At 68.4% G+C, this 55,530-nt stretch carries 56 protein-coding genes, 1 other RNA gene and 2 pseudogenes (2 of these 59 cut by a window edge); 28 read left to right on the top strand and 31 right to left on the bottom strand.

The window, feature by feature from the left end; translation table 11 throughout:
- From NDR87_RS08540 to NDR87_RS08510, 7 genes are all read right to left on the bottom strand, one after another.
- Positions 1-107, bottom strand: partial view of a MerR family transcriptional regulator gene (locus NDR87_RS08540; RefSeq protein ID WP_251910583.1) — the 5' portion only. 286 nt of this gene lie to the left of the window's left edge; the window shows 107 of its 393 coding nt (coding positions 1-107); it begins with the start codon at positions 105-107; its stop codon lies off the left edge, out of view.
- 1 nt (position 108) lies between these two features.
- Positions 109-1,623, bottom strand: coding sequence for a SulP family inorganic anion transporter (locus NDR87_RS08535; protein WP_251910582.1), 1,515 nt, complete (start codon positions 1,621-1,623; stop codon positions 109-111).
- Between the two features lie 181 nt (positions 1,624-1,804).
- Positions 1,805-2,038, bottom strand: a complete 234-nt coding sequence (locus NDR87_RS08530; protein WP_372494115.1) for a hypothetical protein — start codon at positions 2,036-2,038, stop codon at positions 1,805-1,807.
- Between the two features lie 325 nt (positions 2,039-2,363).
- Positions 2,364-3,176, bottom strand: a complete 813-nt coding sequence (locus NDR87_RS08525; protein WP_286013236.1) for an NRDE family protein — start codon at positions 3,174-3,176, stop codon at positions 2,364-2,366.
- A gap of 51 nt (positions 3,177-3,227) precedes the next feature.
- Positions 3,228-3,539 (bottom strand): EthD family reductase, encoded by a 312-nt coding sequence (locus tag NDR87_RS08520; RefSeq protein ID WP_251910580.1) that lies wholly within the window; start codon positions 3,537-3,539, stop codon positions 3,228-3,230.
- Positions 3,540-3,753: 214 nt separating this feature from the next.
- Positions 3,754-4,146 (bottom strand): hypothetical protein, encoded by a 393-nt coding sequence (locus tag NDR87_RS08515; protein ID WP_251910579.1) that lies wholly within the window; start codon positions 4,144-4,146, stop codon positions 3,754-3,756.
- Between the two features lie 247 nt (positions 4,147-4,393).
- Entirely contained in the window at positions 4,394-5,080 is a 687-nt protein-coding gene (locus NDR87_RS08510; RefSeq protein WP_251910578.1) for an HNH endonuclease family protein, read from the bottom strand.
- A gap of 290 nt (positions 5,081-5,370) precedes the next feature.
- On the opposite strand from NDR87_RS08510, the gene NDR87_RS08505 reads away from it, so the two are divergent.
- Complete coding sequence (locus tag NDR87_RS08505; protein ID WP_251910577.1) at positions 5,371-5,889, top strand: AAA family ATPase; 519 nt, start codon at positions 5,371-5,373, stop codon at positions 5,887-5,889.
- A 264-nt stretch (positions 5,890-6,153) separates the two neighbouring features.
- On the opposite strand, the gene NDR87_RS37850 is transcribed toward NDR87_RS08505, so the two are convergent.
- A complete protein-coding gene (locus NDR87_RS37850) occupies positions 6,154-6,453 on the bottom strand; it encodes a M1 family aminopeptidase (RefSeq protein ID WP_372494114.1) in 300 nt (99 codons plus the stop codon).
- On the opposite strand from NDR87_RS37850, the gene NDR87_RS08500 reads away from it, so the two are divergent.
- Positions 6,440-6,814 carry a hypothetical protein gene (locus NDR87_RS08500; RefSeq protein WP_251910576.1) on the top strand — a complete coding sequence of 125 codons (375 nt, stop codon included), beginning with the start codon at positions 6,440-6,442 and terminating at the stop codon, positions 6,812-6,814. The two genes, NDR87_RS37850 and NDR87_RS08500, sit on opposite strands and share 14 nt — an antisense overlap.
- 527 nt (positions 6,815-7,341) lie before the next feature.
- Here the strand turns inward: NDR87_RS08500 and NDR87_RS08495 are convergent.
- Positions 7,342-7,863: a nitroreductase/quinone reductase family protein gene (locus NDR87_RS08495; protein ID WP_251910575.1), complete on the bottom strand. Its 522-nt coding sequence runs from the start codon at positions 7,861-7,863 to the stop codon at positions 7,342-7,344.
- Positions 7,864-7,962: 99 nt separating this feature from the next.
- Here NDR87_RS08495 and NDR87_RS37215 point away from each other — a divergent pair.
- Positions 7,963-8,091: pseudogene (locus NDR87_RS37215) on the top strand (SDR family NAD(P)-dependent oxidoreductase); the annotation flags it as partial.
- A 34-nt stretch (positions 8,092-8,125) separates the two neighbouring features.
- Here NDR87_RS37215 and NDR87_RS08485 read toward each other — a convergent pair.
- Both NDR87_RS08485 and NDR87_RS08480 read right to left on the bottom strand, forming a co-directional pair.
- A complete protein-coding gene (locus NDR87_RS08485; RefSeq protein WP_251910574.1) occupies positions 8,126-9,157 on the bottom strand; it encodes a DNRLRE domain-containing protein in 1,032 nt (343 codons plus the stop codon).
- A gap of 538 nt (positions 9,158-9,695) precedes the next feature.
- Positions 9,696-10,091, bottom strand: coding sequence for a hypothetical protein (locus NDR87_RS08480; RefSeq protein WP_251910573.1), 396 nt, complete (start codon positions 10,089-10,091; stop codon positions 9,696-9,698).
- Between the two features lie 375 nt (positions 10,092-10,466).
- Here NDR87_RS08480 and NDR87_RS08475 point away from each other — a divergent pair, with 375 nt between their 5' ends.
- A complete protein-coding gene (locus NDR87_RS08475; RefSeq protein ID WP_251910572.1) occupies positions 10,467-12,227 on the top strand; it encodes an SMI1/KNR4 family protein in 1,761 nt (586 codons plus the stop codon).
- Positions 12,228-12,634: 407 nt separating this feature from the next.
- On the opposite strand, the gene NDR87_RS08470 is transcribed toward NDR87_RS08475, so the two are convergent.
- The 5 genes from NDR87_RS08470 to NDR87_RS08450 all read right to left on the bottom strand — a co-directional run bounded on the left by NDR87_RS08470 (position 12,635) and on the right by NDR87_RS08450 (position 17,357).
- Entirely contained in the window at positions 12,635-13,330 is a 696-nt protein-coding gene (locus NDR87_RS08470; protein ID WP_251910571.1) for a 2OG-Fe dioxygenase family protein, read from the bottom strand.
- Positions 13,331-13,772: 442 nt separating this feature from the next.
- A complete protein-coding gene (locus NDR87_RS08465; protein ID WP_251910570.1) occupies positions 13,773-14,393 on the bottom strand; it encodes a DNA-binding response regulator in 621 nt (206 codons plus the stop codon).
- Complete coding sequence (locus NDR87_RS08460; RefSeq protein ID WP_251910569.1) at positions 14,390-15,532, bottom strand: sensor histidine kinase; 1,143 nt, start codon at positions 15,530-15,532, stop codon at positions 14,390-14,392. The genes NDR87_RS08465 and NDR87_RS08460 overlap by 4 nt, the downstream gene beginning before the upstream one ends.
- Positions 15,529-16,344: an ABC transporter permease gene (locus NDR87_RS08455; RefSeq protein ID WP_251910568.1), complete on the bottom strand. Its 816-nt coding sequence runs from the start codon at positions 16,342-16,344 to the stop codon at positions 15,529-15,531. The genes NDR87_RS08460 and NDR87_RS08455 overlap by 4 nt, the downstream gene beginning before the upstream one ends.
- Positions 16,341-17,357, bottom strand: a complete 1,017-nt coding sequence (locus tag NDR87_RS08450) for an ABC transporter ATP-binding protein (protein WP_251910567.1) — start codon at positions 17,355-17,357, stop codon at positions 16,341-16,343. Before NDR87_RS08450 ends, NDR87_RS08455 begins: the two co-directional genes overlap by 4 nt.
- Positions 17,358-17,671: 314 nt before the next feature.
- On the opposite strand from NDR87_RS08450, the gene rox reads away from it, so the two are divergent.
- The 3 genes from rox (at position 17,672) to NDR87_RS08435 (ending at position 22,295) form a co-directional block, all read left to right on the top strand.
- On the top strand, positions 17,672-19,090 hold the full coding sequence (gene rox / locus NDR87_RS08445; protein ID WP_251910566.1) for a rifampin monooxygenase: 1,419 nt from the start codon (positions 17,672-17,674) through the stop codon (positions 19,088-19,090).
- 461 nt (positions 19,091-19,551) lie between these two features.
- Positions 19,552-20,433, top strand: a complete 882-nt coding sequence (locus tag NDR87_RS08440) for a triacylglycerol lipase (protein ID WP_251910565.1) — start codon at positions 19,552-19,554, stop codon at positions 20,431-20,433.
- Between the two features lie 353 nt (positions 20,434-20,786).
- On the top strand, positions 20,787-22,295 hold the full coding sequence (locus tag NDR87_RS08435) for a M28 family metallopeptidase (RefSeq protein ID WP_251910564.1): 1,509 nt from the start codon (positions 20,787-20,789) through the stop codon (positions 22,293-22,295).
- 63 nt (positions 22,296-22,358) lie between these two features.
- Here the strand turns inward: NDR87_RS08435 and aztA are convergent, their stop codons facing one another.
- The gene (gene aztA / locus NDR87_RS08430) at positions 22,359-23,054 is read right to left on the bottom strand and encodes a zinc ABC transporter ATP-binding protein AztA (RefSeq protein WP_251910563.1); all 696 of its coding nucleotides are present in this window, start codon (positions 23,052-23,054) and stop codon (positions 22,359-22,361) included.
- Positions 23,055-23,104: 50 nt separating this feature from the next.
- On the opposite strand from aztA, the gene aztB reads away from it, so the two are divergent.
- From aztB to aztD, 4 genes and pseudogenes are all read left to right on the top strand, one after another.
- Positions 23,105-25,096 carry a zinc ABC transporter permease AztB gene (gene aztB, locus NDR87_RS08425; RefSeq protein WP_251910562.1) on the top strand — a complete coding sequence of 664 codons (1,992 nt, stop codon included), beginning with the start codon at positions 23,105-23,107 and terminating at the stop codon, positions 25,094-25,096.
- Positions 25,093-25,458: pseudogene (locus NDR87_RS08420) on the top strand (metal ABC transporter solute-binding protein, Zn/Mn family); the annotation flags it as partial. The gene aztB and the pseudogene NDR87_RS08420, both read left to right, overlap by 4 nt.
- Before the next feature lie 103 nt (positions 25,459-25,561).
- The gene (locus tag NDR87_RS08415; RefSeq protein WP_251910856.1) at positions 25,562-25,999 is read left to right on the top strand and encodes a metal ABC transporter substrate-binding protein; all 438 of its coding nucleotides are present in this window, start codon (positions 25,562-25,564) and stop codon (positions 25,997-25,999) included.
- A 32-nt stretch (positions 26,000-26,031) separates the two neighbouring features.
- The gene (gene aztD, locus NDR87_RS08410) at positions 26,032-27,180 is read left to right on the top strand and encodes a zinc metallochaperone AztD (protein ID WP_251910855.1); all 1,149 of its coding nucleotides are present in this window, start codon (positions 26,032-26,034) and stop codon (positions 27,178-27,180) included.
- Here aztD and NDR87_RS08405 read toward each other — a convergent pair.
- Positions 27,128-27,775: a TetR/AcrR family transcriptional regulator gene (locus NDR87_RS08405; RefSeq protein ID WP_251910561.1), complete on the bottom strand. Its 648-nt coding sequence runs from the start codon at positions 27,773-27,775 to the stop codon at positions 27,128-27,130. The genes aztD and NDR87_RS08405 overlap by 53 nt on opposite strands.
- Before the next feature lie 64 nt (positions 27,776-27,839).
- On the opposite strand from NDR87_RS08405, the gene NDR87_RS08400 reads away from it, so the two are divergent.
- Complete coding sequence (locus NDR87_RS08400; RefSeq protein ID WP_251910560.1) at positions 27,840-29,132, top strand: FAD-dependent oxidoreductase; 1,293 nt, start codon at positions 27,840-27,842, stop codon at positions 29,130-29,132.
- A 3-nt stretch (positions 29,133-29,135) separates the two neighbouring features.
- Here the strand turns inward: NDR87_RS08400 and NDR87_RS08395 are convergent, their stop codons facing one another.
- Positions 29,136-30,506 carry an FAD-dependent oxidoreductase gene (locus NDR87_RS08395; protein WP_251910559.1) on the bottom strand — a complete coding sequence of 457 codons (1,371 nt, stop codon included), beginning with the start codon at positions 30,504-30,506 and terminating at the stop codon, positions 29,136-29,138.
- 140 nt (positions 30,507-30,646) lie between these two features.
- Here NDR87_RS08395 and NDR87_RS08390 point away from each other — a divergent pair, with 140 nt between their 5' ends.
- The 3 genes from NDR87_RS08390 to NDR87_RS08380 all read left to right on the top strand — a co-directional run bounded on the left by NDR87_RS08390 (position 30,647) and on the right by NDR87_RS08380 (position 34,064).
- On the top strand, positions 30,647-31,402 hold the full coding sequence (locus tag NDR87_RS08390) for a 3-hydroxyacyl-CoA dehydrogenase (RefSeq protein ID WP_251910558.1): 756 nt from the start codon (positions 30,647-30,649) through the stop codon (positions 31,400-31,402).
- A gap of 75 nt (positions 31,403-31,477) precedes the next feature.
- Complete coding sequence (locus tag NDR87_RS08385; RefSeq protein ID WP_251910557.1) at positions 31,478-32,278, top strand: nuclear transport factor 2 family protein; 801 nt, start codon at positions 31,478-31,480, stop codon at positions 32,276-32,278.
- An 82-nt stretch (positions 32,279-32,360) separates the two neighbouring features.
- Positions 32,361-34,064 carry an Eco57I restriction-modification methylase domain-containing protein gene (locus tag NDR87_RS08380; RefSeq protein WP_251910556.1) on the top strand — a complete coding sequence of 568 codons (1,704 nt, stop codon included), beginning with the start codon at positions 32,361-32,363 and terminating at the stop codon, positions 34,062-34,064.
- 3 nt (positions 34,065-34,067) lie between these two features.
- Here the strand turns inward: NDR87_RS08380 and NDR87_RS08375 are convergent, their stop codons facing one another.
- From NDR87_RS08375 to NDR87_RS08365, 3 genes are all read right to left on the bottom strand, one after another.
- Positions 34,068-34,688: a TetR/AcrR family transcriptional regulator gene (locus NDR87_RS08375; protein WP_251910555.1), complete on the bottom strand. Its 621-nt coding sequence runs from the start codon at positions 34,686-34,688 to the stop codon at positions 34,068-34,070.
- Between the two features lie 108 nt (positions 34,689-34,796).
- Positions 34,797-34,976 (bottom strand): hypothetical protein, encoded by a 180-nt coding sequence (locus tag NDR87_RS08370; protein WP_251910554.1) that lies wholly within the window; start codon positions 34,974-34,976, stop codon positions 34,797-34,799.
- 151 nt (positions 34,977-35,127) lie between these two features.
- Positions 35,128-35,646 (bottom strand): gamma carbonic anhydrase family protein, encoded by a 519-nt coding sequence (locus NDR87_RS08365; RefSeq protein ID WP_251910553.1) that lies wholly within the window; start codon positions 35,644-35,646, stop codon positions 35,128-35,130.
- A 290-nt stretch (positions 35,647-35,936) separates the two neighbouring features.
- Between NDR87_RS08365 and ald the strand changes: the two genes are divergently transcribed.
- Positions 35,937-37,049 carry an alanine dehydrogenase gene (gene ald / locus NDR87_RS08360; protein WP_251910552.1) on the top strand — a complete coding sequence of 371 codons (1,113 nt, stop codon included), beginning with the start codon at positions 35,937-35,939 and terminating at the stop codon, positions 37,047-37,049.
- A gap of 4 nt (positions 37,050-37,053) precedes the next feature.
- Here ald and sigJ read toward each other — a convergent pair whose 3' ends face one another.
- The gene (sigJ, locus tag NDR87_RS08355) at positions 37,054-37,980 is read right to left on the bottom strand and encodes an RNA polymerase sigma factor SigJ (protein WP_251910551.1); all 927 of its coding nucleotides are present in this window, start codon (positions 37,978-37,980) and stop codon (positions 37,054-37,056) included.
- Between the two features lie 215 nt (positions 37,981-38,195).
- Between sigJ and NDR87_RS08350 the strand changes: the two genes are divergently transcribed.
- On the top strand, positions 38,196-39,119 hold the full coding sequence (locus tag NDR87_RS08350; RefSeq protein WP_251910854.1) for a cobalamin biosynthesis protein: 924 nt from the start codon (positions 38,196-38,198) through the stop codon (positions 39,117-39,119).
- Positions 39,120-39,186: 67 nt separating this feature from the next.
- Here NDR87_RS08350 and NDR87_RS08345 read toward each other — a convergent pair whose 3' ends face one another.
- Together NDR87_RS08345 and NDR87_RS08340 are read right to left on the bottom strand one after the other, a co-directional pair.
- Positions 39,187-40,101 carry an SURF1 family protein gene (locus tag NDR87_RS08345; protein WP_251910853.1) on the bottom strand — a complete coding sequence of 305 codons (915 nt, stop codon included), beginning with the start codon at positions 40,099-40,101 and terminating at the stop codon, positions 39,187-39,189.
- A 5-nt stretch (positions 40,102-40,106) separates the two neighbouring features.
- The gene (locus tag NDR87_RS08340; protein WP_251910550.1) at positions 40,107-40,586 is read right to left on the bottom strand and encodes a low molecular weight protein-tyrosine-phosphatase; all 480 of its coding nucleotides are present in this window, start codon (positions 40,584-40,586) and stop codon (positions 40,107-40,109) included.
- A 103-nt stretch (positions 40,587-40,689) separates the two neighbouring features.
- Here NDR87_RS08340 and cobC point away from each other — a divergent pair, with 103 nt between their 5' ends.
- On the top strand, positions 40,690-41,721 hold the full coding sequence (gene cobC / locus NDR87_RS08335) for an Rv2231c family pyridoxal phosphate-dependent protein CobC (protein ID WP_251910549.1): 1,032 nt from the start codon (positions 40,690-40,692) through the stop codon (positions 41,719-41,721).
- A 157-nt stretch (positions 41,722-41,878) separates the two neighbouring features.
- Positions 41,879-43,009: a Nif3-like dinuclear metal center hexameric protein gene (locus tag NDR87_RS08330; protein WP_251910548.1), complete on the top strand. Its 1,131-nt coding sequence runs from the start codon at positions 41,879-41,881 to the stop codon at positions 43,007-43,009.
- A gap of 4 nt (positions 43,010-43,013) precedes the next feature.
- Here NDR87_RS08330 and NDR87_RS08325 read toward each other — a convergent pair whose 3' ends face one another.
- Positions 43,014-43,451, bottom strand: a complete 438-nt coding sequence (locus NDR87_RS08325; RefSeq protein ID WP_251910547.1) for an OsmC family protein — start codon at positions 43,449-43,451, stop codon at positions 43,014-43,016.
- 178 nt (positions 43,452-43,629) lie between these two features.
- Here NDR87_RS08325 and NDR87_RS08320 point away from each other — a divergent pair, with 178 nt between their 5' ends.
- On the top strand, positions 43,630-44,367 hold the full coding sequence (locus tag NDR87_RS08320) for a zinc ribbon domain-containing protein (RefSeq protein WP_251910546.1): 738 nt from the start codon (positions 43,630-43,632) through the stop codon (positions 44,365-44,367).
- Positions 44,364-45,644 (top strand): bifunctional RNase H/acid phosphatase, encoded by a 1,281-nt coding sequence (locus tag NDR87_RS08315; protein WP_372494112.1) that lies wholly within the window; start codon positions 44,364-44,366, stop codon positions 45,642-45,644. The genes NDR87_RS08320 and NDR87_RS08315 overlap by 4 nt, the downstream gene beginning before the upstream one ends.
- Positions 45,645-45,890: 246 nt before the next feature.
- On the opposite strand, the gene NDR87_RS08310 is transcribed toward NDR87_RS08315, so the two are convergent.
- The 3 genes from NDR87_RS08310 to NDR87_RS08300 form a co-directional block, all read right to left on the bottom strand.
- Positions 45,891-46,541, bottom strand: coding sequence for a hypothetical protein (locus NDR87_RS08310; RefSeq protein WP_251910544.1), 651 nt, complete (start codon positions 46,539-46,541; stop codon positions 45,891-45,893).
- 239 nt (positions 46,542-46,780) lie between these two features.
- Positions 46,781-47,290, bottom strand: a complete 510-nt coding sequence (locus NDR87_RS08305) for a GNAT family N-acetyltransferase (RefSeq protein ID WP_251910543.1) — start codon at positions 47,288-47,290, stop codon at positions 46,781-46,783.
- A 156-nt stretch (positions 47,291-47,446) separates the two neighbouring features.
- A complete protein-coding gene (locus NDR87_RS08300) occupies positions 47,447-48,334 on the bottom strand; it encodes an alpha/beta hydrolase (protein WP_251910542.1) in 888 nt (295 codons plus the stop codon).
- A gap of 133 nt (positions 48,335-48,467) precedes the next feature.
- Between NDR87_RS08300 and rnpB the strand changes: the two genes are divergently transcribed.
- The 3 genes from rnpB (at position 48,468) to NDR87_RS08285 (ending at position 50,442) form a co-directional block, all read left to right on the top strand.
- Positions 48,468-48,874, top strand: an RNA gene (gene rnpB / locus NDR87_RS08295) — RNase P RNA component class A.
- 234 nt (positions 48,875-49,108) lie between these two features.
- Positions 49,109-49,603 (top strand): hypothetical protein, encoded by a 495-nt coding sequence (locus tag NDR87_RS08290; RefSeq protein ID WP_251910541.1) that lies wholly within the window; start codon positions 49,109-49,111, stop codon positions 49,601-49,603.
- Positions 49,604-49,818: 215 nt separating this feature from the next.
- Complete coding sequence (locus tag NDR87_RS08285; protein ID WP_251910540.1) at positions 49,819-50,442, top strand: hypothetical protein; 624 nt, start codon at positions 49,819-49,821, stop codon at positions 50,440-50,442.
- A gap of 6 nt (positions 50,443-50,448) precedes the next feature.
- On the opposite strand, the gene NDR87_RS08280 is transcribed toward NDR87_RS08285, so the two are convergent.
- Positions 50,449-51,474: a hypothetical protein gene (locus NDR87_RS08280; RefSeq protein WP_251910539.1), complete on the bottom strand. Its 1,026-nt coding sequence runs from the start codon at positions 51,472-51,474 to the stop codon at positions 50,449-50,451.
- A 5-nt stretch (positions 51,475-51,479) separates the two neighbouring features.
- Positions 51,480-52,244: a DUF4239 domain-containing protein gene (locus NDR87_RS08275; protein WP_251910538.1), complete on the bottom strand. Its 765-nt coding sequence runs from the start codon at positions 52,242-52,244 to the stop codon at positions 51,480-51,482.
- A 155-nt stretch (positions 52,245-52,399) separates the two neighbouring features.
- Between NDR87_RS08275 and NDR87_RS08270 the strand changes: the two genes are divergently transcribed.
- The 4 genes from NDR87_RS08270 to NDR87_RS08255 all read left to right on the top strand — a co-directional run.
- On the top strand, positions 52,400-53,200 hold the full coding sequence (locus tag NDR87_RS08270) for an APH(3'') family aminoglycoside O-phosphotransferase (protein ID WP_251910537.1): 801 nt from the start codon (positions 52,400-52,402) through the stop codon (positions 53,198-53,200).
- Positions 53,201-53,294: 94 nt separating this feature from the next.
- Complete coding sequence (locus NDR87_RS08265; protein ID WP_251910536.1) at positions 53,295-54,158, top strand: slipin family protein; 864 nt, start codon at positions 53,295-53,297, stop codon at positions 54,156-54,158.
- Positions 54,159-55,037: 879 nt separating this feature from the next.
- Positions 55,038-55,274 (top strand): hypothetical protein, encoded by a 237-nt coding sequence (locus NDR87_RS08260; RefSeq protein WP_251910535.1) that lies wholly within the window; start codon positions 55,038-55,040, stop codon positions 55,272-55,274.
- Between the two features lie 11 nt (positions 55,275-55,285).
- Positions 55,286-55,530: the 5' end (the start) of an RNB domain-containing ribonuclease gene (locus NDR87_RS08255; RefSeq protein ID WP_251910534.1), read on the top strand. 1,207 nt of this gene lie beyond the right edge of the window; 245 of the gene's 1,452 nt are visible here — the first part of the coding sequence; its start codon is at positions 55,286-55,288; its stop codon lies off the right edge, out of view.

The following is a 55,530-nucleotide window of genomic DNA, read 5'->3' as shown; positions in this document are numbered from 1 at the left end:
GGGGTGACCAGGCCGACCTCGTCGTAGTGGCGAATGGTCTTGATGGACAGCTCGGTTCGCTCGGCGACCGCACCGATCCGCAGGTACCGCTGCTCGGTCGTACCCATGTCAGGGGGCGCCGGTGAGGTGGCCGGAGAGGCGGTCGTGGCGTTGTTGGGAGGCAGGATCGAGTCCGACGATCTCGACGTGTTTGCCCTTGGTGCGGTACTTGTGGGTGATGGCGTCGAGCGCGGCGACGGTGGAGGCGTCCCAGATGTGGGTGTCGCTCATATCGATGACGACACGGTCCGGATCTCCGGCGTAGTCGAATTGCGTGACCAGGTCGTTGCTGGAGGCGAAGAACAGTTCACCGCGGACCTTGTAGACCCGGGTGCCGCGCTCGTCACCGATCGGGGTGACCTCGGTGAAGTGGGCGACACGGTGGGCGAAGGCGACCATGGCGGTCAGGACGCCGACGATGACGCCGATCGCGAGATCGGAGGTCGCGACGGTGACCACGACGGTGACGACCATCACGGTGGTTTCGGCGATCGGCATGCGCCGCAATGTTTTCGGGGCGATCGAATGCCAGTCGAAGGTGGTCACCGACACCATGATCATGACCGCGGCCAAGGCGGCCATCGGGATGCGCGCGACGAGATCGCTGAGCGCGACGACGAGGACGAGCAGGAACACACCGGTGAGGAAGGTGGAGATGCGGGTGCGCGCCCCGGCGATCTTCACATTGACCATGGTCTGGCCGATCATGGCGCAGCCGCCGATCCCGCCGAACAAGCCGGTCACGATATTGGCCACGCCCTGGCCCCACGCTTCGCGGGACTTGTTGGAGGGGGTGTCGGTGATGTCGTCGACCAGGTTCGCGGTCATCAGCGATTCCAGCAATCCCACCAGGGCCATCGCCAGCGCGTAGGGCGCGATGATCGCGAGGGTGTCGAGGGTGAACGGGACGTGCGGGAAGAACAGCGACGGCAGGCTCGCCGGCAGCGCGCCCTCGTCGCCGACCGTGGGCAGGCGCAGCCCGAATCCCACCGCGACCGCGGTGAGCACGATGATGGCCACCAGTGGCGACGGGACCACGGTGGTGAGTTTCGGCAGGAATACGATGATCAGCAGTCCCACCGCGACCATCGGATACACCAGCCACGGCACCCCGATCAGATGCGGCAGCTGCGCGCTGAAGATGAGAATCGCCAGCGCGTTGACGAATCCGACCATGACACTGCGCGGGATGAAGCGCATCAGCTTGGTGACCCCGGCCGCGCTCAATACGATCTGGAACACCCCGGCCAGCAGCACGGTCGCGATCAGGTAGTTCATCCCGTGGTCGCGGACCACCGGCGCGACGACCAGCGCCGTGGAGCCCGCCGCTCCGGAGATCATGGCCCGCCGCCCGCCGGTGATCGCGATGGTGACCGCCATGGTGAATGCCGCGAACAACCCCACCTGCGGGTCCACGCCCGCGAGGATGGAGAACGACAGCGCCTCGGGGATCAGCGCCAGCGCGGTCACGAGCCCGGCCAACACCTCGATACGCAGGCGTTTCGGATTACGCAGCGCGGATAAAACAGACCAGTCGGCACTGTGAGATCGATGCTCGGGGGTCACGAGCGAGGCTCCGTTCATGGATCGTGCCACGATGGCGAACCCGGACGATTCCGAATCGACGGGGGTTGGGGCAGCTATTGGTCAGCGCAAATCACCGTACTCTCCAGTCGGGGAAGAGTCGCAAGCCGAATCGGCCGGAACGTGGCCCACATCTCAATGCGCCGTCGCGCCGCCGCAATTCGTTACGACCAGGGGATGGCTATGAAACCGGTTGCCGCGCTCGGGTGAGCCGCGGCCGTATCTCGGTGTCGAAGTACCGGCGTTCGGCCGGTTCGTTCCCCTTGGCGGCCAACACCAGCCGGATACCCGCGGCATGCGCGGCATCCAGCGCCCGGTGCCCGCCCTTGCAGGCCGCCCACCGCCCCAGGAACAACGCCCACTCCTGCTTTCGGCTCTCGAACGGCCACTCGCTGGGTTCGATCGCGTTGTGCACTGTGGCGGCCCAACATATTTCACATCATCTTGAATGCGTCGCCGTCATCCCGCGCGACCGATTCGCTTTCGCGGTATCGATACTCACAGCGGCCCAACGAGTGCGTACCGAACCTCGGGCACGCGACAAATCAACGCACCCACCCGGACGCCACGATCTCCGCCGATTCATCGCGCCTCGAAATGCGCCGCGTCCCGCGCTGCGCCTCGCCGTCGACGAGCACGAGATTCCCTGGGAAGACGACCTCCCGAGCAGTCACCGATCTCGCTGCGGGTCACCTGGGTCACGAGGCGGGACGCCCGCGCCGGCACGTGGGGCTGCGGCATCAGCCGGCGTCGACACGGGTCCGGATGGTAGTTTCGCCCGTCACGCGGAGGCGGCCGAATCGGCGTTCGGTCATGTCGGTTTGCCCGGAGTGGCGGATTCGGAGCACGGTGCTCGCTCGAGTGCCGTAGAACCCCGCGCGGATCATGCGTGGCGAGGACAGCTTCCGTAGCGGGAACACGACGTCGATGTCGGGCAGGGGCGGCGACGGAGCCAGGCGTCGGGCGGCCCGTCCAGACATCACCTCCAGATAGTCCTCGATCCAGCGGTCGGCCCCATCGTCGGCGCGAAAGACACGTTCGAAATCGGCTGCTCCGCCAACCACTTTCGGCCATGATGGATCGATTCCGGGAAGGATGCCGAGCCCGTGCACACCTTCGGTCAGTGCTTCCGCACGGCCAGTGCACCGGTTGGATGTCCACCACAGCTCGCCCGTGCCCAGGTCCCCGATCAGTAGATTGAACCCGTCGTACCTGGCGCCGTCCGCAGCCAGTCGTCGTGCGTACTGCGCCGGTGAGACGCTCGAAGCGAGGAAATCGGGAATCAGCCGCCCGCGCGAACGGGCGCCGGACTGGGCCGTGGGCCACCCCTTGCGAGTGGCGACGACGTCGGTGATCACGCCGAGCCGGCCGGTGCCGGTGACGCCCATCCAGGTGCCGCCGCTGCTCACGTCGAGCCCGCACAACATTCGGACCCCCGCGATCTCACGCCAGGCCAGCGGTTCCGTGGGCCTGGCATATAACTCGTCCCGGTTCGCCGCGATGACCACGGCACAGACCGGATGCGTCTGCCACCCCACGAAGACCAAACACATCGCAACCCCCTTGCCCCGTACTTCGCAGACACAGCAAGCGTAAAGGCATGCTCAGCAGGTGCCGTTCTGCACCGGATAGTGGATGACGACCGCACCACCGGTGGCGTAGTTGGCGACATCGGCAGCCACCTGCTGGCCCTGCGGAGACTCCCTCGCCGCGGTCATTGCCGCAGCGTCAGCGAACTCGGCCTCGAACACCGCGAAGTACGGCGTCTGTCCCTGCGTCGCTGCCACATCGAAACTGTAGCGCCACGCGAGCAGGCCGGGCATGCGCGTGACCAGCGGGAGGTGGTTGCTCACGTAGTAGTCGCGGAAGTGGTCGGGATCGGCGGGCTCGGGATACAGGACCACCAGCTTGTGCATGACAACCTCCGTTCAGCGGCGAGCGACCACGACACCCCGGAAGATCAACGCGCAGAGGTCATCTCGGCCTCTGCGATGCACGGAAAGGCCGATATCCACGTCACCCGACAGCTGGATTGGCCGGTTGTCGGCGTCCGTGGTTCCACGCTGCCACATGGTCAGTTCGAAGAACAAGGGCACGAGGGCATCTCGGACCACGCCGAAGCGCGATGCGTCATCGCCGCTGAAGGATGATCGGGTTCCATCCGACGATGAGCAAGGCGGCGATGAAGGTCGTTTGTCCCGCCAGCTGACCCATGAGCGTGCCCGAACTGATAATCGACCAGATAGAGCCGGTCAGGAGCGGGCAGCCTATGGCAAGGAGGACAACCACGCGGCGCTTTGTCCAACGCTTCCGCAGGCCATGTGCCGCAGCCGATTCCCGCCCGAGGGCCGAGAGGAGGATCACCAGGGTAGCGCCGAATATCGCGAGGGCGAACAGGCGAGTCGCCAACTGGTCGTTCAGGTCTCTGCTGACAACCAATTCAGTAGACGCCGCCAGGTACAGGCCGATGACGACCAGCGTCGCAACCCACCTGATCTGTGAATTCTTGCGTCCTTCTGCCACAACCGATCTCACCCCTCCGCGCTCTCGGTAGGAGCCTACTGGTCCGATGGTTGCGCTGTACCCGGCAACGCCCGCTCATGCGCATATCCAGCGGTCCAATTGTTCCTGGGGGCTGACCGAAGCTCGACACACGGAGATGCCGCTCGCCGCGCGGCCGATAAGGCGGGATGCATACGGTCGCCAAGGACCGCTGGAGGTCGAGCCGTACTGTCGAATGAATCGTGTTGCGGCATAAACTCACTTGGGGTCAGCAGCTCTGGAGCGCCTTCCCGAGAGCGGTCTTCTCGGTGTGCTGGAGGGTCAGACGCCAAGTCGACTTCACCGCGACCCACATCCGCGTATAGGTGCAGCGGTAGGACGCGTTCGGCGGAAGCCAGGAGGCGGGGTCCTGGTCGCCTTTCGAGCGATTGGAGGATGCGGTGACCGCGATCAGCTGAGGGTTGTCGAGGTCGTTGGCGAACTTCTCGCGCTGAGCGGTGCTCCATTCGCGGGCGCCCGACCGCCACGCCTCGGCGAGCGGCACCACGTGATCGATGTCGACGCCGGAGACATCGCGCACCGTCTTGCCGTCGTAGGGGGAGTACCAACTTCCGGCGGTGGGATGGCATTTCGCGTCGACTCGCACGCCGGTGCCGTCGCGTTGCAGCACTCTTTCCCGGGTGTCGCAGTCGCCGGAGACGATGATCCAGTGCGGGAATTTGTTTCTCGAATAGCCGCTCATCGTGGTTTCGTCGGCAACCGTGAGAGCGGCGAGCAGGGCACGCGCCGCCGCGGCCGACGGAATTCCGGGTGGCTCGGCCGGGGCGACGCCCGGTGTCATCAGGACGGCGACGACGGTGGCGAATGCCACCGCGCAGACACCGGTGGAAAACCTTCGCATGGGCGCGCTCCAGCGGCTCAATCCGGCCATCAGCTCGATCGGTTCGACTGCCAAAGCTGAACGGCGACAGCAAAAATCAGATACCCGCACGGTAAGGACGCGTCAGCTCGGAGGTAAACCCCTACAGCTCTGTGTGATCCGACTGGTTGACGCTGGGCCCAGCTGCCAGCTCTCGGGCACCTCGGCGCAGCCGTGCGGAACGCCGGAAGGTCAACGCGCAGAGATCAACTCGACCTCAGCAGCGCACCATAATGCCGACTTCAGCGCAATCGGACGGGCTTCCGTCCGGGCCGTGCCCGGCGCTGCGATGTTCCCTGGCCCGTACATCGCTAGGGTTGAATCCCGTGATCATATGGCTGAACGGCACCCACGGCGTAGGTAAGACCACGACGAGCGTGCTTGTGCAGCAACTTATTCCGGATTCGAGAGTTTTCGATGCCGAGAAGGTCGGCGAGACGCTCATGGACATCGCGCCGGGGTTGCCGGGGACGGACAACTTTCAACATTGGCCGCCGTGGCGGCATCTCGTCGTCGAGACCGCTCACCACGTGCTCGATTACACCGGAGGTACTTTGGTTATGCCCATGACCGTCCTGGTCGAGCAGTACTGGCGCGAAATCAGCACGGGCCTTGCCCACCATGCAATCCCGGTAAGGCATTTCGTCCTCCACGCTGACCAGGAGACTTTGCGCAGGCGCATCGAGGGTGCGACCCCAGTCCCTTCATGGTTCCGCCTCAAATACCTCGAGCCCTATGCCGAGGCAGCCCAGTCGTGGTTACACGCGGAGGCTGAGGTCGTCGACACCACGGACCTCACGCCCGGTCAGGCCGCCCTTCGGATTGCTGAGGCCGTCACGAGCTGAAGCTCGCATGCCGCGGTAGCACACCCTCACAACGTTCGTCGTCGGACCGAAACGGCTCCCTGAAAACGGATGTGCGGTATCCGCACACCCGGACTTGGACTGCAGCGCAGGAGCCGTAACTGAGCGTCGTGGAGGAGTTGCCCGTGGGCAGTCCCCAGCAGAAACCAGCCGTCCCTCGTGGTTGCCTTGATCTGTCTTGGTGTAGACGGAGCTGACACCGTGCCCGCGAACTGGAACTCGATTTCCTTGCTTTCCATGTCCCTACTATGGCCGCGCGGTTCTTACTCGTCGGTGATGGATGCTGGCGGCCAGTTCTCCAAGGATTCCACTTCGGTGCGTTGAACCAGGTCCGCGTAACTCGGTCAAATCGTCGGTGACGGTCTTCCAAAGCAGTTCGAGCGCAACCCGTATCGGATCATCACCCCGTGACCCGCGGACGAGAGTGTGCTCCCGGAAGGTGGTCAATCCCCAGTTCTCCCTGCCCCCGGAGCTGTAGTCGGGGATGCCCACCTGGTCGACCTTCGGATACTCGAAGCCATCCAGTCGCCTGGTGAGCAGGCCCACGGCCGCCCGGGTGGCGACGTGCTTCGGTCCGCGCCAGCGCGGCCTCGTTGCGGTCGAGGCGAGTGGCGCTCAATACCAGCAGTTCTCGCGCCCGCTCGATCGCTTCCCGGGCTCGCTGCTGCACGGTCGCGACATTCAGCCGTTCCGTGCGGGCTCGCCGATCCCGGCGCTGTTCCCACATGACCAGCCTCTCCTGACGATCATCGGCGGCTGTCTCGGTCGAATGGCACGGTCTGATCGCGCCGGTGCCGTAGAGTCGGTCACAGCGCGTATCGACAGGCCGGGCATTCGACAGCTCGCCGACTGCGTGTCACAACCTGTGGGTTCTTTCGACTTGCAGCATGCTTCCCTAAACAGATGAGGAAGCGATCGTCAGCCCGGTGGTTGCCGAGGGTCGCCGCCCACGCAGCCGCCCCACCGGCCCACCGGGCCCCGAAAACCAGCCCCGCACAGCGCTCCGAACGTGCGCGGTTCGGCCGGCAAGTATGTTCCCCTCGCCTCGTCGGCTAAAACTCCGACGGCGGCAGTCGAATGAGCACGAACATCCGCACATGGCCGCCGGTCGCGAGTCGGTCTGTTTCCCAGAACGTCGAGTGTCGGTCGCGGGTGGGCACCCGTGTCGTCCGGGTGTCGTTGCCGGGTGACGGTGCGTGGGGCGTATGCCTTCCGTAATGGATGTTGGTTCCGCATCTGATCAGCTGTCCGACGGTGCAACTCGGTCTGCGGCCGAACGCACGGCACATGCCGCGTGGCGCGCGATTCGGAACGGTCACGCGGCATCCGTAAAGGTCGACGGGCAGAGATCATTTCAGGCTTCCGAACGTCCCCTCATGCCGAATGTCGGGTGTTTCAGCTGGGCCTGCGCGCCTCGTAAGGGTCCAGGAGCGCTCAGCTTTCGCCGTCGAGGGTCAGCACGACCAGTGGAATGGGCCGGTCGACCTTGGACTGGAAATCCGCCAGCAGCGGGTTGTTGGCCAGCACCCAAGCCGCGAACTCGTCGTAGTCCGCGCCTTCGAGCGCCTTGCCGGTCGCCTGGTAAGTCTTGTCCCGGAGTTCGATGGTGACCTGCGGATTCGCCTTGATGTTGTACCACCAGGCCGGGTACTTGTCCTCGATGAACGAGCTCACGTACATGGTCTCGTCCCGGTACAGAGGTCCCAGCGGAGTCGTGTGCCGCTTGCCGCTCTTGGCTCCGGTGGTGGTGAGCAGGATGAGGTCACCACCCGCGTAAGCGCCACCCACCTTGCCCGAATTCTCCCGGAACTCCTTGATCACGTCATCGTTCCAATTGGCAATGCCGCCCTCCTCGTCCCACGCCTGGTTCCACGGCGCGTTCGGATCGTCGTAATCGGTGACGCCGGTGAGGTCGGTCTGTTCCGGCTGTCCCGCGGTCGATTCGATTTCGCTCATGGTTCGAGTATGTAGGGGAGTTAGGACAGTTTCGGTCCTAAATCAACCAGAAATCTCGACGCACTTCCCAAGCAGAGGCCCTGTCATGCCGCGGGTCGGGTGGGGCGAGATCCGTTGCTACTCGCGCGTGGCGGAGGCTCTATCGTCAACATCACCTCGACCCATGCCCTCGCGCCCAGCGCTGTCAACGTCGACTACGGGGCGGCGAAAGCAGCGGTCGCCAACCTGATCCAAGCATTGCCAGACTTACGGCATGCACCGACTAGGCGCTGGCGCGTGGGCAGTTGTCTGATCCGGGTTGGGTGTATTGGACGACTATTTCGGCTGGACGGTTGGCGACCGGATCTTCGTGAGTGGAGAATCGACCGAACTCGTTGCCGCCCTGACGTAGTTGGAACGAGTAGATCCCGTTACCGGTCACCACGGAGGTGATGTCGAAGGTGAGCCAGTTCGCGGCCGGTGAGCCGGGACGCGAAGCAACCAGAGGTCCCAGCGTGGGCTGGTTGTTCCAGGTGGCGGTGGCCTCACTCCAGGAGTTGGGGTCGGTGCGGTGCAGGGTGTAGATGTTGCTCTCCGGTGTGGTGGTCCTGGACCACAGTTGAAGCGTGGCCGACGATACGCAACTGGAGTCGGGTAGCTCGGTGATGGAAAATTTCAGCAGGACTCGCCGTTCCGCGTCGGACTCGGTCGCGCAGATCGAACCGCAGACGAGTAACTCTTTGAGTGCCCCTTTGGCTACATCCCGATCAAGCTGGGAGACGTAGGTATCTTCGCTGACTGGCGAGATCAAGGGCGGGTTACCGGGAACGGGCGCCGCTGTGGTGACATGTGGAATCACGGGCGAGGTCCCATCGCTGCCGACGGACTCCACCAGCCAGAGGACGGCGAACAGTGCGAGCGCGAGCGCACCTGCCGCTACGACCGCACCGGGCCAACGCGTGCGGCGGGGTGCCGCATCCGCTGCCGCGCTGTTTGCCTTCGGCGGGTGGTTGCCGTTCGCGTCGACGCCGTCCGAAGTCGGTTCACAGTAGGCGGTTTCGGCGGCCAGTGCGTGCCAGCGTGCTTCCCACTCGACGACGTCGCCGCCGCACGCTCGAACGTAGGCCAGGGTGACGGCCAGGCTCGGTAGTCTTCGCCCGCTGGCAGCATCGGCTAATGCCGAGGGCGAAAACAGCGCACGACGGGCCAGCTGCCGGTATGGCGGGCTGCCGACCTTCTGCCGCAGCCGTCGCAGGTCGATCGCGAACTGTGCGATCGCGTCGTCACCGCCGACCGGCTGCTCGTGCCTCGGCATCACAACCCCTCAAACGACCACAACCATTGTCCCGACCTTCGCCCCGCCCGTCGAGCCCCTAGAAGGGCGACGGAGGGTCTCCGCACGGGAAGACCGCTTCCCTTCAGGACAGGGAATCTTTGATCGCGATCGGGGTGTCCGCGGCTTTCAGCAGGGTGGGTTGTAGGGGAGCTCGGGATGTAGCGCTGCCACAGTTCGGGGGTGAGGGTGCCGTGGGTGGTAGCGCAGATCCGTTGGGCGGCGAATTCTGTGCTGTTGATGGTGAGTTGGATGCCCGGCGGTGTCGCGGATCAGGTGGCTGCCAGCCTGGGATCAGACGCTGCGGACCGGCCGTGGTCGGCCAGTCGGCCGCACCCGGGACTGTCCCGCCATCCCCTCCTTAGCGGGACTGTCACCGGGTCGGGCGGCCGCCGGCGACGATCCGGGACCAGCCGGTCAGCTTCCGGCGTCGCGCCGCGTCGCTGTAGTGCCGATACATCGCGTCGAGAACCGGTGTGTTCTCCTTTGTGGCTCGGGACAGCTGCGGATTCCGGGGCTGTCAGGCCAGGAAAAGACCAAACTTGGCGTCGGACCCGTCGTGCCAGCCGCTGATGTACTTCGGGCTGTGGTGGGACTCGTTGCCCCAGCACCAGTCGCGCCACCAGTTACCGATCGTGATCTTGCCGCACGCCTCTTTGCCGTCGCTCTTGTTGTCCCATAGGTAGATCGCGCCGCTGGCCTGTTTCTTGCCGTTGTATGTGCGCCAGCACTCCTGGTACTTCATACCGGCCACGTTCCCCGCCAGCTGCACGCTCTTCCAGTCCGCGCACTTCGTGGCGGACGCGCTGTCGGCGGGTGACGAATAGGCCGGCATGGCGGTCGCCGGGATCGCCGCCAGGCCGAAGGTGAGCGCGACCGTGGCGGTCCCGACTGCGAGGCGATTGCGAATGTTCATGGATCGACTCCTTGCGTTCTCTGGACTCGCCGCTGCGTCCGCCGCTTCTGTCTGCGACGAGCCGCATCGGCAGGTCCATTGCAGCCCGAATTCGTTGTCCACGGTCGGTGACTCGCGTGGTGGACAACAAACCTCGGACAACGAAATGCCGTGAGGCAAGGAGAGAAGGAGTGCCCAACAAGCGGGCGCTGGCCGTCCCGAACAGAAGTGGATGTTCGCCAGCACCTGCAATGTCAGCGAAAAAATGATCGACGACTTCGAAGCTGCTGATTGGTGCCGCGCTCGGTCTCGGCCACCACCCTCCAACGTCCACAAAGGCCGCTTACGGTTCGATCAGCAGGCGTAGGTGTCACAGGGGGATGTGATGATCGGACGATGCACGTTCACCTCCTGGGAGAGTCCTGGCGACGGATCGACTCCTGGCTCGCCGCCCACGCGCCGCGCACCTTCGCCTCCCTGCGCCCACCCGCCTCGCAGGAGGCCATCAGCGCCGCAGCTGCTGAGCTGGGGGTGGAGTTTCCCGTGGATCTGGTCGCGTATCTGCGGCACCACGACGGGGTCTCCCCCGGGAAGCGGGGTTACGTCACCCCTGAGGAGGGCGGTTTCACCTTCCCCGGCTTCCAGCCCTACACCCTCGCCCAGATCCTCTCCTCGGCCCGGAGCCGCCAGGAGTCGTGGGCCAGGTATGAAGGGGACCCGCTGCTCGAGCACTTCTGGCACCACGATTTCGTACCCTTCGCCCGCAATATCAGTGCGGACGGGCTGGTCGTGGACTGCCGTCGAGGCGAGTCGTTCGGTGCGGTGGGCTTGCAGGCGGAGTCCGAGGGCGTGAGCTTCGGGGAATGGGAAAGCCTTGCGGCCTTCCTGGAACAGGTCGCCGACTCCCTGGAGGGCGGAACCGTCATGACGGTGGGACTGTCATATGTGCCTGTCGTCGATGACGGGATGCTGCTGTGGGAGCTCGCTCCCGAACGGCGACACGAGCCGCGGTCTCTGTTCGACCTGGCGCTCGCCGACCCGGTCATCGCCACCCCCCGCCGGCCGACTTCCCAAGCCACGCTGAACAAGACCTGGCCCAGCGGCTACGACAATTTCTGCCTGACCTTCGCGCAGGCCTTGGACGAGACCGAACTCCTGCGCCGGTTCGGTGCGTTGCCCGAGACCCGGCGCCCACGAGGTAGGGAGGAGGCGGAAAGTCCAGACCAGTGGCAGAACCCCAGGGTGCTGCTGCCGGTGGTCCGCGTGGGAACCCACGGCGGTTGGGCATTCGGCCTCGAGGAAGGTCGCCATATTTTCGAGGGCACACGCGATGAGGTGCTGCGCCGTGTGTCCCGTGGCACCCGTGCGGTGTCGGTCAGCTTTCGGGGTGAAAGCGGCCCTATCTCGGTGTCTCTCTTCGACAACGGCGAACTGGTGACGAAGTACCACACCGGATCGGCCGTCCTGCCTGATGGCGCGCGCGACCCGTTCGAAGTCTTCCCCGGTCTGCCGCCGCACGACGAGTGGGCGGCGCGTTGGGATTCGGACCGACAGGCCGTGGTCGGCGGTCTGCCGACGCCGGGTCAGGAACCTACACCCCAGCAGTGGCAGGAACGGCTGCTGGCGGTGTGCGACACGGTCGTTCGCAGCTGCGGCACCCCACTGCCGCCGCCCGGCCTGGACGGGGAACTCGACAGCGCGCGGATCCTTCCCCTGCTCCCGGACAACAACTTCGGGCTCCGGGAGCACAATTTCAGGATACCCGTGCCCGACCGGTTCACCTCGCTCGTCGACGCCGCGACGCCCGAGCGCCTGCGCCGCGCACTCGCCTCGCAGATGTCGTCACTGGCCACCGAGACCGGACTCGACACCTATGACGAGGTCACTGCCGCACTGTCGCTGCTGAGCGGGGAGGACCGCCCCGGCATCACCGACGATTCCGCCCTTGACCTGCGGCTGCGCCGCGTGTACGCCGAGGCGCAGGTGACATACGCCGACTGGAACGACCGGTCTGTCTGGCAGGACCGCGCCATGGCCGCCCGCGCCCTGGCCGACGCGCTCAACCTGCCGGCCCGAGAAGCCCTGGGCCTGGTCGTGAGCTGTCGTCAGAACCCCCAGTGGCGGCGGGAGTTTCGCAAGCAGCTGACCGACGACTGACTCCTGCCCGATCCCTGGTCCAGTCCCGCAGGGACTGCGATGATCTTTCGTCGGAGGATACCGCGCTGCGGGCTTTGCCCAGGCCGGGTGACGCGGCCTTCCGGTCCGCCAAAATGCCTATGCACGTTACGCCGGTGACGCGATCAGCGAACTCGTGCTTCCTCACGGCACGCGCCCGAGGCCGCGCCGAACGAACGCACTCTATTGCCGCGGGGTGCGCGTTGGCCGCACTTTCGGATTGGTTGCCCGGCAAAGCTGTCCACGGTACTCACCATGCTGATCGGGTTGTGTGCGCAACCGCCGCAGTTGTGGGCTGCCGGTATGAAGTGCGGGAAGGTGAGTTGCCTACTCGACGGATGATGAGCCGGGGCACGGTGGCACTGCGCGGCTTGGCGGACCAATCAGATCTACGCGAAGGTGGTTACCAGGACATCGCGGTATGCCGCACTACTGCTGTCTGCCGGGCGTACCGGGGACACGTCGTGCAGTGTGCGGCGGTCGTCGGCGAGCAGTAGTGTGCCTGGCTCGTCCAATGTCACGGTCAGCAGGGGTCGTCCGGCGAGATCGAGGACCATGCTTTCGCCTCCGGTCGCGTTGTGGCGAGCGATCAGCAGCGTCGACACCAGGGTGACGCCGTCGCGGTGGCGGCCCTCCGGGGCGGCGAGCCCGTCCGCGTCGGCCGCGCCGATTACGCGGAACGGATGCACGCTGACGATCCACTCGGGTGGATCATTCAGTGCCGCCGCGCATTCGGCGAGCAGGCGCAGTACTGCGGCGAATACGGGATCGGCCACGAAGGTGTCGGTCAGTGGCTCGAATATGCGGTTCACGCCGATATAGAGGGGATTACTGTTCTGAGGCTGCGCAAAAGGCCGCGGTTGCAGCAACTGGAACCGGCCCGTCGCGGTGGTCAGGCGGAAGCAGCCATATCGCCGCAGCCTGCGCGTGCCGCGATCACGCGCATAGTGGTCGACCGCCAGGTTGCTCCAGTGCGCACCGAACCGCTCCCACACCTTCTCACCCACACGCAGAAGCGATCCGGTCTCGGCGGCAGACATGAGGTAGATCCCGTTGTCGGCCAATGCCTCGCGGGCCGCCGACATCCTCGTCGTCACGCTCTGACGTCTACCCGGCTACTTCCACGCGAAACGCCCTGCTCCCGGCTTGGGCTCCGGCGGCCAGGGGCGGGCCTGTGTTTGCCGGGCGGGGAGTCGTGATCCCTGTCGAACTCCGGTGGCGGGGGTCCCCAGCGGCGGGATCGCGCAGAAGTGACCGTGCCGGAGCCGAAGTCGGCATGGCCGAAGGAGACCGGGGCTGTGCCGTTCGGTGACCTGAACCTCGCCCCAGCGAAACCGACGTTGCCGCGGAAGGTGGCGCTGTAGAAGGCGGTGACGCCTGAAAGGTGGTGTCCTCGAACGAGGCGTCGCCCGTGAAAGTTGCCGAGCAGAAGTCGGTTTCGCCGGCGGTGCCGGAGAATACGGTCTCGCCGAACCATACGGAACCGGAGAATCTGCACGCGAGGTTGGAGAACGTGGATTGAAGGGGTTAGATCCAGCCCTTCTCGCGGGCCTTGAGGGCGGCCTCGTAGCGGTTGGAGACGCCGAGTTTGGCCATGGCCGAGGACAGGTAGTTGCGGGTGGTGCCGGGGGAGAGGCGGGCGCGCCGGGCGATGTCTTCGATGGGGGCGCCGTCGATGGCATATTCGAGGACGTCGGCCTCGCGGGCAGTGAGGACGGTGTCGCCGGCGCTGATGGCTTCGGCGGCCAGTTCGGGATCGACGTATCGGCCGCCGTTGTGGACGGTGCGAATCACTTCTGCCAGCGTCGCTGCCGACGTCGTCTTGGGCAGGAAGCCACGGACGCCCGCGGCAAGGGCTCGCTTGAGGTAGCCGGGTCGGCCGTGACTGGTGACGATCAAGGTGCCTGCCCCGGGGGTGAGCCGCTGCAGTTCGACGGCGGTCGCGATACCGTCGATGCCGGGCATCTGGAGATCGATGACGGCCACCGCGACGGGTTCGCCGTCCTCGCTGTGGCGGCGCCACGCGGCTACGAGTTCCTCGCCGGAGCCCACGTGGCCGACCACCTCGATGTCGGCCTCGAGATCGAGCATGGTGGCCAGCGCGGCCCGGATGAGTGTTTCATCGTCGGCCAGGAACACAGGAATCATTCATTCTCCCAACGGATTTCGAGCATGAACTCGTCGTGTGACGCGCTGACTTCGAGAGTCGCGCCGACGGCCTCGAGTCGCTCAGCAACGCCGCGTAGCCCCGAATGCTCACCCGGTGTGCCGTGCGGGCGGTCGTTGCGCAGCGATATTCCCGCGTCCCCGAGTGCGAGAACCGCCGAGGTCGCCGACGAGTGTTCCACGATATTCGTCGTCCCCTCCCGCACCACCCAGGCGGCGACCTCGTGAAACCGCGCTGGAACTCTGGCCACATCTCCTTCGACGGCGAGTCGGCAGTCCACCGCCGACAGCAACGATCGTGCGCCGGCCACCTCCCTCGTCAGATCGATGCCGCGGTAGCCGCGCACCAGCTTGCGCATCTGTCCCATGGAATCGACGGCGAGTGCCTTCACCTCATCCATTTCCTTGGCAGCGCGGTCGGCGTCCCCGGATCGCGACAACACCGCCGCGAGTTCGCTTTTCACCGCGATCGCCGAGAAGCCACGGCCGACGACGTCGTGCAGGTCCCGTGCGAAGCGGAGCCGTTCCTCGGCCACCAGCAATTCGGCCTCGACCACCTTCGCGCGTTCCAACTCGTCGACCACCCGCAACCCCCACATCGTGAGCAGCGTCGTCCCGACGAAGAAGACGCCGACAAGGAAGGCCAATACCGCCGTGACCAATCCCGTCATCGGCGACTTGCCGAGGATCAGTCCGGTGGCGACGCTGACTCCCAGGACCAGCCACCACTTGTGCCGCACGAACGAAACGACGGCGAACAGTGCCAGCACCGCCGCGTAGAAGCTGGTCAGATGCGCTGGTGCCGCGGTCCTCTCGTCGGTGGACACCCAGGCGACCGCGGCGTAGACGAGCCAGACCCCCGCAAGCATTGCGATGGCGACAGGTAGTACCCAGCGCCGCCCCACCACCCGGGAGGAAAGTGCGAAGTCGGGTTGTGCCTCCACGGCGAGGACCGCCCCAATCCCGGCGATCACGATTCCGGGCGCCGACCACAGCGAGTGGGTGACGATCGCTATTGCGACGATCAGCGCGGCGAGGGCGCTCTGGAAGGAGGCGCGCGTGTAGAACCGAAACTTGGCCGGTGCCGACGATCGATTCCACCAGGATGTCCAGCGGGTCAACTGCGATCGTCCCAGCGGAAGCTCTTGCGGGTCAGCACGAGTGCCAGGACGGTCCATAGCGCCAGTGTGGCAAATGGACCGCCGAGTTCGGCGAAGCTGCCAGCGAAGTCGAGGGCTGCGTCGGAGGCGCTACCGGTGGCCGGTTTACCGGACGTCCCGAGGGAGACGAGGTCGGAGACGGCCGCGAAGGGCGTCCAATCGGCCAGATCCGCGAACCGATCCGGCAGGACTTTTCGGATGGATCCGAGACCCAGAAACGCGATCGTCATCACCGGAAGCGAGGTGATCTGCGCGGCTTCGGCGTTCTTCGTCACTGCGCTGGTCGCCAGGGCGAGCAACGAGAACAGGACGATCCCACCGATGAGACCGAGCGCAATCGCCGGCGCATTGATCGGGGCGGGTGCGCCCGCGCCGTACACCCCCGCGGCGACGACGAGAGTGCACGAAAGCGTCACCAGCACACCGGGAATGGCTGGCGCGGTCAGGATCTGCCAGTCGGCCGCCTCCCCGGTGCGCAGCCGTTTCAACACGCCCTCGCTGCGGCGGGTCGTGACCATCGACAGCACCGAGTAGTACTGCACGAACAGCAAGGCCGACAAGGCGAGCAACTCGAATGCCATCGCCGCCGAACCCGGCGTGGGCGCCTTGTCTTTGATCGCCAGGAAATACATGGCCAGCGGGACTCCGACCGGAAATGCGGTCGCCATCCAGACCAGCGTCTTGTTCCGCCGGAACTGCAGATACTCCGCCTTCGAGAGCGCGATCAGCGGGCGGCGGCGGAATCGTGTGGCAGGGGTTGCGAGGGTGGTCATCGAAATGCTCCGATCGGTTCGGGAGTGGCGGCCGTCGTCGCATCGACCGGCTCGCCTGCGATGTTCAGGAAGACCGACTCCAGGGAGGCCGTGCGGGCCTCGAATCCGCCCAGCCGCAGATCGTGCTCGCGGGCCCAGTCGAGCAGTTCGAACAGATGTCCCTGTAGGTCGTATGTGCTGACAGTGACGCGCGATTGCGCGTCGATCCGCGCGTCCTGCAGCGGCGGCAATGGAAAGCCGGGATGGTCGAAGACGATTCGTGACGGGTGGCCGTCGACGATCTCGCGCAGCGTGCCGGCGCGCGCGATCTCCCCCTGGTGCATGATCGCGATGCGGTCGGCCAGCGCCTCTGCCTCGTCCAGGTAGTGCGTCGTGAGCACGATGGTCACCCCGGAGGATTTGAGGTCGGCGAGCAGCCGCCACGTCGCACGGCGGCTTTCTGGATCGAGTCCGGTGGTCGGCTCGTCGAGAAACAGCAATCGAGGTTGCCCCAGCAGCGCACACGCCAGATCGACGCGTCGCTGTTCACCGCCCGACAGCGCACCGACTCGAACATGGGCACGATCGATCAGATCGACCTGCGCGAGGACGGTCTCCGCAGTAATCGGGCTGGTGCACGTGCCGCGCCACATTTCGAGCGTTTCGCGGACTGTCAACTCGGCCGGTAGGCCGCCGGACTGCAGCATGATGCCGACCTGTGGGCGGACCTGCTCGCGGTCGGTGTGCGGGTCGAGGCCGAAAACCTCGACGACGCCCGCCGAAGGAGTGGCGAGCCCCTCCAGCATGTCGAGCGTCGAGGTCTTACCGGCACCGTTGGTACCCAGCAGTGCGAAGACTTCCCCCGCGGCGACGCGGAGGTCGACACCTTTGACCGCTTCGAAGGCATTCTTGCCGTGCCCATAGGTTCGGCGCAGTCCGCGCGCCGAAATGACATCGGCGTTGCCGCGGCCTGCGGTGTGCACCCGATACCGAGGGAAGGCGCGGTCTTGTCGAGGGCGACTAATGCTGTTCATGGGTTCAACGATCACGGACACGACGTGATGCCGGTAGTAAGCGCAGTCACCGAATCCCGATGAGTGTCAACATGATCCGGCGATGACAAAAGTCATCATCTAAACCGCATCCGCCCGGGCGACTACCGGCACATTCGCGACGCCGCACGGTAGCCAGATATGGCGAGGGGTGAGGCGAAATCCCTCCCACTTCAACATATATCGCACCCCGGGGCTTGCGGCAAGGCCCGGGGTGTGGCGCAGAATGGCCCGGCCGACGCTGGGACCTGCGCAGATCGGGGTCGTGGCATGCGACTTCTACGGATGGGTGGTTCATGTTCGATGTGATCGTCGTCGGGGGCGGGCCGACGGGTTTGATGCTGGCCGGGGAGTTGCGGTTGCACGGGGTGCGGGTGGTCGTGGTGGAGCGGCAGGCGGAGCCGACGCCGCATGTGCGTGCGCTCGGGCTGCATGTTCGCAGTATCGAGGTGATGGCCATGCGGGGGCTGCTGGATCGGTTTCTCGCGAACGGCAAGCAGTATCCGCTCGGGGGATTCTTTGCCGCGATCACCAAACCCGCACCCGCTCTGGATTCCGCGCATGCGTATGTCCTGGGCATTCCGCAGCCCGTCACCGAACGCCTGCTCACCGAGCGCGCCCTGGAACTCGGCGCCGAGATTCGGCGCGGATGCGAGGTGGTCGGGGTTGGTCAGGACGAGGCGGGGGTCACCGCCGAGTTGGCCGACGGAACGCGACTGCGCGCCCGTTACCTGGTCGGGTGTGACGGTGGCCGGAGCTCGGTGCGCAAGCTGGCCGGCGTCGGGTTCCCGGGGGAGCCCGCGCGGTCGGAGACGCTGCTCGGCGAGATGGAGGTGAGCGTGCCGCCGGAGGAGGTCGCGGCCGTGGTCGCGCAGGTGCGGGAGACCGAGAAGCGTTTCGGGCTGGGGCCTTTCGGGACGGGTGTGTATCGCGTCGTGGTACCGGCCGCGGGGCTGGCCGAAGACCGCACCCCGCCCACCCTCGACGAATTCAAGCGACAGCTGAAGGCCTACGCCGGCACCGACTTCGGCGTGCACTCCCCGCGCTGGCTGTCCCGATTCGGCGACGCCACCCGGCTCGCCGACCGCTACCGAACCGGCCGCGTCCTGCTCGCGGGCGACGCCGCCCACATCCACCCGCCCACCGGCGGCCAGGGTCTCAATCTCGGCATTCAGGATGCGGTCAACCTCGGCTGGAAGCTCGCCGCCGCCGTCGGCGGCTGGGCGCCGGACGATCTGCTGGACACCTATCACAGCGAACGTCACCCGGTCGCCGCCGCGGTGCTCGACAACACCCGTGCCCAAATGGAATTGCTGTCCACCGAACCGGGGGTTCGGGCGGTTCGCCGCCTCCTCGCCGAACTCATGGACTTCGACAACGTCAACCGCTACCTGATCGAGAAGATCACCGCCCTCGACGTCCGCTACGACCTCGGCGCCGGCCACCCCCTCATGGGTGACCGCCAGCGAGACCTCCCCCTCGACGACGGCAATCTCTACGACCTCATGCACGCCGGTCGCCCCCTCCTGCTCGACCGAACCGGCCGGCTGTCCATCGAGCGCTGGAAAGACCGAATCGACCATCACTTCGTCACCGACCCGCTCCCCGCCCCCGCCCTGCTCCTTCGCCCCGACGGTCATATCGCCTGGGCGGGCGAGGCGCAGTCCGACCTCGACTCGCACCTGCCCCGCTGGTTCGGCACCCCCACCGGCTGACCGATCCCGTCCGGCCGTACCAATTCCGCTGTCGCGCAGAAGGTATGGGTGTTCGATGCCTGTCGACGCCCGCTGGTGGACGGTTCGATCGCTGTGGCAAGCGGGGTTTCGGTGTCGTGCATAGGGTGCGGCTGCCGCCGATCCCGGCCTTCCTGTGGGATCGGTTGGGCCGGAGAGGTTCTCGCGCGCGGCGCTGGTTCGGCGGTAGGGGAGTGTGGGCCGTTCGGATACGCATTGCGCGAACATCCTTTTCGCATTCGCGGCGCATTGCCGCCATCGCGGTGGCTGCTGCCGAGAATGAGTGTTCCAGGTGCGCCGGAGAACTTCGAGTTGGATATCGAGCCATCGGCGGGCAAATGAGAATTCGGCCCGTCCTGACCTTGTCGCCGTGGTTTTTAGCCCTGGCTTACATTGTGAGCTGGATCATAGGCATTCCGGTCGGTCCGTGTGCATAGTGCGGCATGCGCCAGATCCTGTTCCGGACGTGTCTGACCATCGCGCTCGCGCTCGCATTCGGGGCGGGTATCGCGGGGCGTGCCGTGGCCGATACCGGGTCGGCCGAGGTCGATCTCGTGCCGTCGCCGCCGGGGGCGAACGACTGGGCGTGCCGCCCGAGCGCCGCGCATCCGCGGCCGGTGGTGCTATTGCACGGGACGTTCGAGAACCGGCTGGACAATTGGGCCGCGATGGCGCCCGCGCTCGCGGGGGCGGGGTATTGCGTATTCGCCCTCGACTACGGCAAGAGTGCGGGCGGGTGGATTTCCGGGGTGGGGCCGATGGCCGACTCGGCTCGGGAGATCGCCGAATTCGTCGATCGAGTGCTGGCGGCGACCGGGGCGCGGCAGGTCGATATCGTCGGGCATTCGCAGGGCGGCATGCTGCCGCGGTACTACCTGAGGGCATTGGGTGGCGCTTCGAAGGTGCGCGCACTCATCGGGCTGGCCCCCAACAATCGGGGCACAACGTGGGGTGTGATCGGGCTGCCGGTGACCGCGATTCCGGCGGCGACGGGGGTGCTGTGCCCGGCGTGTCTCGAGGAGCTGCCCACCTCGGATTTCATGCGCAGGCTCAACAGCGGTGACATGGTGCTGCCCGAGGTGCAGTACACCGTGATTCGTTCCGATTACGACGAATTCGCCACCCCGCACACCACCTCGTTCCTGCCGCCGGGGCCCAATGTCACCAATATCCTGCTGCAGGAGGTCTGCCCGCGCGATCTCAGCGAGCACATGCTGATATCCGCCGATCCCATCGCGATCCGGCTGACGCTCAACGCCCTCGATCCCGAGCACGCGGTCGCCCCCGCCTGCCCGTCTCTGCAGGTCGGTTCGGCCGGGGGATAGCTGCAGCAGTTGCTGGCAGCCGGGTTGATATTCGAATCCCTCGATAGGGTTGGTTGGTCGGCCGGATTATTCGGATGACCAGGCGCAACCGGCGAGCAATCGGGTTGGCAACGTATCCGTCGGAATCGCGACCGGACGATGGCCCGGCTGCGCGGCAGCAGTGTACGGTTTCGATTCCGAAAAGCGGCGCAGGTGAATCCGCCCGACCGGCAGATGTCACCACCATGATCGAAGTAGTCGAAACCCGTTGGGGCAACCCCTATCCCATTATTCCAGTCGAGGTTTCACCGAACCGACACGAAGGCTCAAACTTCCGGCCATCGGGATCCACCCGTCCCTTTGGAGGAGCCGACATGCCCCGCATCTTCCGTCGCGCCAGGGCCGGTCACGTCATCGTCGCGGCCGCCGCTCTGCCTCTCGTCTTCTCGGTCGCGTCGACCGGGCCCGCGTATGCCGAACCCGGTGCGCCACCCGAGCGACAAATCGCCGATTCGATCAAGGCACCCGACGTCAAACAGCATCTGGAGAGATTCCAGGCCATTGCCAACGCCAACGGCCGCACCCGCGCGGCGGGCACGCCCGGTTACGACGCCTCGCGTGACTATGTGGCCGGAGAACTGCGCCGCGCGGGTTATCAGGTAACCCTGCAGGCGTTCGAATTCCAGACCTTCCGGGAACGGACGACGGCGGTCATGGAACAGGTCTCCAACGGCCGCACGTCCTACAAACCGACCGCGCCGGGGGGCAGCGAATTCGGTGACTTCGCCACCCTGACCTATTCGGGCTCGGGCGAGGCGAAGGCGAAGGTACAGGGCGTCGATCTCGTCCTGCCGCCGGGTTCGCAGCCGAATTCCTCCACCTCCGGATGCGAAGCGGCGGATTTCGCGGGCTTCACCCGCGGCAATATCGCCCTGCTGCAGCGGGGTAGCTGCACCTTCGCCGACAAGGCGCGCAATGCCCAGGCCGCCGGGGCCGCGGGCGTGATCATCTTCAACGAGGGCCAGCCCGGCCGGACCGACACCTTCACCGAACCCCTGGACGAGAAGGGCATCAGTGTGCCGGTGGTCGGCACCAGCTTCGCCGTCGGCAAGGACCTCGCCGCGGCGAAACCGGTGGTCCGGCTGAAGACCGACACCGAGAGCGCGCCCCGCACCACCCACAATGTGCTGGCGGAGTCCAAGCAGGGCAACCCGGACAAGGTCGTGATGGCGGGGGCGCACCTGGACTCGGTGCGCGCCGGGGCGGGCATCAACGACAACGGTTCGGGCAGTGCGGGATTGCTCGAGGTCGCCCTGCAGATGGCCTCGGTCACGCCGAAGAACAAGCTCCGCTTCGCCTGGTGGGGCGCCGAGGAACTCGGCCTGATCGGCTCGAAGTACTACGTGCAGAATCTGTCCGCGGCCAACCGCGCCAAGATCAAGCTCTACCTCAACTTCGACATGATCGGTTCGACGAACTTCGCGTACAAGATCTACAACGGCAGCAGCGGACCGGCGGGCTCGGCTCAGATCGAGCAGAACTTCAACCGGTACTTCGATTCCCGCAACCTGCCGCATGTGCGCACACCCCTCGACGGTCGCTCGGACTACGGCCCGTTCATGCGGGCCGGGATTCCGGTCGGCGGCTTGTTCACCGGTGCGGAGGGCATCAAGACCAGCCAGGAGCAGCGGCTGTTCGGTGGCCAGGCGGGCCGCCCGTACGACCCCTGCTACCACCGGTCCTGCGATACCACCGCCAACATCAGTGACACGGCATTGACGGTCAACACCGGCGCGATCGCCGATGCGATGCAGACCTATGCCGCCGCTGACGTCCTGCCCGGTCGCACCCCCGTCGCGGCCGAAACACCCACACACGAATAACGCGTGGGTCGCGACCGCCGCCGCAGGCACCGGCTCGGTGCCTGCGGCGGCGGTCGCCGTGTGCTAGCCGGTGGCGCCGAGCGGAATCCTGTTGCGCAGCACTGCCTGTGGTTCGCCCTGCGCGATCAGCCGACCGTCCCGCAGCAGCAGGCAGTGGTCCGCATGCAGGGCGGTGTCGCGGTCGTGGGTGACGTGTACAACGGTGACTCCCGCCGCGCTCTGCGCGCGAACGATATCCGAAATAGCCTGGCGTGCTTCGTTATCCAGCCCGGTGGTGGGCTCGTCCAACAGCAGTAGATCCGATTGCTGGGCGAGCGCCTGGGCGAGCAGGGCCCGCTGGCGCTGGCCGCCGGACAGGTCGGTGAGACGGCGGTGGGCCAGCTCGAGGATGCCGAGGCGGCTCATGCAGTCGCGCACCGTCTCGCGATCGGCACGGTCGAGTCGGCGCAGACCGCGGTGTGCCCAGCGGCCCATGGCCACCGTGTCCCGAACGGTGATCGGGAGCGTGGCCGGTATGGCGCTGTGCTGCGGAACCAGTGCGGGACGGTGGGCGCCGGTCCGGTGGATCGTGCCGGTCCTCGGGGCGAGGACTCCGGCGATGACGCCGAGCAGGGTGGACTTTCCCGATCCGTTCGGCCCGACGACCGCGGTCACTCGGGCCGCGGGGATGGTCGCGGTGATGTCGCGCAGCACCAGGCCCGAGCGGTAGCCGGCCGAAAGCGAGTCGATGCGGACCGCGGGTGAGTTCGATTCGGGCACCGGACTCCTTACTTGTTCTGAAAATCATTTTCACTATAGAGTGTCCGGCCATGGATGTCCTGTTTGCCCCGTTCGAGGTCTCCTTCGTGCAGCGGGCCGTCTGGGGCGGGCTGCTGGTGTCGTGTGTCTGCGCGCTGGCCGGGACGTGGGTCGTGGTGCGCGGCATGGCATTTCTCGGCGACGCCATGGCGCACGGGATGCTGCCGGGGGTCGCGCTGGCCTCGCTGCTCGGCGGTGAGCTGCTGCTGGGAGCGGCCTGCAGCGCGGCGGCGATGGCGTGGGCGGTGACCGCGCTGCAACGCAATCCGCGGTTCGCCCCCGACACCGGGATCGGGCTGGTGTTCGTCGGGATGCTGGCGGCGGGGGTGATCATCGTGTCGCGCTCGCAGTCGTTCGCGGTCGATGTGACCGGACTGCTGTTCGGTGACGTCCTGGCGATCCGGGAGCGTGATCTGCTCTGGCTGGCCGTCGCCACAGCGGCGGCCGGTGTCGTCGCGGTGCTCGGTCACCGGGCCTTCGTGGCCCTGGCATTCGATCCGCGCAAGGCGCATACGCTGGGGCTGCGACCGCGCTGGGCGCAGGCCGCACTGCTGGGGTTGCTGACCCTCGCGATCGTCGCCTCTTTCCACGTGGCGGGCACGCTGCTGGTGTTCGGCCTGTTGATCGCGCCGCCCGCAGCGGCCACCTACTGGGCCACCCGGATTCCGGTGATCATGCTGCTCGCGGCCCTGTTCGGCGGATTCGCGACCGTGACCGGACTGCTGGTGTCCTGGTATGCCGGGACCGCGGCCGGGGCGACCATCGTTGCGGTCGCGGTCGGGGTGTTCCTTGCCTCGGCGGCGCTCGCGTGGCTGCGGGCGCGGGTTCGGCTGTCCGGAGCGGGTGGGCAGGTCCTGGTGCTGCTGCTGGTCACCGCGTTGCCGCTGGCCGGATGTGGTTCGGGCACCGGTGAATCCGCGCCCGAGACGGCACATGGATTCGTCGAGGGCGCGCAGGAGGCCGATTCGCCGCAGACCCGGCTGGTCGTCGCCGATGCCGGGGGAGCGGTCCGCGTCGTCGACCTCATCGCGGGCACCACCGTCGAGGCGGGAAATGCCCAGGGCGTCACGGTGGTTCGAGGCGACGATCGGTTCGGCTATCTGGGCGACGCGGAGTCGATTCGGATCGTCGACGCCGGAGCGTGGACCGTCGACCACGGCGACCACATGCACCACTACCGCACCGCGATTCGGCAGGTGGGCACGCTGGGGCGCGGCGGGCTGGTGGCGGTGCACGGCGATCCGGTCGTGACCGCGGTGGTGACCGAATCCGGCACGGTGCTGCTGGACCGGACCGCGCTGGAGGCGGGCCGAATCACCGAGCGCCGCATGCTCGAACGCGTCCTGGCGCTGCCGTACGCCGGACATCTGGCCGTCGTCGCGCAAGACAGCGGACGGGCCGAAATCCGTACCCGGGAGGGCGATCCGGTGGCAACGCTGACGCCGCTGTGCCCGGCGCCGCGCGGTTCCGCGATCACCCGGCGGGGGCTGGTGGTGGGCTGCGCCGACGGCGCGATCGTCGTGACCGCCGTCGAGGGCCGGTTCGACGCGGCGAAAGTGGCCTTCCCGCAGCCCGTTCCGGATGCCGAGCGGCCGGTGGCCTTCGCGCACCGCCCCGCGAGCACCACGCTGGTCGCCCCCGCGGGGGAGCACGGAGTATGGGTGCTCGACGTCCGCGCGCGCACGTGGCGACTGCTGGAGATCGGGCCGGTGGCGGCGGCCAATACCGCGGGAGAGGGCAGTGTGCTGCTCACCGTGACCCGCGACGGGGTGCTGCACAGTCACGACATCGGCACCGGCGCACAACTCGCGCAGGCTCCGCTGCTGACCGGACCGGTGCGCCCCGATCGGCCGCCGATGATCGAAATCGACAGTGCCCGTGCGTATGTCAACGATGCCGCGGCCCGCGCGGTGCACGAGATCGACTACCGCGACCGGCTGCGGCGGGCACGCACGTTCCCCCTCGACATCGCGCCGGTGCGGATGGTGGAGGCGGGTCGATGAGGGCCGTGTTGCGGGCCTGCGTGCTCCTCATCCTGTTGGCGGCGGCGCCCGCCTGTGCCGATCGGCGCGACGAGCGGCCCGAAATCGTCGTCACCACCAATATTCTCGGTGACCTCGCCCGCAATATCGTTGGCGATACCGCCGCGGTGACGGTCCTCATGCCACCGAATGCCGATCCGCATCAATTCGCGATCTCCGCGAGAACCGCGGCTCGGATCGAGCATGCCGCACTGCTGATCCACAACGGGCTGGGACTCGAGGAGGGGGCGCAGCGACAGATCCGCGCGGCCGAGGAATCCGGCGTGGCAACGCTGTCGGTCGGCGAACAGATCGAACCGATCGCCTATCGCGACCTCGCCGACCGGCCGGATCCGCACTTCTGGACCGATCCGGCGCGGGCGCGCCGGGCCGTGGAGGTGATGAGCAGCCCGGATCACCGCGGTCGACGGCATCGCCGCCGAGACGGTGCGGGCCAACACCGGCCGGTACCTGTCCGAACTGGGCGAGCTCGAGCGCTGGATGGCCGAACGGTTCGCCGCACTGCCCGCCGAACGGCGCAAGCTGGTGACCAATCATCACGTGTTCGGCTATCTGGCACGGCGTTTCGGATTCGAGGTGATCGGCGCGATCATCCCGGGCGGGACCACCCTCGCCTCGCCGAGCGCCGCCGATCTGGCCGATCTGGCCGAAACCGTCCGGGGCGCGGGCGTTCCCGCGATCTTCGCCGATTCCGCCCAGTCCGATCGGCTCGCCCGCGTCCTGGCCGAGCAGGCCGGGGTGCGGGTGCGGGTCGTCGCCCTGTACACCGAATCGCTCACCGAGCCCGGCGGCGGCGCGCCTACCTATCTGGACCTGATGCGCGCCGATACCGACGCCATCGTCAACGGCCTCGGCTCGCCCTGAGCCGAGCATCGACAAGCAGAATGGAGTTATCCATGCGGTTGCCCGCCCACGCCGCGGCCGTCTCCGGTGTGATGGTCGCGATCATGGCCCTGACCGGTTGCGGCACAGCCGATTCCGGTCGCGCCGCGATCGCCGATCCGGTCGCGGTGACCTACGACGGCGGCATCTACCTGCTCGACGGCCGTTCGCTCACCGTCGCCGGGGAGGTGAAGCTCGAGGGATTCAATCGCCTCAACCCGGCGGGGGACGACCGCCACGTCCTGGTGTCGACCAGTGACGGGTTTCGCGTGCTCGACGCCGCGCGCGGGCGGTTCACCGACACCACCTTCGCCGCGAGCGAACCCGGCCATGTGGTCCGCCACGGCGGGCGCACCGTGCTGTTCGCCGACGGCAGCGGCGAGGTCACCGTCTTCGATCCGCACGAACTCGGCAGCGGCACACCGCGAACCGAGACCTATCGCGCCGCCGCACCGCATCACGGGGTGGCCGTGCGGTTGACCACCGGCGAGCTCGTGGTCACCGTGGGTACCGCGGAGCGGCGAACCGGTGTGGCCGTCCTCGATCGGGACCGCCGGGAAATCGCCCGCAACGAGGACTGCCCGGGGGTGCACGGCGAATCCGCGGTGCGGGGCGAGGCCGTGGTGATGGGCTGCCAGACCGGGGCCTTGATCTATCGCAACGGTTCGCTCACCAAGGTCACCAGCCCGACCCCCTACGGTCGGATCGGCAATCAGGCCGGTAACGATGCCTCGCCGATCGCGCTCGGCGACTACAAACAGGACCGAGACGCCGAACTGGAACGGCCACAGCGTATTTCGCTGATCGACACCCGTGACGCGAGTCTGCGCCTGGTCGACATCGGAACCAGCTACACCTTCCGCTCCCTGGCCCGCGGTCCCCGGGGCGAGGCCCTGGTGCTGGGCACCGACGGCCGTGTGCACGTCGTCGACCCGGTGGCGGGCACGGTGGTGCGCAGGATCGAGGTCATCGGCCCGTGGGAGGAGCCGCTGCGGTGGCAGGAACCGCGCCCGGCGATCTTCGTGCGCGGCAACGACGTCTACGTCTCGGACCCGGCCACCCGGAAGGTGCATCGCGTCGATCTGGCCGCGGGCGCCGTCACGACCACCGTCACGTTGCCCGGTGTGCCGAACGAGCTGAGCGGGGTGGCCGCGGGGCATTAGCCGCGCTCCCCAGGGGGCGACCGGTCCGCTCGGCCTGGGCCAGCGCCTGCCATACGACGGTGAGCACGCGGCTGCGGCGGGCGGCCGACCAGGGTCGGCCCTCGTCGAAGCCGGTGAGGACGAGCCCGTCGGCCAGGACGTCCAGCACGTCGACGGCGGTGTCGTGGTCGGCGATCGCGGTGTCGGCGAGCAGATTTCGCAGCAGCGCATCCCACCAGATGTTGAACGCGTCCAGTTCGGCGCGCACGACCGGATCGTCGCGGGATCCGACGACCAGGGCCAGCCAGAACCGCTGCGTGCGCTCGTCGGGAACGAGGGCCGCCCATTCGAGCAGCGCGCGCAGCGCGGCCATGCCCCGGGCGTCGCCGACGGCCGCTTCCCCCTGGGCCCGGCGGGCGTCGACCTCGCGGCGAATCGCGATGCGCAACATATCCTCTCGCCCGCCCACGTAGTGCGTCACCGCCGAGGTGGAGGCGCCGATGCGCTCGGCCACCGCGCGGATCGTCACGGCGGGGAAGCCGTGGTCCACGGCGAGGGCCACCACGGCATCGGCGACGAGTGCGAGCCGGGCGGTGCGGTCGACCTGACGAGGCATGGGCAGAGCATAGCCTGTTGTGCAACACTTGTTGTAAAACAGGCGTTGCATAACGGGAGCGGGTATGGAACAGACCGAAGTCGCCGTCATCGGCGCGGGATTCGCGGGTCTGGCCGCGGCGCGCGAGTTGCAGTCGCGAGGCATCGATGTCGTGGTGCTCGAGGCGGCCGATCGGGTCGGCGGCCGCGCGCTCACGGTGCGCTCGGCCGCTGGCAGTCCGGTGGACCTGGGCGGTCAGTGGGTCGGTCATGATCACGCGCGCATGACCACCCTGGCGGCCGAATCGGGAATGACGCTGCTGCCGACGCCGGTCGGCGGTCCGGCACTCGTGGTCGAGCAGGGGCGCGGGGCAAGGCGTATGCCGCTCACGATCGCGGGCGTCGGTCTGGCGCTGCTGCGGCTGGAGTTGTCGGCGCGGACGTTCGCCGGTGCGCGGGCCGAGCGTGTCACCGTGGCCGAATGGGTGGACAGGATCCCCGGCGACCGGGTGCGGCGGCTGCTCGAAGTGGTGCTGTCCGAGGCGTTCGCCGCCGACCTGGACCAGCTGTCGCTGCGGACGTTGATCACCGGCATCAGATCGGCGGGCGGGCTGCGGGTGATGCTCGGAACCGCAGGGGGAGCGCAACAGTCACTACTGTCCGGCGGTGCGGGCGCGCTGGCGGAGGTGCTCGCCGCGAAGCTGGCCCCGGCCGTGCGGCTGAGTCGTCCCGCCACCGCGATCGCGTGCACGGCCGAGGGGGTGATCATCGAGACCCCGGCCGGTCCGCTGCGGGCCGCGCGGGTGATCGTCACCGCCCCACCGCCGATCGCGGCCGCGATCCGGCACGATCCGCCGCTGCCCGCGAAACAGCGGCGGGCGCAGCGCGATACCGTCATGGGCACGATCTACAAGGCGGTCGCCGTCTACGACACCCCGTTCTGGCGGGCCGGGGGTGGCAGCGGTGAAATGCTCACCCTGGACGGGCCGGTGCCCGCATGCTTCGACATCTCGCCGCCCGGCGGCCCGGGTCAGCTGTGCGTCCTGATCCCCGGCCGCCGCGCCCTCGCCCTGGACCGGCTCGATCCGGACGAACGCCGGGAGGTCGTGCTGACGGTACTGGCCCGCCATTTCGGCCGCGCCGCCGCGAATCCACTGAGCTGGCACGAGAAGTCCTGGCATCTCGATCCGCAGGTGGGCGGCGGCTACAGCGCGCTGCCCAAGCCCGGCGCACCGGCCGCGCTCATCGACGCCACGACGCCGGTCGGGCCGATTCACTTCGCGGGCACCGAGACCGCGCCGCGCTGGACCGGATATCTCGAGGGCGCCGTCCGATCCGGAGAGCACGTGGCCGCGACGGTCGCCGCCGGCCTGCGGTGAGGGTCAGCCGCGCCGCACCGCGGCCAGCGCCTTGCGCGCGGCGACCAGAACCGGATCCCACACCGGGGAGAACGGTGGCGCGTACCCGAGATCCAGGGCGGTCAGCTGTTCGACGGTCATCCCGGCGGTCAGGGCCACGGCGGCGATATCGATGCGTTTGCCCGCGCCCTCGCGGCCCACGATCTGGACGCCGAGCAGGCGGCCGGTGCGGCGTTCGGCGAGCATCTTGACCGTCATGGGCGCGGCCCCGGGGAAATAGCCCGCGCGGCTGGTGGATTCGATCGTGGTGGTGACGTATTGCAGGCCCACCCGGCGAGCGTCCTTCTCGCGCAGGCCGGTTCGGGCCACCTCGAGGTCGCAGACCTTGCTGACCGCGGTGCCGACCACACCCGGAAAGGTGGCGTAGTCGCCGCCGACCCCGGCGCCGATGATCTGGCCGTGCTTGTTGGCGTGGGTGCCCAGCGGAATGTGGCGCAGCGAGCCGGAGACCAGGTCCAGCACCTCCACGCAATCGCCACCGGCCCAGATGTTCTCGTGGCCGCGCACCCGCATGGCCAGGTCGGTGAGCAGGCCGCCGGACGCGCCCAGCGGCAGTCCGGCGGCGTGGGCGAGATCGGTGGCGGGGCGTACGCCGATGCCGAGTACGACGACGTCGGCCGGGTATTCGCCGTCGGCGGTGGCGACCGCGCGGGCCCGGCCCGCGTCGTCGGTGCGCACGGCGGTCACCTCGGCGTCGTCGACAACCCGGATGCCCATGCCCTGCATGGCCTTTCGGATCAGCACGCCCATATCCGGATCCAGCGTCGACATGGGCTCGGTGCCGCGATTGATCATCGTCACCTCGTAGCCGCGATTGATCAGCGCCTCGGCCATCTCCACGCCGATGTAGCCCGCGCCCACCACGACCGCCCGCCGTCCGCGGTCGGCCGCCAGGGTATCGATCAGGGCCTGCCCGTCGTCGAGGGTCTGCACGCCGTGCACCCCGGCGGCGTCGATGCCCGGCAGCGGCGGGCGGATCGGGGTCGCGCCGGTGGCGATGACGAGTTTGTCGTAGTCCCACCAGGTTTCGGCGCCGCTCGCCAAATCCCGGGCGCGCACCCGGGTGCCGGGCACATCGATCTCGACGATCTCGGTGCGCAAACGCAGATCGATATCGCGGGCGCGATGCTCCTCGGGCGTGCGGGCGATGAGGTCGTCGCGATCGGCGACCTGACCACCCACCCAGTAGGGGACGCCGCAGGCCGAGTAGGAGGTGAAATGTCCCCGCTCGAACACCACGATCTCGAGCTCGTCGGCGCCCTTCAGTCGCCGGGCCTGCGATGCCGCCGACATGCCCGCCGCATCGGCGCCGATGATCACCACGCGTTCGCTCATGGGTTCACGGTACGAGACCACGGTTCGCGGGTGATCGCGGTCGACGACAAGGAATCTAGTTCTGAAAAAGGCATCTTGTTGAAGGTGGTGATCTCTGCTGTAATGGCCCGGATTGCCGACGAGTGAAGAGAGTGCGAGCGATGCGGGTTCGGGACAGTGTGGCCGTGGTGACCGGGGGCGCGTCGGGGCTCGGGTTGGCCACCGTGCGGCGGTTGGTGGCCGAGGGGGCCCGGGTGGTCGTGGTGGATCTGCCGGACTCCGAGGGTAAACAGGTCGCCGCCGAGATCGGGACCGTCTTCGCGCCCGCGGATGTGACCGACGAGGACGAGGTCGAGGCCGCCTTCGAGGCCGCGGACCAGCTCGGGGACGTGCGGGTCGTGGTGAACTGCGCGGGAATCGGGCTGCCCGGCCGGGTGCTCACCGGGGAGCGGGTGCTGCCGCTGCACGCGTTCGGGTTGGTCGTCGAGGTGAATCTGATCGGGACGTTCAATGTGCTGCGGTTGGGGGCGCAGCGGATCAGCCGGGCGGAGCCGATCGAGGGCGAGCGCGGGGTGATCGTGAATACCGCGTCGGTGGCGGCCTTCGACGGTCAGATCGGCCAGGCCGCCTATTCGGCATCCAAGGCGGGCATCGCGGGGATGACCCTGCCCCTGGCCCGCGATCTGGCCGACCACCTGATCCGGGTGGTCACCATCGCCCCCGGCATGTTCGACACCCCGCTGCTGGCCGCCCTGCCGCCGGAGGCCAAGGCCTCGCTGGAGGAGCAGGTGCCCCATCCCAAGCGGCTGGGAGCGCCCGCGGAATACGCGGCGCTGGTGGCGCACATCGTCGAAAATCCGATGCTCAACGGCGAGGTCATCCGGCTCGACGGGGCCATTCGCATGGCTCCGCGCTGAGTTCGAGGCCCTTCCCTCCGACTGGAACAGGTTATAGATTGGTCCCGCGACACCGTTGTCCGCGGGAAGGAAGCCATGTCCGCCACCGCATCCGAGGCCGAATTGCTGGCGGCCGTCGAGCAGTCGCCCCGGGCGGTCGCCGCGCACGATCGCACTGGCTGGGTGGGGCTGTTCACCCGCGACGGCCGCATCGAGGATCCGGTGGGCTCGCGCCCGCATGTGGGCACCGCCGCCATCGAACGCTTCTACGACACCTTCATCGCGCCGAACTCGATCGTGTTCGATGTCGAGCACGATGTGGTCTGCGGGATGAGCGTCTTTCGCGATCTGGCCATCGAGATCACCATGGCGGGGGTGGCGCTGCGGGTGCCCATGCATTTGCGCTACGACCTCGTCCGGTCGGCGGAGACATTGGAAATCGCTGAGCTGCGCGCGCATTGGGAGCTTCCGGTGATGGTCGGCCAGCTGCTGGCCTCGGGCCTGCCCGGACTCCGCGCGGCCGCGACGCTGGGGCCGCGGCTGGTCGGGAATCAGGGGATCGGCGGCACGGTGGGTTTCGCGCGCGGATTCGTGCGGGTGAGTGCGGCGGGGAAGCGGCTGGCGACGGATGTGCTGGCGGCGGCGGGGCGGGGCAGCGTCGGCGCTGTTCGAAATGGCCTGTCGCCCGGAGCGGTTGTCGAGTGGCCCGTCGGAAACGCGATCACCCCGGAGGAATTCGTCGCGCGGGCGGCGGGAGTGCGTATCGGTAAACCGATTTCGGCGGGGCGATTCGTCACCGCGACCGTCGAGAGCACGGCGGGGCGCGGGGTTGCCGAACTCGAGGTCGCCTCGGGCGGTAGACGGGTCGCGATGGTGCGGATCTTCGCGCCGGACTGAGCCCAAGTGGGCGTTTGTCCAGCTAGATTAGGACGGACGGGTCGGCTTGTTGTGCGGGCGAGGGGTGCGATCGCGGGGCAGAATGCCGGGTGTGGATGGCTGTGGCGCGCAGGCATCGGATGACCGGCGGGTCGACAGGCCCGACGGGGCGGGGGCGCGCAAGCGGCACGGTCGGCACTACACGCCGGAGCGGTTGGCGGGATTTCTGGCGGAGCGGTTGGTCGAGAATCTGGCGGGCGGGTGGGGCGGCGGGGAGTTACGGATCTTGGATCCGGCCTGTGGGGACGGGGAGTTGTTGGTGGCGGCGCGGCGGGTGCTGACGCGGCGGTTTCCGGGGGCGCGGATGCGGTTGGTGGGATACGACCTGGACGAGAGCGCGGTGCGGGCGGCCGCGGCACGGGAGCCGGGCATCGAGTGGCGGGTCGGTGATTTCCTCTCGGCGGCAACGGATCTAGCCGATGCGGGATTCGACGCCGTCATCACGAATCCGCCCTATGTACGGACCCAGCAGCTCGGGGGTGAGACGGCGCGGCTGCTCAGCAGGCGTTTCGGATTGCAGGGGCGGATCGATCTGACCCACCCGTTCGTGGCGAGCATGCCGCGGTTGCTGCGGCCCGGGGGCGTGCTGGGGTTGTTGTGCGCCAACCGGTTTCTGTCCACCAAGGCGGGGGCGAATCTGCGGGAGCTGCTGTGTTCGGAGCTGTCGCCGGTGGAGCTGTACGACCTGGGCGATACCAAGCTGTTCGACGCCGCGGTGCTGCCCGCGATCACCATCGCGGTCCGCGGCGTCCGCCCGGCGCGGTGCCGGTATGTGTCGGCGTACGAGATCGACGGGGCGGCAACGGATTCCGGTATGGACCTGTTCGCCGCGCTGACCCACTCCGGTGATTGCGTCGTCGACCACTTCGGGCGTCGGATCGCGATCGAGGTCGGCACCCTCGAGACCGGCCGCGCCGCGCCGTCGATCGATTACTCGGTCCCCTGGCGCATGTCGCGGCCGGGGACCGATGCCTGGCTGGGGCGGGTCGGGCGGGGCACCTGGCGCACGTTCGGGGAGTTGGCGCGAATCCGGGTGGGGATCAAGACGACCGCGGATCGAGTGTTCATCTCCGATCGCTGGGACGAGCGGGAGCCCCGGCCGGAGCGGGAATTGCTGTTCGATCTGCTCACCCACCACGATATGGCGGCGTGGCGGGTGGAGCGGATGCGCGATACGCGGGTGCTGTATCCCTACGATGTGACGCGGCCGCGTCGCACACCGGTGGATCTGGCCCTATTTCCCGGCGCCGCGGCCTATCTGGCCGAGCACAAGGATGCGCTGGCCGCGCGGAACTATCTGACCGCGAGTGGGCGCGAGTGGTTCGAGATCTGGGTGCCGCAGCGACCGCAGCTGTGGAAGTCGCCGAAGGTGGTCTTCCCCGATATCAGCGTCCGGCCGCGCTTCGCCCTCGATCGCAGCGGCGCCATCGTCAATGGCGACTGCTACTGGATCTCGGTGCCCGACCTCGGCTCCGACACCCTGGCCCACCTCATGATGGGCGTGGCCAATTCGACGCTGGGCCTGCGGTTCTACGATGCGGTCTGCGGCAACCGGCTGTATGCGGGCAGGCGGCGCTGGATCACCCAGTACGTCGCTCGCCTGCCGCTGCCCGATCCGCACACCAGCTCCGCCCGCGCGCTGGCCGAGCTGGTGCGCGGGCTGGTCGACGGCCGCGACCTCGACGCCGGGGAACTCGACGAGCGCGTGGCCGCCGCCTTCGGTATCGGGTCGCTGTCGGGGCCGTGACGCTCAGCGGCGCTGGGAGTTGACCATGGGCAGCAGGGTGCGGCGGGCGAATTCGCGCGCGGCGCCCTCGTCGCCGAGCGGGATCAGGCCGTCGGGGGTCAGGGCGAGCGATTGCGCCAGGCGGGCCATGATCTCGGCGACCAGATCGGCGTCGAAGTCCAGCTCGGCATCGGCCTTCTGCAGCCCGCGCAGCTTGTCGGCGAGGTAGGCGCGGCCGACGGCCAGGATGGGACCGGCCTCGATGGTCAGACGGGGCAGGATCATATCGGGTTCGGTGCGCAACAGCCGCTGCAGCAGCTCGTTGCGGGCCAGCAGCGTGATGAAGGCGACGAACACCTCGACCAGCTGGTCCTCACCCTCGGCGATGGTGCCGACCCGCTCCTCGATCTCGGCGACGAACAGCTGTGCCTCCCGCACGCCCACCGCCTCGACCAGGTCGTTCTTCGATTCGAATCGCCGATACAGGGTGGCCGGGCTGATCCCGGCGCGGCGGGCGATCTCGCCCATGCTCGTGCGCTTGATGCCGAAGTCGAGGAATGCGGACAGGGCGCTCTCCAGCAGTTGTTCGCCGTCGGAGCGCGGCTTCTCCAGAATGCGCGCGAGGATGGGGGGAACGGTGGGCATCGAATCTCCAGTCGTCTGGCGGACACCCGCGTCGATGCGGAAGGCGGACAATCATTATCTCATCCGATCGCGCTGCCCGGAGCCGCCGCGCCCGACACCCCCTATCGCTCACCGCAGATTCAGCGTCGCCATCTCCCATTCGATCGCGTTCGCCGCGAAATCGCTACCGCTGGACCGCAATTCATGCACCCGGCGCTGCAGGGCCTCGATTCCGCCGGGTTGTGCGGCGATATCGGCCACGCTGATCCGCCCCTTCGGCCGGTGCATACCGGACGACTCGTGCGACACCGTGAAACCTCCTGCTCACCCTCATCGCGAGCCCGACGAACGGACGCGCCCCAGCCGCACGGGCACATGTCGGCGGCAGGTCCGAACCCCGGTCACGCTGGCAGAATGCTAACAAGACAGCTACCTGGTCATCTGACCAGTGTGGTCTGTATCACAGCTGCTTGGTGTCGTCCCGATGGGTGGCGATGCTGTGCACGTAGACCGCGGCGTTGAGCTTGATCCGCTCCCGCTCCGCCTCGCCCAATTCCCGGCGCACCTTGCCCGGTACCCCGGCGACCAGCGAGCCCGGCGGAATCCGGGCGTTCTCCGGAATGAGCGCATTGGCCGCGATCAGGCTGCCCGACCCGATCACCGCGCCGTTGAGCACGGTCGCGCCCATGCCGATCAGCACATCGTCGCCGATCGTGCAGCCGTGCAGGATCGCGTTGTGTCCCACCGAGACTCCGGTGCCGACGGTCAGCGGGAAGCCGGGGTCGGCGTGGAGGACGCAGCCGTCCTGGATATTGCTGCGCGCGCCCACGGAGATGTCCTCGATATCGCCGCGCAGCACCGCGCCGTACCAGATCCCGACCTGCTCGCCCAGCGTCACCCGCCCGATCACGGTGGCGCTCGGCGCGATCCACGCGCTCTCGTCGATCCGCGGTGCGTGCTCACCCAGTTGAATCCTCATGGCCGAGAACTTAGTTGTTGTCGAACATGGCGCGGTGGGCGGCCGGGGGCGAACCGGCCGGACGGGTGATCCGGACCGAGCGGGTCGGTGGCGATCGTTCCGGTCGCGCCGTTGCCGCAATTGCCTTGATGGAAGCGGATTTCGGTCAGGCGGGCGATTCGGATGGATGACGTGACGAACTATGCACCTTGTCCAGCATTCCAGCAAGATAGTTGCCAGTTGATTGCCATCTTGCGAATCGCCGCCGCCGGATCGTGGCGGGCGCCGCTGCGGTGGGCGACGATGGCGCTATGAGAATCGGGGTGCCGCGGGAGATCAAACCGCAGGAGGAACGGATCGCGCTGACCCCCGCCGGGGTCGTCGAGCTGGCCCGGCACGGGCACCGCGTGCTGATCGAGGCCGGTGCGGGCGTCGGCTCCGGATTCGGTGACGACGACTATCGCGCGGCGGGGGCGCGCATCGTTGGTTCGGCCGACGACGTCTGGCAGGATGCTGAGCTGTTGCTGAAGGTGAAGGAGCCGATCGCGGAGGAGTATCCGCGCCTGCGCGCCGGACAGGTGCTGTTCACCTTCCTGCACCTGGCCGCCTCGCGGGACTGCACCGATGCCATCCTGCGCTCGGGCATTACCGCGATCGCCTACGAGACGGTTCGCGGTCGCGACGGCTCGCTGCCGCTGCTCGCGCCGATGAGCGAGGTCGCGGGCAAATTGGGCGCTCAGGTGGGCGCGTATCACCTGATGTCGCCCGCCGGGGGCGCCGGGGTCCTGCTCGGCGGGGCGCCCGGGGTGCGGCCCGCGGAGGTGGTGGTGCTCGGCGGCGGCGTGGCCGGATCGAATGCGGCGAGTGTGGCGGCCGGGATGGGCGCTCGGGTGAGCGTGCTCGACACCAATCCGATTCGGTTGCGCGAGCTGGATATTCGCTTCGGCGGGCGGGTGAGCACCGTCGCCTCGCAGGCCGCGGAGGTCGAAAGATCGGTACTGGCCGCGGATCTGGTGATCGGGGCGGTGCTGGTGCCGGGCGCGCGGGCGCCGCGGCTGGTGCCCGACGGGCTGGTGGCGAAGATGCGGCCGGGCTCGGTGCTGGTCGACATCGCCATCGATCAGGGCGGCTGTTTCGAGAGCTCGCGCCCCACCACGCACGCCGATCCGACCTTCCCCGTGGCGAATTCGCTGTTCTACTGCGTGGCGAATATGCCGGGCGCGGTGCCGCACACCTCGACCGTGGCGCTCACCAACGCGACGCTGCCGTATGTGTTGGCCATCGCCGACCGCGGGTGGCGGGCGGCCTGCGCGCAGGATCCCGGGCTGGCGCAGGGGCTGACCGCCGATGCGGGACAGCTGTTCTCCGACGAGGTGGCGCGGGCGCACGGACTGCTCGCGGTGGGCGCGCCGACGGCGGTGTGACGGGCTACATGTACCAATCCGGTTCGGCCGCGGGCAGATCGCGCAGCTTGTCCGGGTTGCGGACGACATTGATGCCGGTGATGCGGTCGTTCTCGATGATGAACGACCACACTCCGACGTGCTGTCCGTCGAACACGATGAGCCCGGGGGCGCCGTTGACCGAGACGAATCGGCCCCAGACCCCGTTGCCCGCCCGGTACCAGCCCAGCAGCACCTTGGCGACCAGCTCGGCACCGCTGATCGGTTTGCGGATCGCAGGCACCTTGCCGCCGCCGTCGGCGGTCAGGGTGACCTTGTCGTCGAGCACACCGAGCAGGGCGCTCAAATCGCCGGAGCGCCAGGCCATCGCGAACGCCGACACCGCCTTGGCGTGCTCGTCGCGGCTGGCGGGGAAGCGCGGGGTGCCCTCCTCGACCCGCTTGCGGGCGCGGGAGGCCAGCTGCCGCACCGCCGCCGGGGTCCGCCCGACCACCTCGGCGACCTCCGGTCCGCTCATACCGAAGACCTCCTGCAACACGAAGGCGGTGCGCTCGGCCGGTGACAGCGATTCCAGGACCACCAGCAGGGCGGTGGTGACGCGCTCGTCCTGGGTGATTCGGTCGGCGGGGTCGTCGTTCCAGCCGCTCACCTCCGGCTCGGGCAGCCATTCGCCGACGTACTGTTCGCGGCGGGCCCGGGCCGAACCGAGCTGGTCCAGCGCCAGCCGCCCGACGACGGTGGACAGCCAGGCCCGCAGATTATCGATTTCCATTCCGGGAGAACGATTTTCGTGCCAGCGCTGCAGCCGCAGCCAGGCCTCCTGCACGACGTCGTCGGCATCGCTGAGGCTGCCCAGCGTGCTGTAGGCCAGCCGCCGCAGATACTGCCGGTGCTCCTCGAACCGACGCGCCAATTCCGTCTGGTCGATCTCGTCGGGGCGCTGTTCGGTCACGCGTGTCATCCTTCCGTTCCGTCGGGAGCCTAGCGGCCGCGTCATTCGGTTGACGACGCGGCGGGTGCGGGTGTGACGGCGGCTGGATCCGCGGCGACCCGGTCCCGCGGGCTCGGGGCCGAGGTCACGGGGGCCGTGCCGGTATCGCGATGGGGAGGCGTGGCCGTGCGCGAGGGTGGGCGGTGGGCCGCTACCCTCTCCCGGTGCGCAAGGGGATGTCGACGGCCGCCGGGCTCGGGTTGGGATTCGCGCTGGATCGGGTGTTCGGCGATCCGCGGCGCTGGCATCCGGTGGCGGGGTTCGGATCGGGCGCGGCCGCGGTGGAATCGGCGCTGTACCGCGACGACCGAGCGGCCGGGGTGGTCTACGAGGCGGTGCTGGTGGGCGGGGTCGTGGTAGCCGGTGCCGCGGCGCAGCGGTTGGGGCGCAACGAATTCGGCCGGGCGGTGGTGACCGCGCTGGCGACCTGGACGGTGCTGGGCGGGCGGTCGCTGGTGCGGGTGGGACGGGAGATGGCCGATCGGCTCGAGACCGGCGATATCGACGGGGCGCGGGCGCTGCTGCCGTCGCTGTGCGGGCGGGATCCGGAGGTGCTGGACGCCGACGGCCTCGCGCGGGCGGCGCTGGAATCCATCGCGGAGAACACCTCGGACGCGGCGGTGGCACCGCTGTGCTGGGGCGCGGTCGCGGGGGTGCCGGGCCTGCTGGGATATCGCGCGGTGAACACCCTCGACGCGATGGTCGGCTACCGCAACGACCGCTACCGCGAATTCGGCTGGGCGGCGGCCCGAACCGACGATCTGGCCAACCTCGTCCCCGCCCGCCTGAGCGGCGTGCTCACCGCCCTGCTCGCCCCCCTGGTGGGCGGCCACCCCCGCACGGCCCTCGCGGCCTGGCGGCGCGACGCCGCGGCCCATCCCAGCCCCAATGCCGGTGTGGCCGAGGCGACCATGGCCGGTGCCCTCGGCGTCCGCCTCGGCGGCCGCACGCAATACCGGCACGGCGTCGAACTCCGGCCCACCCTCGGCAGCGGACCCGCGCCCCGCGTGCCGGATCTGCGCCGCGCGGTTCGGTTGTCGGAGGCTGTGCAACTCGCGGCGGCGGCCGTGGCCGTCCTGACCGCTGTTCGGCGCTCCTGACGCCGCGCTGGCCGGTTGGTCGTCCGAGAGGTCGCGGAGCAAGGGAAGTGGTTCGGGGCGTGGGTGGTCAGCGGCGGGTGTTGCCGTAACGGTCGGCCAGGCGGTCGGCGTTGGTGCGTTCGCGTGGCGGCGAAGGTTTTGGGGGAGTGGGTGATTCGGTGGTGGGTGCGAGATCGGAAGGGGGAAGGGAGGTTTCGGTCGGCACCGGCTCCCGCGTGGGCGTGGCGCGTTCGCGGCGGCGTTCGCGCAGTTCGGCGTAGACGAAGTAGCCCAGGCCGAGCGGTGCCATGATGCCGAAGGCGATCCACTGCAAGCCGTAGGACAGGTAGGGTCCGGCGTCGAGCTGTGGCAGCGGGCGGGGGGTGAACGCGCCCGGCTGGCCCTCGGTCAGTTGCAGGTAGCCGCCCGGGCCGCCGGTCGGGATCGCGGTGAGTTCGCTGCCCAATACCGTCGCGAGCTGGCCGGTGTCGATCGAATAGACCTGCCGGTAGCCGTCCTGGGTCATCGGATCCTTGCCCGGGGTGACGCCCTCGGACTTGCGGATCCGCGCCTCGATGCGCTGCTCACCGGCGGGCGGCTCGGGGACCTGTGGCAGGCGGATGCCGTCGGCGGCCGCGAGCAGGCCGCGATCGACGAGCAGGACGCGGCCGTCGGTCAGGCGGAAGGTCGCCAGCACGCCGTAGGCCGGATTGTCGTTGAGCCGCTGCAGGCGCTCGACCACGGTCGAGCCGGGAACGTAAGTGCCGGTGGCGATTACGCGCCGCCACTCGGTATCCGTGGCGCCCGGATCGGCGAGCAGCGTGGTGACATCCACCGGCGCGGCCTCGACCGAGGCGGCGATGAGCTTGTTGCGATGCGAGGTGGAGCTGTTCTTGCCGAGCTGCCAGGGGGCGAGGATGGTGAAGCACAGATAGGCGAACGCGACGACCACGACGGCCAGAATCGCCCAGCTGGGTCGCAGCAGGAAGGTCAGCCGACGCAGCAGGTTCATCGCGGCAGCCGCTCGTGCACCCAGTCGAGCAGGGCGGGCACGGCGGCCTCGATCTGCTCGCGGACCAATTCGAAATCGGCGTCGTCGCCGTAGTACGGGTCCGGGACATCGGGATCGTCGGCGTCCGGATCGAAGCTGCGCAGCAGCCGCCTGCGCTCGGGCGGGACGCCGAGGCGGGTGAGATCACGCTCGTGCGAGGTGTCCAGGGCGACCACCAGATCGGCGTCGAGATGGTCGGCCCCCACCATGGCCGCGACATGCCCGACCGGATAGCCGTGCCGGTTCAGCACGGCGGTGGTGCGCGCGTCGGCGTCGGATCCGACGTGCCACGCGGTCGTCCCCGCGCTGCTCACCCGCACCCGATCGGCCAGCCCGGCCCGCTCCAGATGCGCGGCGAAGATCTTCTCGGCCATCGGGGACCGGCAGATGTTGCCGGTGCAGATGAAGGTCACGTGCAGCTCGCCCACGACAGCCATTCTGTCCGGTGGCCGGGTGCCGCGGCCACGTAGGGTCTGGGCCTGTGCTCGAAACCACCGCGAACCACCGTGCCGTCCCTCGTCGCCGCGGGGGAGGCGGCCGATGAGCGCGGAATTCGATCGGGAGCTGCTGCGGCATCACGGGGACGTCGACGTCTCCCCCGGAATGCTGGATTTCGCGGTGAACGTGCGGGCCGGTGGGCCGCCGGCGTGGTTGCGCGAGCGATTGGCCGCGCGGCTGGGTGAGCTCGGGCGGTACCCCGCGGCGACCGAGGAGTTCCGCGCCCGGGACGCGGTGGCGCGGCGGCACGGGCGCGCGCCGGAGGAGGTGCTGTTGCTCGGCGGCGGGGCCGAGGGCTTCGCCATGCTGCCGCGGCTGGCTCCGCGGTTGGCCGCGGTGATACATCCGTCGTTCACCGAGCCCGAACTCGCCCTGCGCGAGGCCGGGGTGGCGGTGACGCGGGTGGTGCTCGAGCCCCCGTACGCGCTGGATCCGGCGCGCGTTCCCGACACGGCCGATCTGGTCGTGCTGGGAAATCCGACCAATCCCACCTCGGTGCTGCATCCGGCCGACACCATCGCCGCCCTGCGGCGTCCGGGACGGATCGTGGTGGTCGACGAGGCATTCCTCGACGCCGTGCCCGGTGAGCCGGAATCCCTTGCCGGGCAATCCCTTGCGGACGTGCTGGTGCTGCGCAGCCTCACCAAGACCTGGGCGCTGGCCGGGCTGCGCTGTGGTTACCTGCTGGGTCCGCCGCCGCTGCTGGCCCGATTGGCGCACGGCCGCGCGCATTGGCCGCTGGGCACCTTGCAGCTGGAGGCGATCGCGGCGACCGCCGAACCGCACGCGGTCGCGGAATCGAATTCGCGCGCGGAGCTCGTCGCCGCCGATCGCGGTGCCATGATCGAGCGGCTGCGCGAACTCGGCGTGGCGGTGCACGAACCCGCGCATGGTCCCTTTCTGCTGATCCGGGTGCGCGATGGCGAACTGCTGCGAAAACGGCTGGCGGATCAGGGAATCGCCGTGCGCCGCTGCGATACCTTTCCCGGCCTGGACGGTGATCATCTACGGCTGGCCGTCCGCGCGTCCGCCGAGGTCGATCGCCTCATCGCGGCTATCGGCGAATCTCGGTAACGGTGCGCAATGTCGAATCAATTTCGCTGGAAATAGTCGGCGTGGTCATCGGCTGGCTGCGGTACGCGATCGGGATGTAACAGCTCGAACCGGTCGGGCTGGGGCCGAGCGGTAGCTTCTTGGGGACGAGGTTGCGAGCGATGGCGAGGAGGGCCGGTTGACCGGTGTGACTGTCGGGGATGTGGTCGGGGCGCTGGAGGCGGCCTATCCGCCGCGGCTGGCCGAGTCGTGGGACTCGGTCGGACTGGTGTGCGGGGATACCGGGGAGCCGGTCGAGCGCGTGCTGTTCGCGGTGGATGCGACCGCGGCGGTGGTGGACGAGGCGATCGACTGGGGCGCACACGTTCTGGTGGTGCATCATCCGCTGTTGCTGCGCGGGGTCGACACGGTGGCCGCGAGCACGCCCAAGGGGGCGCTGGTGCATCGGCTGATCCGCGCCGGAGGCGCGCTGTTCACCGCGCACACCAACGCCGACTCCGCCGATCCGGGCGTCTCCGACGCTCTTGCCCAGGCGCTGGGGCTCACCGTCACCGGGCCGCTGGAACCGAAACCCGCTGGGTCGGTGGACGAGTGGACCGTGCAGGTACCGCGCTCGCACGCCGACGCGGTGCTGGCCGCGCTGTTCGAGGCGGGCGCGGGCGGGAGTGGCCACTATCGCGACTGTGCCACGCGGGTGCCGAGCGCCGGGCAGTTCCGGCCGGTGGCCGGGGCGAATCCGGCGGCCGGTGCGGTCGGTGAGCTCGAGGTGGTCGAGCAGGAGCAGCTCGCGGTGGTGGCCCCGCCGGGCAGGCGCGCCGCCGTACTGGCCGCCCTGCGCGCGGCGCATCCCTACGAATCCCCGGCCTTCCAGGTGACCGAGCGGGCGGCGCTGCCGTCCGGGCTCGGGCTGGGCCGGGTGGGGGAGCTGACCCGGCCGGAAACGTTGCGCGCCTTCACCGCTCGCGTCCGGGCCGCGCTGCCCGGCACCGCGTGGGGCGTGCGGGCGGCGGGCGATCCGGAGCGGATGATCCGCACGGTCGCCGTCTGCGGCGGCGCGGGCGATTCGTTTCTCGGCACCGTGACGCGTCTGGGCGTGGACGCCTACGTCACCGCCGACCTGCGCCACCATCCGGCCGACGAACATCTGCGCGCGGGCGGTCCAGCGCTCGTCGACGCCGCGCACTGGGCCACCGAATTCCCATGGTGTGCCCAGGCCGAGCGGGTGGTGCGAACGGCCCTGCCGGACTTGACCACTCGGGTGTCGACCATCCGCACCGATCCCTGGACGCTGGGCGCGGCCGACTGCTGAGGCGTTATCCCGCGACGATCTGCGGCTCGTGGTCCACCGGGAAGTTCATCGAGTTGGCGATGAAGCAGCGCTTGTGGGCCGCGGCGTGCAGCGCACGGGCATCGTCGATCCGCGCGGCGTCGGTGATGGTCACCCGCGGGCGCAGCACCACGCGGTGGAAGCGCTCGTCGTCCATCGTGCCCTCGGCCGCGTCGCGGTAGTTGGTCACGACGATGCCCGCCTCGGTGCACAGGTGCAGGTACCAGAGCATGTGGCATTCGGACAGGGACGCGACCAGCAGCAGCTCCGGATTCCAGCGGTCCGCGTCGCCGCGGCCGATGATCGGGTCCGCGCTGCTGGGCAGCGGCGGGCGGCCCGGTGCGAATGCCTCGTGATTGCGGGAATAGGCGCGATAGCCGGTGGTGGCCCCGCTCCACACCACTTCCACCTCATAGCTGTGCATGCCAATGAGACTGCCACGGACTCGCTTTCGGCCGCCGCCGAAATATCGCGGCCGCCGATCCGAAACCAATGGGGTGGGGTTGGGACCGAACCCGGCGCGGGCGGGGTACGGTTGAGGGTCCGTGCTGGGCACCCGACCGGGGCCCGACCGTCCGAAGTGTCGAGGAGTAAGTTCCGCGTTGAATGTCGAACCACCGATCCAGGCCAAGCTGCTCGACCTCGCCGCCGTCGACGCCGAACTGACGCGCATCGAGCATCGCCGCAAGGTGCTGCCCGAGGCCCAGGAGGTGCAGCGGCTCGAGCAGGAGCGCACCGCCCGCAAGGATGCGGCGGTGAAGGTCGAGATCCTGATCGACGACCTGGACCGCGACATCCGCAAGCTGGAGACCGAGATCGACGGCGTGCGCAAGCGTGAGCAGCGCGACCGCGGCATGCTCGAGGGTGGCAGCGTCGGCGCCAAGCAGCTGTCGGAGCTGCAACACGAGCTGGGCAGCCTGGAGCGCCGCCGCGCGGTGCTCGAGGACGATCTGCTCGAGGTGATGGAGCGCCGCGAGGCCGCCGTCTCCGACCACCAGCACGCCGGGGCCAACCTGTCCAAGGCCGAGGCGGATCTGGCCGACGCCCAGCGTCGCCGCGACGAGGCCCTCGCCGACCTCGAGGTCGCGGCCCAGCGCTGCGCCGGGGACCGCGACGGCCTGCTCACCGCCTTCCCCACCGAACTGCTCGCGATCTACGACAAGCAGCGGGCACAGCACGGTGTCGGCGCGGCGCTGCTGCAGGCTCGCCGCTGCGGCGCCTGCCGTATCGAGCTGGACCGCGGGGAGATCGCCCGCATCGCCAAGACCGCGCCCGAGGTCGTCGTGCGCTGTCCCGAATGCGGCGCGATCCTGGTGCGCACCAAGCAATCCGGGCTGTGACGCCGGTGCTGGTCATCGTCGAGGCGGACGGCGGCTCGCGCGGCAATCCCGGTCCGGCCGGGTACGGTGCGGTCGTCTGGGACGCCGATCACGCCCAGGTGCTGGCCGAACGCAAACAGGCCCTGGGCATCGCGACCAACAATGTCGCCGAATACCGGGGTCTGATCGCGGGTCTGGAGGCCGCCGCGGAGCTGGGCGCGCGCGAGGTCGAGGTGCGGATGGATTCCAAACTCGTCGTCGAGCAGATGTCCGGGCGCTGGAAGGTCAAGCACGAGGCCATGATTCCGCTGGCGGATCGGGCGCGGCGGCTGGTGGCCGGATTCGATCGGGTGCGGTTCCAGTGGGTGCCGCGGGCGGAGAATTCGCATGCCGATCGGCTGGCCAACGAGGCGATGGACGATGCGAAGCTGATCGACGGAGTGCGCGAGGCGGATTCCGGCGCGGACGCGTCGGGCTGGGATCGGACGGTATCGACAGGCCACTCGACCGAGGCAGGTTCCGTTGCGGCGCAGGGCCATGCGATCGGCGGGGATATCGCTCCGGCCGGAACGGCAAGCGGCGCGGAACGACCGCTTTCCGATTGGACCGCCGAGACCGCCGCGCAGGCGACCGATCCCGCCGAGATCGCGACTGCCACATCCAGTCCCGGCTGGACCGGTGCTCGTGGACGGCCCACCCGATTGCTGCTGCTGCGGCACGGGCAGACCGAACTGTCGGTGCAGCGCCGCTATTCGGGCCGCGGCAATCCACCCCTGACCGCCCTGGGGCGCGACCAGGCCGCCCGAGCCGCGAAATACCTTGCCGCCAAGGGGGATATCGCCGCCGTCGTCACCTCGCCGCTGGACCGCGCCCGCGAGACCGCCGAGGCCGCCGCCCAAGCCCTCGCCGCCCCCGTGCGGGTCCTGAACGGCCTCATCGAAACCGATTTCGGCGACTGGGAGGGCCTGACCTTCCTCGAAGCGGCACAGCGGGATCCGGACCTGCACGCCCGCTGGCTCGGCGACCCGTCCCTGCCCGCCCCCAACGGTGAGAGCTTCGACCAGGTCCGCGAGCGGGTCGAGGGTGTGCGGCGAGATCTGGTGGGCCTGTATCCCGGCCAGAACATCGTGGTGGTCAGCCACGTGACCCCGATCAAGACCCTGCTGCAACTGGCCCTGGGCGTCGGCCCGAGCCTGCTGTACCGGCTGCACCTGGATCTGGCGTCGCTGTCGATCGCGGAGTTCTATCCCGACGGCGGGTCGTCGGTGCGGTTGGTGAACGAGACGTCGTACCTGTGAGGCGGCGTGGTCAGCCGTGGCCGGTTCTGCGGAATCCGCCTTCGGAGTCGATCACCTGACCCACCACCCAGCGGCCGTCTGGGACGGCGTCGAGTGGACCCTGTTGAGCAGCGGGGCCGGTGGAGCGGTCCTCCCATCGGAATTTCCGCTATTGCACGGAGCTTGGTGGCTCAACCGGATCATCGAATGCGAGTGGGCCGATGCGGGTTCCGGCCGGCGGCTGCCCCGATCCGGGCGGGTGCGGGTCTAGGAATACGTGGTGTGCGAGGTCGTGCTGTCGGGCTCCTCGATGATGAGGACGGCGGACTGGTCGGAGAAGTATTCGATTGCCGAGGAGGTGGTCAAGGGGGCGCCGGGGTGGGCCAGGAGGCGGTAGCCGGCGGCGTGCAGGGCGCCGACGACGGTGGCGGCGGCGCGGCGGGCCGCCGCGGGGGTGTCCTCGGTGGTGTGGGTCTTCTTGATGTGCAGGCAGACCAGGCGGCGCGACCAGGAGCTGTGCAGGGATACGGTGACCTCGCCGTCGCCGTCGTTGCTGCTGTCGCCCACCGAGACCCCCGCTCGGCGCAGTACCTGGGCGGCCCGCGCGGTCTGCTCGGTCTTGGCCAGGATGTCCAGTGCGACCTCCGCGGGCCACGCGATCGAGGTGCGGCGCACGATCTCGCTGCTGCCCAGCCCCTGCCGCTTCGCCGCGTGCATGGCCTCGATCATCCGCCGATTCGCGGCGACGAAGTCCGCCACCGCCGCGTCCAGCTCCACCGCGGCGGTGGCCATACCCTGCACATATTCCTCGGCCGTCAGCTTCGCCGCGTGCAGCTGCTCGAACGGGTGCTCGCTGGACACATGGCCGTTCACCAGCGCCGTCGTTCCGAATTCCGTGCCGTCGTCGTACGCGCTCATACTGGCAATTTATGGTCTTACGGGCCGGAGTGAGCGGGTGTTTAGGCTGGTCTAAAGAGTGTGGTGGCTCAGCACAATCCGGCCAGTACAGCACCAGCGATCCGGCGACCGCGACCTCGAGGCTGTGGCCGATGCCGATCATGGGGATATGTCATCGAGGCGGTGCTTCGCGGCGCACCGGGGCCATCGCCGGGGCGGATCGGTGACTCCGCCGGAGAGTTCCAGCGAACCGGGTGGATTCAGCGCAGCACGCGGACCATCTCGTTTTCCAGGTCGGGGCTGTGCGCGGACGTGACCTGCTGGCGGCCGGTGGGGAGGAAACCCATTCTGCGGTAGAGCTTTTCGGCGGGGGTGTTGCCGTCGAGCACCCACAGGCGCAGGTGGTGATGGCCGCGGGCCCGCACCCAGTCGACGATCGAGTCGAGCAGCAGGTCGGACGCTCCGGTGCCGCGGGCGGCGGGAGAGACCCAGACCGAGACCAGCAGCGGGCCGGTCGGCTCGAACAGGACTCCGGCGCAACCGATGCCGCGCTGCTCCGACTCGACGACGAACATCGTCCTGGTCGCGTACCACTGCCGCCAGCGCCGCTCGTCCCACTGCGATGCCTCGGCGAAGGTCTGCGCGAAGGTGCCGGGCGGGGAGGTGGCCAGCGTGTCGAGGCGGACGTCACGCGCCGCTCGCCATTCGTCGTCGCCCAGTCGCCGCACCCGCACCCGGCCGATGCTGCCCCGGGCGGTGCGACGGGGCAAGCGATTTATGGGCGGGACGACCGAGGTACGGACGAGGCGGGCAAGGGAATCATGGGCGGGCAATCGAATGACGCGCGAGGCGGGCCAAGCGATTTATGGGCGGGGCCACTGAGGTACGGGCGAGGCGCGGCAAGAAAATTACGGCGGGTAACCGACTTACGGGCGCAGCACCGAGACCAGGAAGTCGATCTGGTCGTAGAGCGCCTTCTCGAACCAGTCGTCGAAGTAGATGTCGAAGTGGCCGATGGGATAGCGCTTCACGACCGCGTGCTTGGTGCGTTCGGCGGCCTTGAGGGTCGGGCCGATGGGGGCCACCGAGTCGTTGTCGCACACCGCGTACAGCACCGGCACCTTGATGCCCCTGGTGCGCCGCCACGGCGAATCGAACATCACCGACAGGCCGAAGCGGGCGGCCACCTTCGGCTGATAGTTTTCGCTCTCCTCGGCCAGACGGCCGTAGCCCTCCGGCACGTCGGACGCGCTCATCAGCGCCGCCGAGCGTTTGCGCCCGGCCAGGCGCGCGCCGATGGGTTTGCGGCGGATCGGGCCGATCAGCAGATCGGTGACGGCCAGGGTGCCGGTCTTCATGATGCTGATCGGACCCTTGGCCAGCGTGGAGGCGCGACCGCTGGTGAACGGGCACTGGGCGACGACCGCGGCGAGATAGTCGTCCTCGTGCGCGATCGACAGCACATGCCCGCCGCCGAAGGAGCTGCCCCACAACGCGATTCGGGTGGCGTCGAAGCCCTTGAGGGTGCGGGCGAAGGCGATGGCGGCGCGCCAGTCGTCGCGCTGGCGGGCGATGTTGACCATCTGCCGGGGCTCGCCGCCGCTGGCGCCGAAACCGCGATAGTCGAAGGCCAGCACGCCCATTCCCGCGGCGGCGAACCGGCGGGCGTAGCGGTCCAGGCCCATCTCCCGATTGGCCCCCAGGCCGTGCCCCATGATCACCAGCGGTCGCGGCTTGGGCGGACCGTCCGGCAGATAGAGCCACGCTGCACACTGATCGCTTCCCGACGGGAACCCCACCTCGACACGCTCCATGGCGAAATACCGTACTGGTTCGGCGAGCGCGCCGCTGACCTGGATCCCGGGGTCATTTCCGCGGTCCGGCGGCAATCCGGCATACCGGACCGAACGCCGAGGCGTTGCGGGCGTACGGCATAATCGGTCCAGACGAGTCGGTCGGGCGGCCGCGTCGAGAGGAACGGACACGATGTGTCGCTGCCTGTCGCCGAGGAAAGTCCGGACTCCACAGAGCAGGGCGGTTGCTAACGGCAACCCGGGGTGACCCGCGGGACAGTGCCACAGAAAGCAGACCGCCGGCGTGCACAACGCCGGTAAGGGTGAAACGGTGCGGTAAGAGCGCACCAGCGCCCCGGGTGACCGGGGCGGCTAGGTAAACCCCGCCCGGAGCAAGGTCGAAGGCCGCACTTTTCGGAGTGCGGCTGCGCAGGTGCCCGAGGGCTGCTCGCCCGAGCCTGCGGGTGGACCGCTCGAGGTGCCCGGTGACGGTGCACCCAGATGGATGGCCGCCCCCGGTCTCGACCGGGACAGGATCCGGCTTACAGACCGACTCGTCCTCCAAAACTTCCGGCCCAGGGCCGTTGATGAACGGGGTGGAATTCGCAGTCGTACACGGGGCCTGGCGCGATATAGCCGTGGTTGTCATCCGACGGTTGACGTGGAACCTCCGTTACTACGGAAAAGGTTTCGCGCTCTTGTCACTGCTGTGAGATGTCCCGCCCTCCCGGGGGAGGTAGTTTCGACGAAGCCGATTTTTCGGCCTCGAAGATTAATTCGAAACAGGGGAAAGTCATGAGCAGGGGAAAGAAATTGTTCACGTATGCCGTCGCGCTCTTGGGCGCCGCGCTGCTGGGTGCGGCTCCAGCGTCAGGCGATCCCGGCGTGCAAGAACCCAACGAACCGGTTCCGGCGGAATCCGCGCCACCTCGCCATCCGGGCACTGCGTACCGGGGTACGGATGGCTGGTGCCACTACAACGCTCCGTGGACCGGAAATTTCTACTGCAAGAGCGACTATATCCACGGACTGCCCAATGGGTATTACCAGGCATTTGTTATCGGAACGAACAAGAAAGTATATACGAAGTGGAGTTCCGGTGGTGGATTGAGCAACTGGGCGGACATGGGAGGTCAGTGCATTCGGCCGGGTGAAGATTCAGTTGATCTCGCTTGGAGAAATCCTCGTGATCACTGGAACTTCGCGATCCAGTGCAAGGGAACCGACAACCGCGTTTGGCATAATCAGCGGCGGTCGAATGGCAGTTGGACGGGGTGGTACCGCGCCTAGGGTGTTCGCGCGCCCGGCGTAGCAGTGCTGGTCCAAGGGTGGCCCCACCCCCTCCGGCAGAGGGAGGCGAAGGGGGTGCGGGCCACGACTGGTTCACTGAACGACTCGTCTCTCGAACTTCGGCCGCCGCACCGGGTTTCCGCGGCGGATATGGCGGTAGTCGGGCCTAGGAGAGCTACTTCTGGAGGTCCAAGTTGTTCCGTCGTGTCGATCGATTGCCGGATGACGTGCCCGCGGGGCAGGGGGCTGCGGAAGGGGAGGCGCGGGTGCTGTCCGAGCGGGAGCGGCTCGGGTTCGTGGAGGGGATGTTGCGGGCTGTGGCGCAGCCGCGGCGGATTGCGGCGGTGGTCGAGCGGATGGTGGGTGGGTGCGTGGAGGTCGGGCCGGTGGGGGTGGGGCCCGGGGGGCTCGGGTCGGTGAGCATGGTGGGGATTCCGGGGGCGGTGCAGGTTGGGCCGGTGGATGGGGATCTGTCGGAGTTGCGGGTGGGGGTGCCTGTGCGGGTGGTGCTCGAGTTGGGGGTGGCTGGGACCAGGACGCGGTTTCTCGGGGCGGCGTGGGTGCAGACTCGGGTCAGGCTGGTGCCGGAGCCGCCGTGTGCGCTGGTTGTGCGGGTCGCGCCGGTGGCCGCGCGATTGCCGATCAGAATCGCCGCGCCCAATCCGGCGGCGGGGCTGCTCGGGTCCGTTTTCGGAGTCGATCGGGTTGCGGCGCAACTGCTTCGAGAGCGGATCAATGCCGCCCTCACCGGGGCCGGCAGTATGGCGGTGCGCCGGATCGATCTCGTGTCGCTGCTGGACGGGGGTTGGGCGGCACACTTGGCCGCGGGTGTGGCGTGAGCGCGTTCAGTGTCGCGCCCGTACCACGTGGCGCACGGTTCGGCTCGCGGTTGCGGTGAGTACCGAGATCACCAGGACGGCAATCAATTTCACGAGATTCCAGCCTTCCGGTGGCGTCGGGTCCGGGGCCGCGGTCGGGCGGGGGGAGCGGGGTGTCCGGGGGACCGGGGCGGGGATCGGCGGGCTCGCCGGTTCCGGTGGCGCGCTGACGAATCCGGCCGGTGTCGCGGGCGCCGCGGGTGGGCCGGGCAGCGGTGGTGCGGGTGGCGGTGGTGCGGGTGGCGGTGGTGCGGGTGGCGGGCCCGGGAAGAGCGGGAATTCCGGGATGGGCGGTGCCGGGATACTCGGCAACAGCAGCAGACAGGTGAGCAGTGCGCTGCCGGTGGCCGCGCTGCCCACCGCCGCGCTGCCGAGCGCCGAGCCGCCGTAACCGGGGCCGATCAGTCCGGAGCCGAGCCCCAGGCCGGAGCCGAGCCCGACGCCAGAGCCGAGCCCGGCCGAGCCCGAACCGAATCCGCTGCCGGTGACCACCGCGGCCAGCAGGGCGGAACCGCCGAGGATCGCGCTTCCGGTACAGGCGGTCCGCACGCTGCCGCTGTCGAGGCCGAGGTCGTCGGAGGAAGCGGCCGGGGTGGCGCCGGCCGCGGCGGTGGGTACGACGAGATTTTCATCGTCCGAAGCGCTTTCGTCCCAACCGCGCGTGGGTGGCGTTGGCGGGGGGACAAACACGTCCGGAGCGGAGATCACGGGCCGGGAGATCGTCGGCACGCTGACCGCGGAACCGAGATCCAGGGGCATCTCGGTCACCGCGGCCGAGCCGGTGCCTGAATCCGTACTGCCCGTGCCCATTCCGGCATCGCCCGTGCCTGTCCCGGCACTGCCGGTGAAGATCCCCGACGGCCATCCGGCAACGCCCGGTTCGGCGCTCGCCAGGGGGCACGAGAACAGTACCGCCGCGGGCAGAACGGCGGCCGCGGCCGTGAATCTGAATGCGGCCCCGCGGTTTCGCGGGGCATTGCGATCGAATCTCATAACCCCTATGTGATCTGCTCGTAACTCGACAGCGCGTTCTCGTACGCGTCCCTGGGAACGACGGTCTGCCGCGAGAACGGCCGGTCGAGATTGTGGATCTGGAACAGCACCGCACCCACGACGAGGCCGAGCAGCCCGATCATGAGCACGTTCTTCACACTGACCCGGATACCGGACAGCACCGGGCTGAGCAGCACCATGGCCGTGCTGAACCACAGCGCGATGTAGAGGAATCCGGGAATGCCGCGGCGGACGTCCATGGCGCGGTCCTGGCGGGCGTCGTTGACCTGCTGGAGGCTGTCGAGCGCCTTGCTGCGCAGGTCGGCGACGGAACTGTCGTCGGACTGGATGCCGGAGACGGCGTCGCGTGCCGCGTCCAGGGTGCTCTGCGCGGTGCGGCTGAGGCGGCCCTCGCGATCCATCACCTTCCACTCCTGGCCGATGACCTGCTCGGTGTAATTGCGCAGCAGGTCCTGGACGCGCTGGCGTTCGGGCTCGGGCATGTCGTGGGCTATCCAGTAGGTGGCGACCAGCGCCTTGGACTCGGCGATGGTGTGGTTCTGCGCGTTGTCGTACTGCTGCCAGCACAGCACCACCACGAAGGCGACCACGGCCACGAAGAACGTATTGACCAGGTCGAGCACCATGCCCCCGGCGGAATCCTCGTCACCGGACTGTTGCCACGACTTCGGCCACACCCGGCTGCCGATCACGAAGACGCCCATCGCGACGGCCGCCGCCGCGACGACGGCGAGCAATGCCTGGACCATACGGGCCCCACCTTCTCCGGGCGATCACCGGTTCCACTCGATACGGGTACAAGGCCGAACCACCGAGGCCGGACCTCGGTTCCACAAGATCGAAAGCAGCTGCCGTCACTGGGTATTCGTGACAGGGGGCTCGACGGATACCTACGATCGCGAGAGTGTCCGATTCGAATTGTGCGGAGTGGTTGCCGGGGGACGGGTGGGAGCCGGTGGGTGATGGGGAGTCCGGGGCGTCGGTCTTGCGCTCCGTCGACGGTGCTCGCTATGCGAAATGCGCGGTCGGCGAGCGAGCCGATGAGCTCGCGGAGGAACGAGACCGGGTGGAATGGTTGGCGGCGCAGGGGATTCCGGGCCCGACGCTGCTGGACTGGATCGAGACCGACGCCGGGGCCTGTCTGATCACCGCAGCCGTCGCGGGCGTGCCCGCGAGTGCGGTGTCGGCGGCCGAACTCGGTTGCGCGTGGCAGTCGATCGCGCACGCGGTCCGGCGGTTGCACGAATTGCCCACGCGGGACTGCCCATTCGGGCGTGGGCTCGCCGAGATGTTCGGGCGGGCGCGGGATGTGGTGGAGCGCAAGGCCGTCGACCCCGACTTCCTGTCCGATGAGCAGCGAATGGTCGATCCGGAGGTGCTGCTGGAACGCCTGGTGCCGCAACTGGAGCATCGATTCGCGCAGGAGGCCGCGGGATCGGTGGTGTGCCACGGGGATCTGTGCCTGCCCAATATCGTCCTGGACCCGCGAACCTGGGAGGTCGCCGGATTCATCGATCTGGGGCGGCTCGGAACGGCCGATCCCCATGCCGATTTCGCGCTGCTGCTGGCCAATTCCCGGGAGACCTGGCCGGACGAGGAGCGGGCGCGGGCGGCCGATGGGCAGTTCGCGCGGGCCTACGGCGTCGAACTCGATGCCGAGCGGCTGCGGTTCTATCTCGATCTCGACCCGCTGACGTGGGGGTAGGCCGATCTGGTTCGCCCCCGCGCCCGCGCGGTGCCATGATCGATGCAGGGCCCGGTTTCTCTGGCGCGCCGGGCATTTCGCTGGGCGGTGGGTTATGGACCTGGTGGCGATCGTGGTATCCCTCGCGGGTGTGGGTGCCGTGGCGGGCAGTGTCGCGCTCGGCTTCGGTCTGCGCGTGGTCGAACAGTTCGAGCGCGGGCTGGTGTTCCGATTCGGGCGGGTGCACGCGGTGCGGGATCCGGGGTTGCGGCTGCTGATCCCGATCGTGGACAAGATGCGCAAGGTGCCGATGCGGATCGTCACCATGCCGGTGCCCGCGCAGGAGGGGATCACCCGCGACAACGTCACCGTGCGGGTCGACGCGGTGGTGTACTTCCGCGTCGTCGACCCGATCCAGGCGGTGGTCGAGGTGCAGGACTACCTGTTCGCCGTCGCGCAGGTGGCGCAGACCTCCCTGCGCTCGATCATCGGCAAGAGCGAACTCGACGATCTGCTGTCCAATCGCGAACAGCTGAACAGGGGCCTGGAGCTCATGATCGACAGCCCCGCACTGGCGTGGGGCATCCAGATCGACCGCGTGGAGATCAAGGACGTCGCCCTGCCGGAATCGCTCAAGCGCTCCATGTCCCGCCAGGCCGAGGCCGAGCGCGAACGCCGCGCCCGCGTCATCACCGCCGAGGGCGAACTGCAGGCCTCACGCATGCTGGCCGAGGCGGGCTCGACGATGGCCGAGGCCCCCGCGGCCCTGCAACTGCGCCTGCTGCAGACGGTGGTCGAGGTTGCGGCGGAAAAGAATTCGACGCTGGTGCTGCCGTTCCCGGTGGAACTGCTGCGCTTCCTGGAGCGGTCGACGCCCGCGGTGAACGCGGAATCGGCGGAGACAGGGGAAACTCCCGGCGAACAGGATGAGCCGCGCGGTATCGAGGCTTCCGGCGGGCGGCCCGAGCGTAGCGAATAGGGCTGTCGCGTCCGGAATTCGGCGGCTGTACGAGGGGGCCGGAAAAGCAAAGGCGGCACCCGGTCGGGTGCCGCCGCAGCCGGAGTCTGCCGGATCAGCCCACGGGGTTGATGACGAAGATCTGGGCCCAGTAGGTGGCCTGTTCGGGGCCGAGCAGTGGCAACAGGTAGTCGTAGACGATGGACGACATACGGTGCGGAACTCCCTTGTTTCTCGACTGGATGATGCGGTGGGACCGACCGGTCCCGCGAACACGGGGCCACAGTAACAGCGGGCCGGGGTTCGTGCAGGCGTGGTGGTTTCGGCGCAGTGGGGAGTTGGCTGGGGGTTGTCCGGAGGGGGGTGGAATGGCGTGGTGCGGGGGACGGGCTGGGCGGACGAGTTATGTGCGTTGGCTCTTGATCTTGATGCTGAAAAGGGGGTGTGAGTTGGCGTGGCGGGCAGGGAATCCGGCAAATCGGACCGGTTGGTCTTGCGTTCATCAATCGGCCATCGAGTTGTTCGACGGGCGCCTTTCGGGGGAGCGTCGGAGCGGGTGAATGCCGAGGCACCCGGGTCTCGCCGGGGTTTTCGGGTGGGATTGGACACGTTTGAAACACGGGGAATCCAGTTGAGCCGGAGCGGGAATGGATTCGGCTCGCCGAGCCCGGCTCGGAAATCTTCGCTCAACTGGCCTTATCCGTGACAAACGTCATAGAGTGTTGCGCGTTGGAAAGTTCCGTTGCCGGGGGGCGGCAACGGGGCTGTGGGTGTCAACGACGTCGGAAAGCAGGTTCTATCTCTATGCGAGTGGTTCGCAAGTTGGTTGCCGGTGCCATGATTGCCGGTGCTGCTTCGGTTTTGGCTGTGTTGGGGGCCGGGTCCGCGTCGGCGGTCTCGGTGACTCCGTTGCCGGGTGGGGTGCAGGTGGACCTCACCCCGGCCGACACCCAGTGGGTGCATCAGACGCACATCGGGAATGCCATCGCCACACTGCCCCATCCCTCGGCCGCGTCGTTCGGGCAGGCGCTCGACTCGGCCGCCGGCCTGTCCTCGCAGTACCCGAACGGGCGGGTCGTGTTCACGGTGTACGGGCCGTTCGATCAGTTGAACGGCACCATGCTGGCGCTGCAGTAGTTCGCCTGCGCGTGGAACTCCATCAACGGATCGTCTCGGCGCCGGTCGACTTCGGCGCCGTGCGATCCGAATTCGGAATGGCCTCGGAGTATCCGTCCGAGGCCGTCTCGGAGGCCCGCGACGCGGTCGACGCGTTCGCGGGCTCCCGGGCCGATCGCAGGGATATTCCCCTCGTCACGATCGACCCGCCCGGCGCGCTGGATCTGGACCAGGCGCTGTATCTGGAACGAACCTCCTCCGGCTTCCTGCTGCAGTA

Source organism: Nocardia sp. CDC159, assembly GCF_023740735.1.
In the GTDB taxonomy this organism is placed as follows: Bacteria; Actinomycetota; Actinomycetes; order Mycobacteriales; family Mycobacteriaceae; genus Nocardia; species Nocardia pulmonis.
This window is presented reverse-complemented; position numbering and strand designations above follow the sequence as displayed.

Coding starts and splice junctions, on each gene's coding strand:
- NDR87_RS08535 (WP_251910582.1), bottom strand. CDS start 1,623: ATGAACGGAGCCTCGCTCGTGACCCCCGAGCATCGATCTCACAGTGCC.
- NDR87_RS08525 (WP_286013236.1), bottom strand. CDS start 3,176: ATGTGTTTGGTCTTCGTGGGGTGGCAGACGCATCCGGTCTGTGCCGTG.
- NDR87_RS08520 (WP_251910580.1), bottom strand. CDS start 3,539: ATGCACAAGCTGGTGGTCCTGTATCCCGAGCCCGCCGATCCCGACCAC.
- NDR87_RS08495 (WP_251910575.1), bottom strand. CDS start 7,863: ATGAGCGAAATCGAATCGACCGCGGGACAGCCGGAACAGACCGACCTC.
- NDR87_RS08485 (WP_251910574.1), bottom strand. CDS start 9,157: ATGCCGAGGCACGAGCAGCCGGTCGGCGGTGACGACGCGATCGCACAG.
- NDR87_RS08480 (WP_251910573.1), bottom strand. CDS start 10,091: ATGAACATTCGCAATCGCCTCGCAGTCGGGACCGCCACGGTCGCGCTC.
- NDR87_RS08475 (WP_251910572.1), top strand. CDS start 10,467: ATGCACGTTCACCTCCTGGGAGAGTCCTGGCGACGGATCGACTCCTGG.
- NDR87_RS08470 (WP_251910571.1), bottom strand. CDS start 13,330: ATGTCGGCGGCCCGCGAGGCATTGGCCGACAACGGGATCTACCTCATG.
- NDR87_RS08465 (WP_251910570.1), bottom strand. CDS start 14,393: ATGATTCCTGTGTTCCTGGCCGACGATGAAACACTCATCCGGGCCGCG.
- NDR87_RS08455 (WP_251910568.1), bottom strand. CDS start 16,344: ATGACCACCCTCGCAACCCCTGCCACACGATTCCGCCGCCGCCCGCTG.
- NDR87_RS08450 (WP_251910567.1), bottom strand. CDS start 17,357: ATGAACAGCATTAGTCGCCCTCGACAAGACCGCGCCTTCCCTCGGTAT.
- rox (WP_251910566.1), top strand. CDS start 17,672: ATGTTCGATGTGATCGTCGTCGGGGGCGGGCCGACGGGTTTGATGCTG.
- NDR87_RS08440 (WP_251910565.1), top strand. CDS start 19,552: ATGCGCCAGATCCTGTTCCGGACGTGTCTGACCATCGCGCTCGCGCTC.
- NDR87_RS08435 (WP_251910564.1), top strand. CDS start 20,787: ATGCCCCGCATCTTCCGTCGCGCCAGGGCCGGTCACGTCATCGTCGCG.
- aztB (WP_251910562.1), top strand. CDS start 23,105: ATGGATGTCCTGTTTGCCCCGTTCGAGGTCTCCTTCGTGCAGCGGGCC.
- aztD (WP_251910855.1), top strand. CDS start 26,032: ATGCGGTTGCCCGCCCACGCCGCGGCCGTCTCCGGTGTGATGGTCGCG.
- NDR87_RS08405 (WP_251910561.1), bottom strand. CDS start 27,775: ATGCCTCGTCAGGTCGACCGCACCGCCCGGCTCGCACTCGTCGCCGAT.
- NDR87_RS08400 (WP_251910560.1), top strand. CDS start 27,840: ATGGAACAGACCGAAGTCGCCGTCATCGGCGCGGGATTCGCGGGTCTG.
- NDR87_RS08395 (WP_251910559.1), bottom strand. CDS start 30,506: ATGAGCGAACGCGTGGTGATCATCGGCGCCGATGCGGCGGGCATGTCG.
- NDR87_RS08390 (WP_251910558.1), top strand. CDS start 30,647: ATGCGGGTTCGGGACAGTGTGGCCGTGGTGACCGGGGGCGCGTCGGGG.
- NDR87_RS08385 (WP_251910557.1), top strand. CDS start 31,478: ATGTCCGCCACCGCATCCGAGGCCGAATTGCTGGCGGCCGTCGAGCAG.
- NDR87_RS08380 (WP_251910556.1), top strand. CDS start 32,361: ATGCCGGGTGTGGATGGCTGTGGCGCGCAGGCATCGGATGACCGGCGG.
- NDR87_RS08375 (WP_251910555.1), bottom strand. CDS start 34,688: ATGCCCACCGTTCCCCCCATCCTCGCGCGCATTCTGGAGAAGCCGCGC.
- NDR87_RS08365 (WP_251910553.1), bottom strand. CDS start 35,646: ATGAGGATTCAACTGGGTGAGCACGCACCGCGGATCGACGAGAGCGCG.
- ald (WP_251910552.1), top strand. CDS start 35,937: ATGAGAATCGGGGTGCCGCGGGAGATCAAACCGCAGGAGGAACGGATC.
- NDR87_RS08350 (WP_251910854.1), top strand. CDS start 38,196: ATGTCGACGGCCGCCGGGCTCGGGTTGGGATTCGCGCTGGATCGGGTG.
- NDR87_RS08340 (WP_251910550.1), bottom strand. CDS start 40,586: ATGGCTGTCGTGGGCGAGCTGCACGTGACCTTCATCTGCACCGGCAAC.
- cobC (WP_251910549.1), top strand. CDS start 40,690: ATGAGCGCGGAATTCGATCGGGAGCTGCTGCGGCATCACGGGGACGTC.
- NDR87_RS08325 (WP_251910547.1), bottom strand. CDS start 43,451: ATGCACAGCTATGAGGTGGAAGTGGTGTGGAGCGGGGCCACCACCGGC.
- NDR87_RS08310 (WP_251910544.1), bottom strand. CDS start 46,541: ATGAGCGCGTACGACGACGGCACGGAATTCGGAACGACGGCGCTGGTG.
- NDR87_RS08300 (WP_251910542.1), bottom strand. CDS start 48,334: ATGGAGCGTGTCGAGGTGGGGTTCCCGTCGGGAAGCGATCAGTGTGCA.
- NDR87_RS08290 (WP_251910541.1), top strand. CDS start 49,109: ATGAGCAGGGGAAAGAAATTGTTCACGTATGCCGTCGCGCTCTTGGGC.
- NDR87_RS08280 (WP_251910539.1), bottom strand. CDS start 51,474: ATGAGATTCGATCGCAATGCCCCGCGAAACCGCGGGGCCGCATTCAGA.
- NDR87_RS08275 (WP_251910538.1), bottom strand. CDS start 52,244: ATGGTCCAGGCATTGCTCGCCGTCGTCGCGGCGGCGGCCGTCGCGATG.
- NDR87_RS08265 (WP_251910536.1), top strand. CDS start 53,295: ATGGACCTGGTGGCGATCGTGGTATCCCTCGCGGGTGTGGGTGCCGTG.